Annotated in this window: 54 protein-coding genes, 1 pseudogene and 1 other annotated feature (2 of these 56 only partly in view); of the genes and pseudogenes, 42 read left to right on the top strand and 13 right to left on the bottom strand. The window is 56.3% G+C overall.

Annotated features, from left to right (window positions below):
* The 4 genes from osmY to HCH49_RS13250 form a co-directional block, all read left to right on the top strand.
* Positions 1 to 584, top strand: partial view of a molecular chaperone OsmY gene (gene osmY / locus HCH49_RS13265; protein WP_069303640.1) — the 3' portion only. Its footprint begins 34 nt before the window's first position; the window shows 584 of its 618 coding nt (coding positions 35–618); its start codon lies off the left edge, out of view; the stop codon is at positions 582 to 584.
* A 127-nt stretch (positions 585 to 711) separates the two neighbouring features.
* Positions 712 to 873: a DUF1328 domain-containing protein gene (locus HCH49_RS13260; RefSeq protein WP_003856556.1), complete on the top strand. Its 162-nt coding sequence runs from the start codon at positions 712 to 714 to the stop codon at positions 871 to 873.
* Positions 874 to 993: 120 nt separating this feature from the next.
* Positions 994 to 2,046: a patatin family protein gene (locus HCH49_RS13255; RefSeq protein WP_048979045.1), complete on the top strand. Its 1,053-nt coding sequence runs from the start codon at positions 994 to 996 to the stop codon at positions 2,044 to 2,046.
* Positions 2,043 to 2,825, top strand: coding sequence for a TatD family hydrolase (locus HCH49_RS13250; protein ID WP_182383025.1), 783 nt, complete (start codon positions 2,043 to 2,045; stop codon positions 2,823 to 2,825). Before HCH49_RS13255 ends, HCH49_RS13250 begins: the two co-directional genes overlap by 4 nt.
* Here the strand turns inward: HCH49_RS13250 and HCH49_RS13245 are convergent.
* Both HCH49_RS13245 and HCH49_RS13240 read right to left on the bottom strand, forming a co-directional pair.
* Positions 2,820 to 3,680 (bottom strand): YjjW family glycine radical enzyme activase, encoded by an 861-nt coding sequence (locus tag HCH49_RS13245; protein ID WP_221702798.1) that lies wholly within the window; start codon positions 3,678 to 3,680, stop codon positions 2,820 to 2,822. The two genes, HCH49_RS13250 and HCH49_RS13245, sit on opposite strands and share 6 nt — an antisense overlap.
* Positions 3,655 to 5,202, bottom strand: a complete 1,548-nt coding sequence (locus HCH49_RS13240) for a YjjI family glycine radical enzyme (RefSeq protein ID WP_221702797.1) — start codon at positions 5,200 to 5,202, stop codon at positions 3,655 to 3,657. The genes HCH49_RS13245 and HCH49_RS13240 overlap by 26 nt, the downstream gene beginning before the upstream one ends.
* A gap of 262 nt (positions 5,203 to 5,464) precedes the next feature.
* On the opposite strand from HCH49_RS13240, the gene deoC reads away from it, so the two are divergent.
* From deoC to deoD, 4 genes are all read left to right on the top strand, one after another.
* Positions 5,465 to 6,244, top strand: a complete 780-nt coding sequence (deoC, locus tag HCH49_RS13235; protein ID WP_048975088.1) for a deoxyribose-phosphate aldolase — start codon at positions 5,465 to 5,467, stop codon at positions 6,242 to 6,244.
* A 109-nt stretch (positions 6,245 to 6,353) separates the two neighbouring features.
* The gene (gene deoA / locus HCH49_RS13230) at positions 6,354 to 7,676 is read left to right on the top strand and encodes a thymidine phosphorylase (protein WP_033144578.1); all 1,323 of its coding nucleotides are present in this window, start codon (positions 6,354 to 6,356) and stop codon (positions 7,674 to 7,676) included.
* Positions 7,677 to 7,728: 52 nt separating this feature from the next.
* On the top strand, positions 7,729 to 8,952 hold the full coding sequence (deoB, locus tag HCH49_RS13225; RefSeq protein ID WP_033144579.1) for a phosphopentomutase: 1,224 nt from the start codon (positions 7,729 to 7,731) through the stop codon (positions 8,950 to 8,952).
* A gap of 125 nt (positions 8,953 to 9,077) precedes the next feature.
* Positions 9,078 to 9,800, top strand: a complete 723-nt coding sequence (deoD, locus tag HCH49_RS13220) for a purine-nucleoside phosphorylase (RefSeq protein WP_010427122.1) — start codon at positions 9,078 to 9,080, stop codon at positions 9,798 to 9,800.
* Between the two features lie 61 nt (positions 9,801 to 9,861).
* Here the strand turns inward: deoD and lplA are convergent, their stop codons facing one another.
* Together lplA and HCH49_RS13210 are read right to left on the bottom strand one after the other, a co-directional pair.
* Positions 9,862 to 10,878 (bottom strand): lipoate--protein ligase LplA, encoded by a 1,017-nt coding sequence (lplA, locus tag HCH49_RS13215; RefSeq protein WP_033144580.1) that lies wholly within the window; start codon positions 10,876 to 10,878, stop codon positions 9,862 to 9,864.
* A 39-nt stretch (positions 10,879 to 10,917) separates the two neighbouring features.
* Complete coding sequence (locus HCH49_RS13210) at positions 10,918 to 11,562, bottom strand: YtjB family periplasmic protein (protein WP_032660794.1); 645 nt, start codon at positions 11,560 to 11,562, stop codon at positions 10,918 to 10,920.
* A 117-nt stretch (positions 11,563 to 11,679) separates the two neighbouring features.
* On the opposite strand from HCH49_RS13210, the gene serB reads away from it, so the two are divergent.
* From serB to nadR, 3 genes are all read left to right on the top strand, one after another.
* Positions 11,680 to 12,648 carry a phosphoserine phosphatase gene (serB, locus tag HCH49_RS13205; RefSeq protein WP_023310325.1) on the top strand — a complete coding sequence of 323 codons (969 nt, stop codon included), beginning with the start codon at positions 11,680 to 11,682 and terminating at the stop codon, positions 12,646 to 12,648.
* Between the two features lie 74 nt (positions 12,649 to 12,722).
* Positions 12,723 to 14,108 (top strand): DNA repair protein RadA, encoded by a 1,386-nt coding sequence (gene radA, locus HCH49_RS13200; protein ID WP_014068810.1) that lies wholly within the window; start codon positions 12,723 to 12,725, stop codon positions 14,106 to 14,108.
* Between the two features lie 37 nt (positions 14,109 to 14,145).
* Positions 14,146 to 15,378, top strand: coding sequence for a multifunctional transcriptional regulator/nicotinamide-nucleotide adenylyltransferase/ribosylnicotinamide kinase NadR (gene nadR, locus HCH49_RS13195; protein WP_015572616.1), 1,233 nt, complete (start codon positions 14,146 to 14,148; stop codon positions 15,376 to 15,378).
* 96 nt (positions 15,379 to 15,474) lie between these two features.
* Here the strand turns inward: nadR and HCH49_RS13190 are convergent, their stop codons facing one another.
* The gene (locus tag HCH49_RS13190; RefSeq protein WP_221702796.1) at positions 15,475 to 16,476 is read right to left on the bottom strand and encodes a zinc-binding alcohol dehydrogenase family protein; all 1,002 of its coding nucleotides are present in this window, start codon (positions 16,474 to 16,476) and stop codon (positions 15,475 to 15,477) included.
* 108 nt (positions 16,477 to 16,584) lie between these two features.
* On the opposite strand from HCH49_RS13190, the gene HCH49_RS13185 reads away from it, so the two are divergent.
* Entirely contained in the window at positions 16,585 to 17,484 is a 900-nt protein-coding gene (locus HCH49_RS13185) for a LysR family transcriptional regulator (protein ID WP_221702795.1), read from the top strand.
* A 91-nt stretch (positions 17,485 to 17,575) separates the two neighbouring features.
* Here HCH49_RS13185 and ettA read toward each other — a convergent pair whose 3' ends face one another.
* Complete coding sequence (gene ettA, locus HCH49_RS13180) at positions 17,576 to 19,243, bottom strand: energy-dependent translational throttle protein EttA (protein WP_006810191.1); 1,668 nt, start codon at positions 19,241 to 19,243, stop codon at positions 17,576 to 17,578.
* 227 nt (positions 19,244 to 19,470) lie between these two features.
* On the opposite strand from ettA, the gene sltY reads away from it, so the two are divergent.
* Both sltY and trpR read left to right on the top strand, forming a co-directional pair.
* The gene (gene sltY, locus HCH49_RS13175) at positions 19,471 to 21,408 is read left to right on the top strand and encodes a murein transglycosylase (protein WP_048975080.1); all 1,938 of its coding nucleotides are present in this window, start codon (positions 19,471 to 19,473) and stop codon (positions 21,406 to 21,408) included.
* Between the two features lie 55 nt (positions 21,409 to 21,463).
* Entirely contained in the window at positions 21,464 to 21,793 is a 330-nt protein-coding gene (gene trpR / locus HCH49_RS13170) for a trp operon repressor (RefSeq protein ID WP_023310330.1), read from the top strand.
* A 27-nt stretch (positions 21,794 to 21,820) separates the two neighbouring features.
* Here the strand turns inward: trpR and yjjX are convergent, their stop codons facing one another.
* The gene (gene yjjX, locus HCH49_RS13165) at positions 21,821 to 22,336 is read right to left on the bottom strand and encodes an inosine/xanthosine triphosphatase (protein ID WP_032649880.1); all 516 of its coding nucleotides are present in this window, start codon (positions 22,334 to 22,336) and stop codon (positions 21,821 to 21,823) included.
* 50 nt (positions 22,337 to 22,386) lie between these two features.
* Between yjjX and gpmB the strand changes: the two genes are divergently transcribed.
* Positions 22,387 to 23,034, top strand: a complete 648-nt coding sequence (gene gpmB, locus HCH49_RS13160) for a 2,3-diphosphoglycerate-dependent phosphoglycerate mutase GpmB (protein ID WP_023310332.1) — start codon at positions 22,387 to 22,389, stop codon at positions 23,032 to 23,034.
* Here the strand turns inward: gpmB and robA are convergent.
* Positions 23,031 to 23,900: an MDR efflux pump AcrAB transcriptional activator RobA gene (robA, locus tag HCH49_RS13155; protein WP_033144587.1), complete on the bottom strand. Its 870-nt coding sequence runs from the start codon at positions 23,898 to 23,900 to the stop codon at positions 23,031 to 23,033. The two genes, gpmB and robA, sit on opposite strands and share 4 nt — an antisense overlap.
* Before the next feature lie 211 nt (positions 23,901 to 24,111).
* On the opposite strand from robA, the gene creA reads away from it, so the two are divergent.
* The 4 genes from creA to creD are packed head-to-tail and all read left to right on the top strand — an operon-like array spanning position 24,112 to position 28,119.
* Positions 24,112 to 24,582, top strand: coding sequence for a protein CreA (gene creA / locus HCH49_RS13150; RefSeq protein ID WP_087823429.1), 471 nt, complete (start codon positions 24,112 to 24,114; stop codon positions 24,580 to 24,582).
* 14 nt (positions 24,583 to 24,596) lie between these two features.
* On the top strand, positions 24,597 to 25,286 hold the full coding sequence (gene creB, locus HCH49_RS13145; protein WP_221702794.1) for a two-component system response regulator CreB: 690 nt from the start codon (positions 24,597 to 24,599) through the stop codon (positions 25,284 to 25,286).
* A complete protein-coding gene (creC, locus tag HCH49_RS13140) occupies positions 25,286 to 26,710 on the top strand; it encodes a two-component system sensor histidine kinase CreC (protein WP_221702793.1) in 1,425 nt (474 codons plus the stop codon). The genes creB and creC overlap by 1 nt, the downstream gene beginning before the upstream one ends.
* 56 nt (positions 26,711 to 26,766) lie before the next feature.
* On the top strand, positions 26,767 to 28,119 hold the full coding sequence (gene creD / locus HCH49_RS13135; RefSeq protein ID WP_221702792.1) for a cell envelope integrity protein CreD: 1,353 nt from the start codon (positions 26,767 to 26,769) through the stop codon (positions 28,117 to 28,119).
* A 45-nt stretch (positions 28,120 to 28,164) separates the two neighbouring features.
* On the opposite strand, the gene arcA is transcribed toward creD, so the two are convergent.
* Positions 28,165 to 28,881: a two-component system response regulator ArcA gene (arcA, locus tag HCH49_RS13130; RefSeq protein ID WP_003856501.1), complete on the bottom strand. Its 717-nt coding sequence runs from the start codon at positions 28,879 to 28,881 to the stop codon at positions 28,165 to 28,167.
* A 95-nt stretch (positions 28,882 to 28,976) separates the two neighbouring features.
* On the opposite strand from arcA, the gene yjjY reads away from it, so the two are divergent.
* From yjjY to HCH49_RS13095, 7 genes are all read left to right on the top strand, one after another.
* On the top strand, positions 28,977 to 29,117 hold the full coding sequence (gene yjjY / locus HCH49_RS13125; RefSeq protein ID WP_085928893.1) for a protein YjjY: 141 nt from the start codon (positions 28,977 to 28,979) through the stop codon (positions 29,115 to 29,117).
* 399 nt (positions 29,118 to 29,516) lie between these two features.
* Entirely contained in the window at positions 29,517 to 30,203 is a 687-nt protein-coding gene (locus tag HCH49_RS13120; RefSeq protein ID WP_221702791.1) for a tRNA/rRNA methyltransferase, read from the top strand.
* Positions 30,204 to 30,414: 211 nt separating this feature from the next.
* Entirely contained in the window at positions 30,415 to 30,483 is a 69-nt protein-coding gene (gene thrL, locus HCH49_RS13115; protein ID WP_015572623.1) for a thr operon leader peptide, read from the top strand.
* Positions 30,422 to 30,539, top strand: a sequence feature (Thr leader region). (Overlaps the previous gene by 62 nt.)
* A gap of 24 nt (positions 30,540 to 30,563) precedes the next feature.
* Entirely contained in the window at positions 30,564 to 33,026 is a 2,463-nt protein-coding gene (gene thrA, locus HCH49_RS13110) for a bifunctional aspartate kinase/homoserine dehydrogenase I (protein WP_221702790.1), read from the top strand.
* A gap of 1 nt (position 33,027) precedes the next feature.
* On the top strand, positions 33,028 to 33,957 hold the full coding sequence (gene thrB, locus HCH49_RS13105) for a homoserine kinase (protein WP_221702789.1): 930 nt from the start codon (positions 33,028 to 33,030) through the stop codon (positions 33,955 to 33,957).
* A gap of 3 nt (positions 33,958 to 33,960) precedes the next feature.
* On the top strand, positions 33,961 to 35,247 hold the full coding sequence (thrC, locus tag HCH49_RS13100) for a threonine synthase (protein ID WP_039260864.1): 1,287 nt from the start codon (positions 33,961 to 33,963) through the stop codon (positions 35,245 to 35,247).
* 256 nt (positions 35,248 to 35,503) lie between these two features.
* A complete protein-coding gene (locus HCH49_RS13095) occupies positions 35,504 to 35,806 on the top strand; it encodes a DUF2502 domain-containing protein (protein ID WP_048979033.1) in 303 nt (100 codons plus the stop codon).
* 32 nt (positions 35,807 to 35,838) lie between these two features.
* Here the strand turns inward: HCH49_RS13095 and yaaA are convergent, their stop codons facing one another.
* Both yaaA and HCH49_RS13085 read right to left on the bottom strand, forming a co-directional pair.
* Entirely contained in the window at positions 35,839 to 36,612 is a 774-nt protein-coding gene (yaaA, locus tag HCH49_RS13090; RefSeq protein WP_039260860.1) for a peroxide stress protein YaaA, read from the bottom strand.
* 66 nt (positions 36,613 to 36,678) lie between these two features.
* Complete coding sequence (locus tag HCH49_RS13085) at positions 36,679 to 38,109, bottom strand: alanine/glycine:cation symporter family protein (protein WP_069303649.1); 1,431 nt, start codon at positions 38,107 to 38,109, stop codon at positions 36,679 to 36,681.
* Positions 38,110 to 38,371: 262 nt separating this feature from the next.
* On the opposite strand from HCH49_RS13085, the gene tal reads away from it, so the two are divergent.
* The 3 genes from tal to HCH49_RS13070 all read left to right on the top strand — a co-directional run bounded on the left by tal (position 38,372) and on the right by HCH49_RS13070 (position 41,468).
* Complete coding sequence (tal, locus tag HCH49_RS13080; RefSeq protein WP_023310342.1) at positions 38,372 to 39,325, top strand: transaldolase; 954 nt, start codon at positions 38,372 to 38,374, stop codon at positions 39,323 to 39,325.
* A 110-nt stretch (positions 39,326 to 39,435) separates the two neighbouring features.
* Positions 39,436 to 40,023, top strand: a complete 588-nt coding sequence (mog, locus tag HCH49_RS13075) for a molybdopterin adenylyltransferase (RefSeq protein ID WP_023310343.1) — start codon at positions 39,436 to 39,438, stop codon at positions 40,021 to 40,023.
* A 122-nt stretch (positions 40,024 to 40,145) separates the two neighbouring features.
* Entirely contained in the window at positions 40,146 to 41,468 is a 1,323-nt protein-coding gene (locus HCH49_RS13070; protein WP_221702788.1) for an MFS transporter, read from the top strand.
* Here the strand turns inward: HCH49_RS13070 and satP are convergent.
* Positions 41,445 to 42,011: an acetate uptake transporter gene (gene satP, locus HCH49_RS13065; RefSeq protein WP_008502042.1), complete on the bottom strand. Its 567-nt coding sequence runs from the start codon at positions 42,009 to 42,011 to the stop codon at positions 41,445 to 41,447. The two genes, HCH49_RS13070 and satP, sit on opposite strands and share 24 nt — an antisense overlap.
* A 296-nt stretch (positions 42,012 to 42,307) precedes the next feature.
* Here satP and dnaK point away from each other — a divergent pair, with 296 nt between their 5' ends.
* The 4 genes from dnaK to nhaR all read left to right on the top strand — a co-directional run bounded on the left by dnaK (position 42,308) and on the right by nhaR (position 47,760).
* Positions 42,308 to 44,221, top strand: a complete 1,914-nt coding sequence (gene dnaK / locus HCH49_RS13060; RefSeq protein WP_023310346.1) for a molecular chaperone DnaK — start codon at positions 42,308 to 42,310, stop codon at positions 44,219 to 44,221.
* An 87-nt stretch (positions 44,222 to 44,308) separates the two neighbouring features.
* Positions 44,309 to 45,454, top strand: a complete 1,146-nt coding sequence (gene dnaJ / locus HCH49_RS13055) for a molecular chaperone DnaJ (RefSeq protein ID WP_023310347.1) — start codon at positions 44,309 to 44,311, stop codon at positions 45,452 to 45,454.
* A gap of 172 nt (positions 45,455 to 45,626) precedes the next feature.
* Positions 45,627 to 46,802, top strand: coding sequence for a Na+/H+ antiporter NhaA (gene nhaA, locus HCH49_RS13050; RefSeq protein ID WP_039260856.1), 1,176 nt, complete (start codon positions 45,627 to 45,629; stop codon positions 46,800 to 46,802).
* Positions 46,803 to 46,860: 58 nt separating this feature from the next.
* Positions 46,861 to 47,760: a transcriptional activator NhaR gene (gene nhaR / locus HCH49_RS13045; protein ID WP_032660752.1), complete on the top strand. Its 900-nt coding sequence runs from the start codon at positions 46,861 to 46,863 to the stop codon at positions 47,758 to 47,760.
* Positions 47,761 to 47,817: 57 nt separating this feature from the next.
* On the opposite strand, the gene rpsT is transcribed toward nhaR, so the two are convergent.
* Entirely contained in the window at positions 47,818 to 48,081 is a 264-nt protein-coding gene (gene rpsT / locus HCH49_RS13040) for a 30S ribosomal protein S20 (protein ID WP_003856458.1), read from the bottom strand.
* A gap of 101 nt (positions 48,082 to 48,182) precedes the next feature.
* Between rpsT and HCH49_RS22235 the strand changes: the two are divergent.
* From HCH49_RS22235 to carB, 9 genes and pseudogenes are all read left to right on the top strand, one after another.
* A pseudogene (locus tag HCH49_RS22235) lies at positions 48,183 to 48,401 on the top strand (DUF2575 domain-containing protein).
* Positions 48,402 to 48,408: 7 nt separating this feature from the next.
* A complete protein-coding gene (ribF, locus tag HCH49_RS13035; RefSeq protein WP_023310350.1) occupies positions 48,409 to 49,335 on the top strand; it encodes a bifunctional riboflavin kinase/FAD synthetase in 927 nt (308 codons plus the stop codon).
* Positions 49,336 to 49,380: 45 nt separating this feature from the next.
* Positions 49,381 to 52,197: an isoleucine--tRNA ligase gene (gene ileS, locus HCH49_RS13030; RefSeq protein WP_063439487.1), complete on the top strand. Its 2,817-nt coding sequence runs from the start codon at positions 49,381 to 49,383 to the stop codon at positions 52,195 to 52,197.
* A complete protein-coding gene (lspA, locus tag HCH49_RS13025; protein ID WP_033144602.1) occupies positions 52,197 to 52,697 on the top strand; it encodes a signal peptidase II in 501 nt (166 codons plus the stop codon). Before ileS ends, lspA begins: the two co-directional genes overlap by 1 nt.
* A gap of 52 nt (positions 52,698 to 52,749) precedes the next feature.
* Entirely contained in the window at positions 52,750 to 53,199 is a 450-nt protein-coding gene (gene fkpB / locus HCH49_RS13020) for an FKBP-type peptidyl-prolyl cis-trans isomerase (protein ID WP_003856450.1), read from the top strand.
* A 1-nt stretch (position 53,200) separates the two neighbouring features.
* Positions 53,201 to 54,151 carry a 4-hydroxy-3-methylbut-2-enyl diphosphate reductase gene (ispH, locus tag HCH49_RS13015; protein ID WP_069303652.1) on the top strand — a complete coding sequence of 317 codons (951 nt, stop codon included), beginning with the start codon at positions 53,201 to 53,203 and terminating at the stop codon, positions 54,149 to 54,151.
* A gap of 205 nt (positions 54,152 to 54,356) precedes the next feature.
* Positions 54,357 to 55,178, top strand: coding sequence for a 4-hydroxy-tetrahydrodipicolinate reductase (gene dapB, locus HCH49_RS13010; protein ID WP_221702787.1), 822 nt, complete (start codon positions 54,357 to 54,359; stop codon positions 55,176 to 55,178).
* A 453-nt stretch (positions 55,179 to 55,631) separates the two neighbouring features.
* On the top strand, positions 55,632 to 56,780 hold the full coding sequence (gene carA / locus HCH49_RS13005; RefSeq protein WP_010427050.1) for a glutamine-hydrolyzing carbamoyl-phosphate synthase small subunit: 1,149 nt from the start codon (positions 55,632 to 55,634) through the stop codon (positions 56,778 to 56,780).
* Positions 56,781 to 56,798: 18 nt separating this feature from the next.
* Positions 56,799 to 57,097: the 5' end (the start) of a carbamoyl-phosphate synthase large subunit gene (gene carB, locus HCH49_RS13000; RefSeq protein WP_039260850.1), read on the top strand. 2,926 nt of this gene lie beyond the right edge of the window; the window shows 299 of its 3,225 coding nt (coding positions 1–299); its start codon is at positions 56,799 to 56,801; its stop codon lies off the right edge, out of view.

Raw genomic sequence — 57,097 nt, 5'->3', positions numbered from 1 at the left:
TGCTGGCTGTAACCCTGGGTAGCGTTCTGATGAGCGGTTCCGCTCTGGCGGAAAGCAGCACAATGGATAAAGCCCAGTCCACGGCCGATACCGCAGGGCAAAAAATCGATAGCTCTATGAATAAAGTCGGCAACTTCATGGACGACAGCTCAATCACAGCAAAAGTGAAAGCCGCACTGGTGGATGATGAAGCCATCAAAAGTACCGATATTTCCGTGAAGACCGACAAGAAAGTGGTCACGCTGAGCGGCTTCGTGGAAAGCCAGGCTCAGGCCGAACAGGCGGTGAAAGTCGCGAAAGGCGTTGAAGGCGTTGCGTCCGTCAGCGATAAGCTGCACGTACGTGACGGTAAAAACGCGTCGGTGAAAGGTTATGCCGGTGATGCCGCTACTACCAGCGAAATCAAAGCTAAACTTTTAGCAGATGACATCGTGCCGTCCCGTAAGGTGAAAGTGGAAACTACCGATGGTGTGGTTCAGCTTTCCGGTACGGTAGATTCGCAGGCGCAAAGTGAACGCGCCGAGTCCATCGCGAAGGCGATTGACGGTGTGAAAAGTGTTAAAAACGATCTGAAAACGAAGTAAATCTGGACCATTCGCCCGTCTGGTTAAAACCTGCGGGCGAAATAAGAACGACTCTGGAAAAACGCCGGTGAGTGACCTGAGCGCTCACGTTTAGCGGCCGACATTAACTATGGTAAAGGAGAAGCTTATGTTTCGTTGGGGCATTATATTTCTGGTTATCGCGTTAATTGCCGCCGCATTGGGCTTTGGTGGACTGGCAGGTACAGCGGCATGGGCAGCTAAAATTGTCTTCGTTGTGGGTATTATTCTGTTCCTGGTCAGCCTGTTTACGGGTCGTAGACGTCCGTAGCAAACGCAATATTCCTTCAACAAAAAAAAGCCAGTCACTGCGACTGGCTTTTTCTTATTTGCGTAACAGGTCGGGTGCGTTACTGTGGTGTTATAAAATAATCAAAACAGGAAAGCAGAGGTGGGGCAACGAATTCCCGTTACGCTCGGCAATATTGCGCCGCTGACGTTAAAGCCGTTTCGCGCAGGACAACTCGCACTGGTTTGCGAGGGGGGAGGGCAGCGCGGCATCTTCACCGCCGGCGTGCTGGATGAATTTATGCGCGCGCAGTTCAACCCGTTTGATCTTTACTTCGGCACCTCTGCCGGGGCGCAGAACCTCTCTGCCTATGTGTGTAACCAGCCCGGCTACGCGCGAAAGGTCATCATGCGCTACACCACGGCGAAAGAATTTTTTAATCCGGTGCGCTTTGTGCGCGGCGGCAACCTGATCGATCTTGACTGGCTGCTGGAGTCGACCTCCAGCCAGATGCCTCTGGCCATGGATACCGCTGCCCGTCTGTTTGATAGCGGCAAAGAGTTCTGGATGTGCGCCAGCCGGGGCGATGACTATTCGCCGGGCTATTTTTCTCCTCAGAAGGAGAACTGGCTGGACATCATCCGCGCCTCCAGCGCGATCCCCGGCTTTTATCGTACCGGTGCCCTGCTGGACGGTATTAGCTATCTGGACGGGGGGATCAGTGACGCGGTGCCGGTGCAGGAAGCCGCCCGGCGCGGGGCGAAAACCATTGTGGTGATCCGTACCGTACCGTCGCAAATGTATTACACGCCGCAGTGGTTCAAACGGATGGAGCGCTGGTTGGGCGACAGCAGCCTGCAGCCGCTAGTGAACATCGCGAAGCAGCATGAAACCACCTACGGCGCGATGCAGCGCTTCATTGAAAAACCGCCGGGCAAGCTGCGTATTTTTGAAATCTATCCGCCTAAGCCGCTGCTGAGCATGGCCCTGGGCAGCCGTGTCCCTGCGCTGCGCATGGATTACAAAACGGGGCGGCTGTGCGGACGTTACTTCCTGGCGACGGTGGGGAAAATGCTGGCGGAGCAACCGCCGCTTCATCGCCATAAACGCATTATTTTGCCGCCTGCGATTGTCGCCAACGACGCCCTGACGATGCCGCTGGTGGATATTCCGCAGGCGAATGACGCTTTACTGGATAACGAGGATCTGGCGTGACGCTCCGCTTTGTCGATACCCACTGCCACTTTGATTTTCCGCCGTTTACGGGGGATGAAGCGCAAAGCATAGCGAAAGCGGCCGAAGCAGGCGTTCAGGCTATCATTGTGCCGGCAGTGGAAGCGGCCTATTTTTCCCGGGTGCTGGATCTTTCCACACAGCACCCTGCGCTCTATGCCGCGCTCGGCCTGCATCCGATTGTGATTGAACGGCATCTTGATGAGCACATTGAGAGGCTTGATGAGATAGTGCAGACCGCAGGAAACAAACTTGTCGCCATCGGTGAGATCGGTCTCGATCTTTATCGCGAGGATCCGCAGTTTGAGCGCCAGCAGACGATCCTCGACGCGCAGCTCAGGCTGGCGAAGCGCCACGATCTGCCGGTGATCCTCCACTCAAGACGCACGCACGATAAGCTGGCGATGCACCTGAAACGCATCGATCTGCCGCGAAAAGGGGTCGTGCACGGTTTCTCCGGCAGCCTGCAGCAGGCGCAGCGTTTTATTGAACTGGGCTATAAAATCGGCGTCGGTGGCACCATCACCTATCCGCGGGCCAGTAAAACCCGGGACGTGATGGCACAGCTGCCGCTGTCGGCGCTTCTGCTGGAAACCGACGCGCCGGATATGCCGCTGAATGGTTTTCAGGGCCAGCCGAATCGCCCGGAACAGGCGGCGCGCGTGTTTACCACCCTATGTGAACTGCGAAAAGAGCCTGAAGAGGTGATTGCCGATGCGCTGCTGGAAAATACCCGTTCGGTATTTGGCATCACGCTATAGGTAAAGCGCCGGACAAATCACCGTTATCTTCTGTTTTTCCAGCGCCCGCGCCAGCGGTTCAACGTCCTCGGGCGTGGCGCTGCGCCACGACGCAGCCTCACCGTAAACGCCATGCGGATGAAATGCGTTGATGCGTACCGGAACATTTCCAAGCCCGTGGATAAAGGTCGTTAGCGGTTTGAGGTGTTCCAGATAATCACACAGCTCCGGAATCACCAGCAGGCGGAGTTCCGTCAAACGGTGACGATCTGCCAGCCAGCGGATGCTCTGCTTAATCTGCGGGTTTTCGCGCCCGGTCAGGAAACGGTGATGCTCGTTCCCCCACGCCTTCAGATCCAGCATTGCGCCATCCAGTACCGGCAGCAGCTTTTGCCAGCCGGTTTCGCCTAACAGACCGTTGCTGTCTACCAGGCAGGTGAGGTGACGCAGGGCGGGATCGGCTTTGATCGCGGTGAACAGGGCGATCAAAAACGGCAATTGCGTTGTGGCTTCGCCGCCGCTGACGGTGATCCCTTCGATAAACGGTGCGGATTTGCGGACCTGAGTGAGGATCTCTTCCACGCTGAAGCGGTGCGCCATAGGCGTTGCCTGCTGCTGGCACAGATGCAGGCAGGTGTCGCACTGCTGGCAGTCATTCTCCTGCCACCAGACGCGTCCGGCCTGAATCGTCAGCGCGTCGTGCGGGCAGTGGGGCACGCAGTCCCCGCAGTCGTTGCAGCGGCCGATCGTCCACGGGTTGTGGCAGGTTTTACAGCGCAGGTTGCAGCCCTGCAGGAACAGCGCCAGGCGGCTGCCCGGCCCGTCCACGCAGGAAAAAGGAATGACCTGACTAACTAAAGCGCATCTGCTGTTCATGGCTAACCACGCGCGGCTGACGTTCCAGAATACGGGTATTGCGTGCGGCCTCTTCCCCCAGCCACGTGGTATTGGTGCGCGATCCGGCTTCCCGGTATTTCTCCAGGTCCGACAAGCGAACCATGTAGCCGGTCACGCGGACCAGATCGTTACCCGCTACGTTGGCGGTAAATTCACGCATTCCCGCTCTGAACGCCCCCAGGCAAAGCTGAACCACCGCCTGCGGGTTGCGTTTGACCGTCTCCTCCAGGGTGAGAATATCGCTGATTCCGGAGTGATAGTGTTTGTGATGCGGCGCAACGGCCAGCAGATGGCTGATGGGATCCGGCTCGTCGCCGTAAGGCAGGCGCGCGCCCGGCGTGGTGCCGGAGTCGGAGCTGATCCCCGACTGCGCGTGCAGCATCGCGCGATGCTTCCAGCCGTGTTTCACCGGCGTGCTTTCAACGAACGCCGCAAGCTGTTCGCTGATGCGATAGCCCAGCGCGTTGGCCTGTTCATCCTTTCCGTAGCGTCCCGCTATTCCTGCTTTCTCACAGAGCGCGTTGACCGCTTCCGCCAGGCCGTACATGCCAAACATGGGCACAAACCGTTCCGCATCAATCAGCCCCTCTTTTACCAGGAAGCTATTCTCAAAGAAGCCAGATTGCCCGTACAGAAAATCGCAGCGCGCATCGATGATGGCAATTTGCTGCTGGCAGTAGTGCGGGAGCGTGCGGGTGAAGAAGTCGTCAATGGATGCGCTGCGTTCAGCAATGGCTTTGAGGTTAAGGCGCACCAGAGTGCTGCCACCGCCTGCAAGCGGCAGGGAGTTGTAACAGCTCACCACGCCGTAACGGCATTTTGTGAAAATTTTATCATTCATCGGGCCATTAGAAATATGCGGTTTGCTGCATTCACAAATGTTTTTCGCCACCTCAAGCAGCAAATCATGTGGGGTGATATCGGGATCGTAGATAAAGGTCAGGTTCGGCGCGACCTGCTTCAGCTCTGCATCGGCACGCAGAATGGCGCGCGTGACTGGCGTATCTTCAGGCCCAATGTTTGCGTGCATAAACGCATCCGGCAGCGTACGGTCGAGATAACGCCAGAAACGTTTTATTCGGCTATCGATCTCTTCTTGTGTTAGAATTCTAACATATGGGGTTAATATCGCATCAAGCTGACCGAGATAGACCGGCATCGATGTGACGGACGGAACATGATGGTAGAGGATGGTTAACAGCGAGAGGGCGTCGTCGAGATCTTTCGCGCCTTCCAGCTCCAGCCACGCTGAACCGTTAGCCAGAAATTTTGCGTAATCCGGCAGAACGTAACGGGGTTTGTAAGGCGCATGGCCTTCGAACATGTCGCAGATAAACCCTTCGTCCAGTGCGGCTCGTGCGGCCTCAGGAAGTGCCGGGTAAGGCAGGTTGTTTTCCGCTTCCAGCGCCAGAAAATGACGTTTTTGTTCCGGGGTTAACACCGGGCTTGTGACAATGTGCTGGCAACGTTGTTGCAGGGCGTCGGGGCTGGAGTGGGGCATAGTCGCTTCCTTGAGTGTTCTGCGGATGATGAACGGATTGTAGAAAGCCAGCCTGTCGGGGCTTTTGATCCGACAGGGGGTATCGCTGCTTTAGTCGGCAATTTACGCGCTAAAGTTTGAAGAAGATCTCATTACAGTAATGCAAATTTGTATGCAGTTTTCATTAACTGTGATGAATGTCGAAGTGTGGATGCGGGTGAATGTTAGAATACTCACAGACCCGCAAGGTAAAATTTATACGGCACTGCCGTTGGAGAATGTTATGACCGATTTAACTGCAAGCAGCCTGCGCGCGTTGAAACTGATGGACCTGACCACCCTGAACGATGACGACACCAATGAAAAAGTCATCGCCCTGTGCCATCAGGCGAAAACGCCGGTGGGTAACACCGCAGCCATCTGTATCTACCCGCGCTTTATCCCGATTGCCCGTAAGACGCTGAAAGCGCAGGGTACGCCGGACGTGCGCATTGCAACCGTAACTAACTTCCCGCATGGCAACGACGATATCGAGATCGCGCTGGCAGAAACCCGCGCGGCGATTGCTTACGGCGCAGACGAAGTTGACGTGGTGTTCCCGTACCGCGCGCTGATCGCCGGCAACGAGCAGGTCGGTTTTGACCTGGTGAAAGCCTGTAAAGACGCGTGCGCGGCGGCAAACGTGCTGCTGAAAGTGATCATCGAAACCGGCGAGCTCAAAGAAGAAGCGCTGATTCGTAAAGCATCTGAAATCTCCATCAAAGCCGGTGCGGATTTCATTAAAACCTCTACCGGTAAAGTGCCGGTGAATGCGACCCCGGAAAGCGCGCGCATCATGATGGAAGTGATCCGCGACATGGGCGTATCCAAAACCGTTGGTTTCAAACCTGCGGGCGGCGTGCGTACTGCTGAAGACGCGCAGCAGTTCCTGGCGATTGCCGACGAACTGTTTGGCGCCGACTGGGCCGATTCCCGTCACTACCGCTTCGGTGCGTCCAGCCTGCTGGCCAGCCTGCTGAAAGCGCTGGGTCATGGCGACGGTAAGAGCGCAAGCAGCTACTGATTGCCAGACAATGCCGGATGACGCTTCGCTCATCCGGTCGACAGGATCGTAGGGCGGGTAAGCGTAGCGCCACCCGCCACAACTCCCCCGATTCCGCATGGAGGTTACCGTGTTTCTCGCACAAGAAATTATTCGTAAAAAACGTGATGGTCATGCATTAAGCGATGAAGAGATCCGCTTCTTCATCAACGGCATTCGTGATAACACCGTCTCAGAAGGGCAAATTGCGGCTCTGGCGATGACCATTTTCTTCCACGATATGTCGATGCCTGAGCGCGTGTCGCTGACCATGGCGATGCGAGATTCAGGAACCGTTCTGGACTGGAAAAGCCTCAACCTTAACGGCCCGATTGTGGATAAGCACTCCACCGGCGGCGTGGGTGACGTGACGTCTCTGATGCTCGGCCCAATGGTGGCAGCCTGCGGCGGTTACATCCCGATGATCTCCGGGCGCGGCCTGGGCCACACCGGCGGTACGCTCGACAAACTGGAAGCCATTCCGGGCTTCGATATCTTCCCGGACGACAACCGCTTCCGCGACATTATTAAAGACGTTGGTGTGGCGATTATCGGCCAGACCAGCTCTCTTGCTCCGGCAGACAAGCGTTTCTACGCCACCCGCGACATCACCGCGACCGTTGACTCCATCCCGCTGATCACCGCCTCTATCCTGGCGAAGAAACTGGCAGAAGGGCTGGACGCGCTGGTGATGGACGTGAAGGTGGGCAGCGGCGCGTTTATGCCGACCTATGAACTTTCTGCTGCGCTCGCGGAAGCGATCGTGGGCGTCTCCAACGGCGCGGGCGTGCGCACCACCGCGCTGCTCACCGACATGAACCAGGTGCTGGCGTCCAGCGCCGGTAACGCCGTCGAAGTGCGTGAAGCGGTACAGTTCCTCACCGGTGAATACCGTAACCCGCGTCTGTTCGACGTGACCATGGCGCTGTGCGTGGAGATGCTGATCTCCGGCAAGTTGGCCAAAGACGACGCAGAAGCCCGCGCGAAGCTGCAGGCGGTGCTGGATAACGGCAAAGCGGCGGATATTTTCGGCCGCATGGTCGCAGCCCAGAAGGGCCCGACCGATTTCGTCGAAAACTACGCGAAATACCTGCCAACCGCGACGCTTAGCAAAGCGGTGTATGCCGATAGCGAAGGGTATGTCTCTGCAATGGACACCCGTGCGCTGGGTATGGCAGTAGTCTCGATGGGCGGCGGCCGTCGTCAGGCGTCAGACACCATTGATTACAGCGTCGGCTTTACCGATATGGCACGTCTGGGCGACAGCGTTGATGGTCAACGTCCGCTGGCGGTGATCCACGCGAAAGACGAAGCCAGCTGGCAGGAAGCGGCTAAAGCGGTGAAAGCGGCAATTACGCTTGACGATAAAGCGCCGGAAACCACACCGACTGTCTATCGCCGTATCACCGAATAGCGGTATACTGATCTGATCGATAATTTTGAAGCACTACGTACGGAGAACAATTATGAAACGTGCATTTATTATGGTGCTGGACTCATTCGGCATCGGCGCAACCGAAGATGCAGAACGTTTTGGTGACGTGGGTTCCGATACCATGGGCCATATCGCGGAAGCCTGTGCAAAAGGCGAAGCGGACAACGGTCGTAAAGGCCCTCTGACTCTACCTAACCTGACCCGCCTCGGTCTGGTGAAAGCGCATGAAGGTTCTACCGGTAAAATCGCAGCCGGTATGGACGGCAACGCGGAAGTCGTGGGCGCCTACGCCTGGGCTCACGAGCTCTCTTCCGGTAAAGACACCCCGTCTGGCCACTGGGAAATCGCCGGTGTGCCGGTGCTGTTTGACTGGGGTTATTTCTCCGATCACGAAAACAGCTTCCCGCAGGAGCTGCTCGATAAGCTGGTGAAGCGTGCCAACCTGCCGGGCTACCTTGGTAACTGTCACTCTTCCGGTACCGTGATTCTGGACCAGCTTGGCGAAGAGCACATGAAAACCGGCAAGCCGATTTTCTACACCTCTGCTGACTCCGTGTTCCAGATTGCGTGCCATGAAGAGACGTTTGGCTTGGATAAACTCTACGAGCTGTGCGAAATCGCCCGTGAAGAGCTGACCGAAGGCGGCTACAACATCGGCCGCGTGATCGCGCGTCCGTTTATCGGCGACAAAGCGGGTAACTTCCAGCGTACCGGTAACCGTCATGACCTGGCCGTTGAGCCACCGGCGCCAACCGTGCTGCAGAAGCTGGTTGAAGAGAAAGACGGCCACGTGGTTTCCGTGGGTAAAATCGCGGATATCTACGCCAACTGCGGCATCACCAAAAAAGTGAAAGCCACCGGTCTGGATGCGCTGTTCGATGCCACCATCAAAGAGATGAAAGAAGCGGGCGACAAGACCATTGTCTTCACCAACTTCGTGGACTTCGACTCCTCCTGGGGCCACCGTCGCGACGTTGCGGGCTATGCAGCGGGTCTTGAGCTGTTCGACCGCCGTCTGCCGGAGCTGATGGAGCTGGTAGGTGAAGATGACATTCTGATCCTGACCGCGGACCACGGCTGTGACCCAACCTGGACCGGTACCGACCACACCCGTGAGCACATTCCGGTGCTGGTGTACGGCCCGAAAGTGAAGCCGGGCTCGCTCGGTCACCGTGAAACCTTCGCGGACATCGGCCAGACCCTGGCGAAATACTTTGGTACGTCTGACATGGAATATGGCAAGGCCATGTTCTAAACGGATTGGGTGCGGCCTGATGCCCTCACCCCGACCCTCTCCCACAGGGAGAGGGAGAACAGAATGTAGGCCGGGTCAGGCGTAGCCGCCACCCGGCAAAAACAACAATGTAAAAGGAACTGAAGATGGCAACTCCTCACATTAACGCAGAAATGGGTGATTTCGCTGACGTCGTATTGATGCCGGGCGACCCGCTGCGCGCGAAGCACATTGCAGAAACTTTCCTGGAAGACGTGCGTGAAGTGAACAACGTTCGCGGCATGCTGGGCTTCACCGGTACCTATAAAGGCCGCAAAATCTCCGTTATGGGCCACGGTATGGGTATCCCATCCTGCTCTATCTACACCAAAGAGCTGATCACCGACTTCGGCGTGAAGAAAATCATCCGCGTTGGCTCCTGCGGCGCGGTGCGTATGGACGTTAAGCTGCGCGACATCGTTATCGGCATGGGTGCCTGCACCGATTCCAAAGTTAACCGCATGCGTTTCAAAGACCATGACTTCGCGGCGATTGCTGACTTCGGCATGGTGCGTGACGCGGTTGACGCGGCAAAAGCGCTGGGCGTTGAAGCGCGCGTGGGTAACATCTTCTCTGCTGACCTGTTCTATGCCCCGGACGGCGGCGAGATGTTCGACGTGATGGAAAAATACGGCATTCTGGGCGTTGAAATGGAAGCGGCGGGTATCTACGGCGTCGCGGCTGAGTTTGGTGCGAAAGCGCTGACCATCTGCACCGTGTCTGACCACATCCGTACCCACGAGCAGACCACCGCTGCCGAGCGTCAGACCACCTTCAACGACATGATCAAAATCGCGCTGGAATCTGTTCTGCTGGGCGATAAAGAGTAATTCTGTCTCTTCCCTCCCTCTCCCTATGGGAGAGGGCAGGGGTGAGGGCACCAGACCGTACCTAGCGCACGGCCTGTGCAATCCACGCCGACAGCTCCCGCAGCTCTTTTTCCTGCTCCGGAAAATCTCCGATCAACGCGTCGCATTCCTGCTGCAGCATATCCGCCCTGTACAAACAGCCCTGCAAACGTGCCGCCAGCGCCTCTAACGGTGCCGGGTTCAGGCTATCGGTAAACACCTGCGTGCGGGTGATATGGCCTTTCTCCACGTCAAAATGCAGCTCCACGCCGCCCCAGGTGAAACGCTCGTCCAGCAGATGGGAAAAGGCAGGAGCCTGACCGAAGTTCCATTCCCAGCTGCTCTGGCGGGCGAAGGTTTCGGCGAAGTTGGGCAGGTCCGGGGTTTTGTCAGGGGAGATGACTTCTGCTTCCACGCGCTCGCCGTAATGTTCAAAGAACGCGTCACGGATCGCATCGCAAATCTGCTCGTGAGTAATTCCCGGCAGCAGTTCCACCAGATTTGCCACGCGGCCGCGCACGGAGGTAATTCCTTTGGCCTGGAGCTTTTTTTTATCCGGATTCAGGTAGTTAGCCAGACGGCTCAGGTCAGCGTTCAGCAACAGGGTGCCGTGGTGGAACCCGCGATCCATCGTTTCGCGATAGGCGGAGCCGGAGACCTTCCGGTCGCCCTCGGGGGTTTTCACCACCAGATCGTTACGCCCGGAGGCTTCCGCCGTCACGCCGAGTGAATTGAGCGCGTTGAGGACGATGGACGTTGAGATGGTTTTGTCGTATTCCGGTTTGCCCGCCATAAAGGTAAAGCAGGTATTGCCCAGATCGTGAAACACCGCGCCGCCGCCGCTGCTGCGGCGCGCGAGACGGACGTTGTCCTCTTCCATACGCCGCGTATTGCACTCTTTCCACGGGTTTTGCGCGCGGCCGATGACCACCGTATCGGCGTTCCGCCAGAGAAACAGTACGCGCTGGGTGGCGGGCATCTGGCGGAAGATGCACTCTTCTACCGCGAGATTAAACCAGGGATCGTAAGAGTCAGAGATAAGCAGGCGTAACGTCGTCATGGCAAAGTTCCTTTTCCGAATCGTTCGCCTACTTTATCACTAATCTTTCTTCTCGCTCTCTTCGTCTTCGGGGACGGATTTGCTGGCGGTCAGCAGGAACGGGGATTGCTGCCAGCGCGAGCGCTTGCCGCGAAGCAGGGTACGCGCCAGCACAACGCCGATGGCGAGTGAAAGCAGCAGCATCAGGCGCAGAATATTGGTGGTATTATCGACCTGTTTGGCTTCAGTAGGCAGGGTGTGGGTATCGAGGGTCAGGCGCAGATAGCCCAGTGGGCCATTCTTCCCCTGAATAGGTTCGACAATCTGCTGGTTAAAGTAGCCCCCGGCTTTTTTCCCGTCCAGCGCCAGCCTGTCGCGCACGTCGACGTGCTCGCCCGCGCGGGCAATCAGGTTGCCTTGCTCATCATAGACGCCGGCATCAAGAATGCGGCTATTCTCCGTGAGCAGGCGTAAAACCTGGCCTATCCGCTTCTCGTCCGGCGTTTCGGTACGCATGGACGGCGCGACGTTGAGCGTCACCTGGCGTGCCAGCGTGCGGGCCAGCTCTTCAAACTGCGGGTTGCGTTGCCGTTGATGGTTCTGGCTAAACCACGATGCCCCTTGCATCAGCACCACTAATAGTGCGAGACAGGAAAGGACAATCACGGCGCGATGGAGCCGGAATTTCAGTTTTGCGCGAGCCATATTCCACCTGCTGAAAATTTACGGCTTAATGTTGCCAGAAGTGATGGTTACAGGGTAGCCTCATGCGTTATTTTCCCTCTGCAACCTTCCGGCGCGAACGAAATTACAGGAGCTTTAATGCCGAACATTACCTGGTGTGACCTGCCAACGGATGTCTCTTTATGGCCAGGATTGCCGCTCTCTTTAAGTGGCGATGAGGTGATGCCTCTGGATTACCACGCCGGTCGTAGCGGCTGGCTCCTCTACGGACGCGGTCTGGATAAGCAACGCCTGACCCAGTATCAAAGCAAGCTGGGTGCGGCAATGGTCATCGTCGCCGCCTGGTGCGTGGAAGACTACCAGGTTATTCGCCTGGCGGGTTCCCTGACGCAGCGCGCAACGCGTCTGGCGCATGACGCCGGGCTGGACGTCGCGCCGCTGGGTAAAATCCCGCACCTTAAAACCCCGGGCCTGCTGGTGATGGACATGGACTCTACCGCCATTCAGATCGAGTGCATTGACGAGATTGCGAAGCTGGCGGGCAGCGGCGAGCTGGTGGCGGAAGTCACCGAACGTGCGATGCGCGGCGAGCTGGACTTCACCGCCAGCCTGCGCCAGCGCGTGGCGACCCTGAAAGGGGCCGACGCCAACATTCTGCGCCAGGTGCGCGACGTGCTGCCGCTGATGCCAGGGCTGACGCAGCTGGTGCTGAAGCTGCAATCCCTCGGCTGGAAAGTGGCGATTGCTTCCGGTGGCTTCACCTTCTTCGCGGATTACCTGCGGGAAAAACTGCATCTGACCACCGTGGTGGCCAATGAGCTGGAGATCATGGACGGCAAGCTGACCGGCCAGGTGATTGGCGATATCGTTGATGCCCAGTACAAAGCCAATACGCTGACGCGTCTGGCGGAAAAATATGAAATTCCGGTTGTCCAGACCGTCGCCATCGGCGATGGCGCGAACGACCTGCCGATGATCAAAGCCGCCGGTCTGGGCATTGCCTACCATGCCAAGCCAAAAGTGAATGAAAAGACGGAAGTCACTATCCGTCACGCTGACCTGATGGGGGTGTTCTGCATTCTCTCCGGCAGCATTAATCAGAAATAACGGTCTGCTTTGTAGGCCGGGTAAGCGTAAGCGCCACCCGGCACGCAGGCCGCACAGAAATAACGAGGTAAACCGTGGCGAAAGCTCCAAAACGCGCATTTGTCTGTAATGAATGTGGTGCGGATTATCCGCGCTGGCAGGGGCAATGCAGCGCCTGTCATGCCTGGAACACCATCACCGAAGTGCGTGGTGTGGCGGCTTCGCCGAGCGTGGCGCGCAATGAGCGCCTGAGCGGCTATGCCGGTAACGCGGGCGTGGCGAAGGTGCAAAAACTTTCGGACATCAGCCTCGAAGAGCTGCCGCGCTTCTCCACCGGGTTCAAAGAGTTTGACCGCGTGCTCGGCGGCGGCGTGGTGCCGGGTAGCGCGATCCTGATCGGCGGTAACCCGGGCGCGGGTAAATCGACCCTGCTGCTGCAAACGCTCTGCAAGCTTGCCGAACAGATGAAAACCCTGTACGTCACGGGCGAAGAGTCTCTGCAGCAGGTGGCGATGCGCGCGCACCGTCTGGGCCTGCCGACCGGCAACCTGAACATGCTCTCCGAAACCAGCATCGAGCAGATCTGCATGATTGCCGAAGAAGAGCAGCCGAAGCTGATGGTGATCGACTCCATCCAGGTGATGCACATGGCGGACATTCAGTCCTCGCCGGGCAGCGTCGCGCAGGTGCGTGAAACCGCGGCTTACCTGACGCGCTTTGCCAAAACGCGCGGCGTGGCGATTGTGATGGTCGGCCACGTGACCAAAGACGGCTCGCTGGCCGGACCGAAGGTGCTTGAACACTGTATCGACTGCTCCGTGATGCTCGACGGCGACGCGGATTCCCGTTTCCGTACCCTGCGCAGCCACAAGAACCGCTTTGGGGCGGTGAATGAACTGGGCGTGTTTGCCATGACCGAACAGGGGCTGCGCGAAGTCAGCAACCCGTCGGCCATCTTCCTGAGCCGCGGCGATGAGATCACCTCCGGCAGCTCGGTGATGGTGCTGTGGGAAGGGACGCGCCCGCTGCTTGTTGAAATTCAGGCGCTGGTGGACGTGTCGATGATGGGCAACCCGCGGCGCGTGGCGGTCGGTCTGGAACAGAACCGTCTGGCGATCCTGCTGGCGGTGCTGCACCGTCACGGCGGGCTGCAGATGGCGGATCAGGACGTCTTCGTTAACGTGGTCGGCGGCGTCAAAGTCACGGAGACCAGCGCAGACCTGGCGCTGCTGCTGGCGATGGTCTCCAGCCTGCGAGACAGACCGCTTCCGCAGGACCTGGTCGTCTTCGGCGAAGTGGGCCTCGCCGGAGAAATCCGTCCGGTACCCAGCGGCCAGGAGCGTATCTCCGAGGCGGCAAAACACGGTTTCCGCCGGGCGATAGTTCCCGCCGCCAACGTGCCGAAAAAGATCCCGGAAGGGATGCAGGTATTTGGCGTGAAAAAACTCGCAGATGCGTTAAATGTCTTTGACGACTTATAATTACGTAAATTTGATTTTGCAGGAGGCACCGTAATTTATGTCATCATTTGACTACATCAAGACCGCAATCCGCCAGAAGGGCTGCACGCTGCAGCAGGTGGCGGACGCCAGCGGTATGACCAAAGGCTACCTGAGCCAGCTGCTGAACGCCAAAATCAAAAGCCCCAGCGCGCAGAAGCTCGAAGCGCTGCACCGCTTTCTGGGGCTGGAGTTCCCGCGTATGCAAAAGAACATCGGCGTGGTGTTCGGCAAGTTTTACCCTCTGCATACCGGACATATCTATCTGATCCAGCGCGCCTGTAGCCAGGTTGACGAGCTGCACATCATCATGGGCTACGACGAAACCCGTGACCGTCAGCTGTTTGAAGACAGCGCCATGTCGCAGCAGCCGACCGTGCCGGACCGCCTGCGCTGGCTGCTCCAGACATTTAAGTACCAGAAAAATATTCGTATTCATGCCTTTAACGAAGAGGGCATGGAGCCGTATCCGCACGGCTGGGACGTGTGGAGCAACGGCATCAAAGCGTTTATGGAAGAGAAGGGCATTGCGCCTAACTGGATCTACACCTCTGAAGAGTCCGACGCGCCGCAGTTCCGCGAGCATCTGGGCATCGAGACGGTGCTGATCGACCCGAAACGCACCTTTATGAACATCAGCGGGGCGCAGATCCGCGAAAACCCGTTCCGCTACTGGGATTACATCCCGACTGAGGTGAAGCCGTTCTTCGTGCGTACCGTCGCGATCCTGGGCGGCGAGTCGAGCGGTAAATCAACGCTGGTCAACAAGCTGGCGAACATCTTCAACACCACCAGCGCGTGGGAGTACGGCCGCGATTATGTCTTCTCGCACCTTGGCGGCGACGAGATGGCGCTGCAGTATTCCGACTATGACAAAATCGCGCTCGGACATGCCCAGTACATTGATTTTGCGGTCAAATACGCCAACAAAGTGGCGTTTATCGATACCGATTTCGTGACCACACAGGCGTTCTGTAAAAAATACGAAGGGCGCGAGCACCCGTTCGTGCAGGCGCTGATTGACGAATACCGCTTTGACCTGGTGATCCTACTGGAAAACAACACCCCATGGGTGGCCGACGGCATGCGCAGTCTCGGCAGCTCCGTGGACAGGCGAGAGTTTCAGACCATGCTGGTGGAGATGCTCAACGAAAACAACGTTGAGTTTGTCCATGTGGAAGAGTCTGACTACGACTCCCGTTTCCTGCGCTGCGTCGAGCTGGTGAAGGAGATGATGGGGGAGCAGGGGTAAAAACTTACCCCTCACCCTAACCCTCTCCCACAGGGAGAGGGGACTTTAACCTCCCTCTCCCTGTGGGAGAGGGCCGGGGTGAGGGCATCAAGCCACTCAGAACTCAATCACCACTTTCCCACGCATATGTCCCTCCAGCACTTTACGGTGCGCCTCGGTAATGCTTTCCACGCTCAGCCCGTGCAGCGTTTCGCTGAGCGAACTTTCCACCACGCCGTTATCCACCAGTTTTGCCACCTCATTGAGGATCTCCCCCTGACGCGCCATATCCGCGGTCTGGTACATGCTGCGGGTGTACATAAACTCCCAGTGCAGGGCGGCGGATTTGGACTTCAGCTTGTCCTGGTTCAGCGGATGTTCATTTTCAACGATGGAACAGATATGCCCCTGCGGCGCAATCAGTTCGCTGACCGCATCCCAGTGCCCGTCGGTGTCGTTGAGGATGAAAATGTAATCCACAAAGGTGAGCCCCTGTTTCGCCAGCTCGCCTTTCAGATCGCGGTAGTTGACGACAATATCAGCCCCGCGATCGCGGCACCACCGGGCGGAATCTTCTCGTGAAGCCGTTGCGACGATCTTCACCTTGCTGTTGTGCTTCGCAAAGGGGATCGCCAGCGATCCCACGCCGCCCGCGCCGCCGATGATCAGCAGCGTTTTGTCCGCCCCGGCATCCTGAATGTTCAGGCGTTCAAACAGACCTTCCCACGCGGTGAGCGCGGTCAACGGCAGTGCAGCGGCAGCCGCCCAGCCGAGGCTGGCAGGCTTGTGGCCGACTATGCGTGCATCAATCAGCTGGTGCGTGGCGTTGCTGCCCGGGCGGGTGATGTCGCCCGCGTACCAGACCTCGTCACCCGGTTTGAATCCGGTCACGCCAGCCCCCACGGCTTTGACGATCCCGCTGGCGTCCCACCCGAGAATACGCGGCTCGCTCAGCCCGTTTTTAGCAATGCCCGCGTGGACTTTGGTATCGACCGGGTTAACAGAGACGGCCTTCACCTCTACCAGCAGATCGTGCTCGCCGGGCTGCGGCATTGGCGGGGTGATTTCAATGAAGGTGGACGGATTTTCTGGGTTAACGGCAATAGCTTTAACAGACATGGTGTGTTCCTCAATGGCATGCGTTTTGTTGAGGCTAGTCTATTAAGTGGCCAGCTGCATGATAAGATGGACAATCAAGAACTCAGCGTTCGTACAGGATGAACAATCATGTTTAAACAGCTGCAGGATATGGCGCTGTTCGCGCTGGTGGCGGAGATGGGCAGCTTTACCGCGGCGGCGCAGAAGGCGGAACTGCCTAAATCCAGCGTTAGCCAGCGAATTAGCCAGCTGGAGCAGCAGGTGGGTATCCGCCTTCTGAACCGCACCACGCGCAGGATCAGCCTCACGTTTGCGGGCGAGCACTATCTGGTGCACTGTCGTGAGATGCTGGCGGCCAGCGAGCGGGCAGAGTACGCCATTCAGCGGCTGCGCGAAAACCCGAGCGGGCGGCTGCGGATCACCTGTCCGGCGGGGATTGGGGCGACGCTGCTGGCGCACATGAATGCCGAGTTTCAGCTTCGCTATCCTGACGTGTCGCTGGATGTGTCGATCTCTGATGACGTGGTGGATCTGGTCGAGGCCGGTTTTGACGTGGCGCTGCGCACCGGCAAGCCGCAGGACTCCTCCCTGATTGGCCGGATGATCGGGCACTGCCCGCGCTACATGCTGGCCTCACCGGACTATCTGGCGCGTCGGGATCCGCTGACGCATCCCCGTCAGCTGGTGGAGCACCGCTGCATTACGCACCGGGCGTGGTCGGAGTGGCTTCAGCGAAGCGAGAGCGAGGATTACCGCTACCTGCCGGATAACGCGCACATGACCGATAATCTGGTCTACGCCCGCGAGTGTGCGATTGCCGGTGCGGGGATCACTCTGCTTCCCGCCTTCCTGGTAGAAGATAAAATTGAAAAAGGGGCGCTGGTTCAGGTGCTGCCGGAGTGGAATGTTGAAGGTAACGATCTGTGGCTGGCCTACCCAAGCCGCAAGCTGAATTCGCCTGCGCTGATGAGCTATATCGACTTTGCGATGCAGTTTGACGAGGTGAAGCGGTATTACGTGGGTGGGTGATTTTGTGCGGCCTGATGCCCTCACCCTGGCCCTCTCCCACGGGGAGAAGGTACAAACATAAAAAACGGCAACCGAGGTTGCCGTTTTGCTTTTATTTCGCGATACGCTTGTACTTAATACGCTTCGGCTCCAGCGCGTCGGCGCCCAGCGTGCGTTTCTTGTACTCTTCGTATTCGGTGAAGTTACCTTCGAAGAACTCCACCTTACCTTCGTCCTGATAGTCCAGGATGTGGGTCGCGATACGGTCCAGGAACCAGCGGTCGTGCGAGATAACCATCGCACAGCCCGGGAACTCCAGCAGGGCGTTTTCCAGCGCGCGCAGGGTTTCGATATCCAGGTCGTTTGTTGGTTCATCGAGCAGCAGAACGTTACCGCCCACCTGCAGCAGCTTCGCCAGGTGCAGACGACCGCGCTCACCGCCGGACAGCTCGCCCACGCGTTTGCCCTGGTCGGTGCCTTTGAAGTTAAAGCGGCCAACATAGGCGCGGCTTGGCATCTCGGTGTTGCCGATACGCATGATATCCAGACCGCCGGAGACTTCTTCCCACACGGTTTTGCTGTTATCCATCGCGTCACGGAACTGGTCAACGGAGGCCAGCTTCACGGTTTCACCCAGGGTGATAGAGCCGCTGTCAGGCTGTTCCTGACCGGACATCATGCGGAACAGGGTCGATTTACCCGCGCCGTTCGGACCGATGATACCAACGATAGCGCCTTTCGGTACGGAGAAGGTCAGGTCGTCGATCAGCAGACGGTCGCCGTAGGATTTACGCAGGTTGGTCACTTCAACCACTTTATCCCCCAGACGTGCTCCAGGTGGAATAAACAGTTCGTTGGTTTCGTTACGTTTCTGGTATTCGGTGTTGTTCAGCTCTTCGAAGCGTGCCAGACGGGCTTTGCCCTTAGACTGACGGCCTTTCGCGCCCTGACGCACCCACTCCAGCTCTTTCTCGATAGACTTACGACGCGCCGCTTCCTGAGAAGCTTCCTGCGCCAGACGCTGATCTTTCTGCTCCAGCCAGGAAGAGTAGTTGCCTTCCCACGGAATACCTTCACCGCGGTCCAGCTCCAGGATCCAGCCAGCGACGTTGTCGAGGAAGTAACGGTCGTGGGTAATCGCCACAACGGTGCCTTCGAAGTCGTGCAGGAAGCGCTCCAGCCACGCCACGGATTCTGCATCCAGGTGGTTAGTCGGTTCGTCGAGCAGCAGCATGTCTGGTTTTTCCAGCAGCAGGCGGCACAGCGCCACGCGGCGGCGTTCACCCCCGGAGAGGTTCGCGATTTTCGCATCCCAGTCCGGCAGACGCAGGGCATCAGCCGCGCGCTCCAGCTGCACGTTCAGGTTGTGACCGTCGTGCGCCTGGATGATCTCTTCATACTTGCCCTGCTGCGCGGCCAGCTTGTCGAAGTCCGCATCCGGCTCAGCGTATTTGGCATACACTTCATCCAGACCTTTCAGCGCGTTAACCACTTCGGATACCGCTTCTTCAACGGATTCGCGAACGGTGTGTTCCGGGTTCAGCTGAGGTTCCTGCGGCAGGTAACCAATCTTGATGCCAGGCTGCGGACGGGCTTCACCTTCGATGTCTGTATCAATGCCGGCCATGATGCGCAGCAGGGTGGACTTACCGGCACCGTTGAGACCCAGAACACCGATTTTTGCGCCCGGGAAGAAGCTCAGCGAGATATTTTTAAGAATATGACGTTTCGGCGGGACAACTTTGCCGACACGATGCATGGTATAAACGAATTGAGCCACGTTGGACTTCGCCTCTTTTATCGTAATGAGAAGGAATTTCAGCCTCGAAGTGTAGCCTTTTTCACGTCCTAATCCCAGCCAGGAACGTCGGGAGTGTTAAAACGCGCAAGAAAGGTAAAAAAGTGTCCATGACGTGGCGCGTTGAAGGATGCCTGGTTAGCATAAGTTAATTAGACTTTGACGTGGCAAGACGCTGCAATTGACGAAAAAACAATGAGGAAGAGCTTGTGGAAAAAGCCAAACGGGTGGTCTGGCGTCTGCTGGCTGCCAGCGTATGCGTAATGGCGGTAAGCCAGGCGGTGCATGCCGATTCACTGGATGAACAACGTAACCGCTACGCCCAGATTAAACAGGCGTGGGACAACAAGCAGATGGATACCGTGCAGGCGCTGATGCCGACGCTAAAGGATTATCCGCTGTATCCGTATCTGGAGTATCGCCAGATAACCGACGATCTGATGAACCAGCCTACCGTCACCGTGAATAACTTCATTCAGGCGAACCCAACCCTGCCGCCAGCCCGAAATCTCCAGTCTCGTTTTGTGAATGAGCTGGCGCGTCGCGAAGACTGGCGCGGACTGCTGGCGTTTAGCCCGGAAAAGCCGAACGCCACCGAAGCCCAGTGTAACTATTACTACGCAAAATGGGCGACCGGCCAGCAGGAAGAGGCCTGGGCCGGAGCGAAAGAGCTCTGGCTGACCGGAAAAAACCAGCCGAACGCCTGTGATTCTCTGTTTAGCGCGTGGCGTGCTTCCGGCAAGCAGGATCCGCTCTCCTACCTTGAACGCATCCGTCTGGCGATGAAAGCCGGTAACACGCGTCTGGTGACCACGCTGGCGGGGCAGATGCCGTCCGATTACCAGACGATCTCCACGGCGGTTATCTCGCTGGCTAACGATCCAAACAGCGTACTCACCTTTGCCCGCAGTACGGGCGCGACCGATTTTACCCGCCAGATGGCGGCGGTGGCCTTTGCCAGCGTGGCGCGTGACGATGTCGAAAACGCGCGGCTGATGATCCCGCAGCTGGTGCAGGCGCAGCAGCTCAATGAGGAGCAAACCCAGGAGCTGCGCGACATTGTGGCGTGGCGACTGATGGGCACCGATGTGACCGATGAACAGGCGCGCTGGCGTGACGATGCCATTATGCGTTCGAACTCCACGTCGCTGGTGGAACGCCGCGTGCGCATGGCGCTGGGCACGGGCGATCGCCGTGGGCTGAATACCTGGCTCGCGCGGTTGCCTATGGAGGCCAAAGAGAAAGACGAATGGCGCTACTGGCAGGCCGATCTGCTGATGGAGCGCGGTCGTGATGATGAGGCCAAAGAGATCCTCCATTCGCTGATGCAGCAGCGCGGGTTTTACCCAATGGCTGCCGCGCAGCGTCTGGGCGAAGAATACACTTTCCGTATAGATAAAGCGCCCGCTAACGCGAACCCGGCACTGACGCAGGGGCCAGAAATGGCGCGCGTTCGCGAGCTGATGTACTGGAATATGGATAACACCGCGCGCAGCGAGTGGGCGAATCTGGTGACCAGTCGCACCACCGATGAGAAAGCCCAGCTTGCCCGCTATGCGTTTGATAATCACTGGTGGGATCTCAGCGTGCAGGCGACGATAGCCGGCAAGCTTTGGGATCATCTGGAAGAACGTTTCCCGCTGGCGTACAAAGATCTGTTCGATCGCTACACCAGCGGCAAAGATATCCCGCAAAGCTACGCGATGGCGATTGCCCGTCAGGAGAGCGCGTGGAACCCGAAAGTCCGTTCCCCGGTGGGCGCCAGCGGCCTGATGCAGATTATGCCGGGCACGGCGACGCACACGGTGAAGATGTTTAATATTCCGGGCTACAGCAGTCCGTCGCAGCTTCTGGATCCGGATACCAACATCAACATCGGTACCAGCTATCTCCAGTACGTGTATCAGCAGTTCGGCAATAACCGCATCTTCTCTTCTGCGGCGTATAACGCGGGTCCTGGGCGCGTGCGGACCTGGCTCGGCAACAGCGCCGGACGCATCGACGCCGTGGCTTTTGTGGAGAGCATTCCGTTCTCGGAAACGCGCGGCTACGTGAAGAACGTGCTGGCCTATGACGCTTACTATCGCTACTTCATGGGGCAGAAAGATACCCTGATGAGCGATGCCGAATGGCAGAGACGTTACTGATCGGCGTGGGTTGTGTTATGCTGTACTCGCTAAAGAGTACAAGAGGCAGCATAACATGACCCAGCATTCCCCGTATTCCTCGGCAATGGCCGAACAACGTCATCTGGAGTGGCTTCGTTTTGTGGAGCTGCTGCGTCAGTCATACGAACAGGATCTGCATTTACCCCTTATGCAGCTGATGCTCACGCCGGACGAGCGCGAGGCGCTGGGTACCCGCGTGCGGATCATTGAAGAGCTGCTGCGCGGCGAGATGAGCCAGCGCGAGCTGAAAAATGAGCTCGGCGCGGGTATTGCAACGATCACCCGCGGCTCGAACAGCCTGAAGTCGGCGCCGGTTGAGCTGCGCCAGTGGCTGGAAGCGGTGTTGTTGAAAAACGCCGGATGACGGCTACGCCTTATCCGGCCTACAAACTTACCGATAAATCGCGTTATGGAACGGGCTTAAGGCCAGAATCACGGCCTGATGATAAACGCCTGAACGCGTCAGCGCGCCTGCGGTAAAGACGCCAATCGCCCCTTCTTTACGGCCAATCTCATCGATGCCGGTGTACTGCGACATCACCGGCCCGAGCGCTTCACCCGCACGGACTTTTTCCAGAATGATCTCCGGCAGCGGCAGGGTGGCCGAACGTGCTTCACCGCGCTGCTCGCGGCTTTCGATGACAACCCAGCTAAAGGTTGCGCCTTCGTCGATACCTGCTTCAATCGCTACCCAAAAGTCAGCATCCGGTGCCGCGGCCTTTGCGTTTGCCACGCGATTTCGTGCGCCAGCGCGCGTTTCCTCGCTGCCAAACGGCTGTTCAGGAACGCCGCTCTCGACGCCGATGGCCTCAATATGGCAGGATCCTGCGCCGAAGATCTCGTCAAATGCCCTTAGAATTGCCTGAATTTTGGCAGGATTAGTGGTAGCAGAGACAACATGGTGCATAATTAAGCTCAATTCAAAAAAAACTCATCGCAGTATAACGGAAAAAAAGCATGTTACAGGTATACCTTGTTCGCCACGGTGAAACGCAGTGGAACGCCGAGCGACGTATTCAAGGCCAGTCAGACAGTCCTCTCACCGAGAAGGGTGTGCAGCAAGCGTGGCAGGTGGCGGAACGCGCCAGAACGCTGGGCATTACCCACGTGATCACCAGCGATTTAGGTCGCACACAGCAGACGGCGCGCATCATCGCAGATGCCTGCGGCTGTGACGTCATGCTGGAGCCGCGCCTGCGCGAGCTGGATATGGGCGTGCTGGAAAAACGCCATATCGATACGCTGACGGAAGCGGAGGAGGGCTGGCGCCGCACGCTGGTGAACGGTACCGAAGATGGTCGAATTCCTGAAGGCGAATCCATGCAGGAGCTCAGCGTACGCATGCATGCCGCCCTGGCGGAATGCCTGAAGCTGCCGGCGGGAAGCCGTCCGCTGCTGGTGAGTCACGGGATTGCGTTGGGTTGCCTGGTGAGCACCATTCTGGGGTTACCGGCTTACGCTGAGCGCCGTTTGCGCCTGCGTAACTGCTCCATTTCCCGGATTGATTATCAGGAAAGCGCGTGGCTGGCGTCGGGCTGGGTAGTAGAGATGGCAGGGGACATTTCGCATCTTGATGCCCCTGCGCTTGACGAACTGCAGCGTTAACGACGTATCGGAATCAAGAATTCCATACGCAGATTGATTGGGCCTTCTTCCGGTTTGGCATCCTGCGCCGGGTAGTAGCGCTCAATGTCCTGACCTTTACGGCGATTCAGATTCAGCATCGGCATGCAGGTTCCGTAAACGGTCAGGATAAACTCCTGAACCCCCGTTCCCAGCCCTTCATAGGCGAACATCACGTATTCGCCGCCTTCCAGCACGACTGGCTTCGAACCCTGAATATACCCATTGGCCATCTCTGGCGTCAGCGCGGTGGTGTAGAACACCTCCTGCTCGTCGTCTTTTTCCTGGCTTGGGTGCGTTTCGTTGAGGCCATACAGGATTGGCGGGATCGTCGGTGCGTGGCTCAGGAAGTCGCGCCAGAACTGGACGCGCATCTGATGACGGAACTCTGAAATCTGCTCCAGTGAACAGGAGTAGCTCTGTGTCGTGCCGATCAGATGGGTTTCAGGCAACGTGACAATTTCGTATTTCGGCATTGCGAATTCGCCCAGACGCAGCGGCGGACGCATGCCAAACGAGCTCCAGTCAGGAGAGCGACGATAAAGCGCTGGCGTCAACGAGAACTGTTTTTTGAAGGCGCGGGTGAAGGTCTGCTGTGAATCGAAACGATATTGCAGGGCAATATCCAGAATAGGCCGCGCGGTCAGGCGCAATGCCACAGCAGATTTTGATAAACGACGTGCGCGAATATAGGCCCCGATAGCATGACCGGTGACATCCTTGAACATCCTTTGCAGATGCCACTTGGAATAGCCTGCTTTAGCCGCCACATTATCCAGTGACAAAGGCTGGTCGAGATGACCTTCCAGCCAGGTGAGCAGGTCGCGAATAATTCCAGCCTGATCCATATACTATCCTCATCCTTAAAACAGCAGGTGCCTGATAACAGGTTAGCGGATAATAGCATTTTTTGATGTTTTAGCATTCAGTGTTTTTTTTGCGCATTCATGCTTTTTAGAGCACATTACAGGCAGATATATTCTAATCCTGTGATCTTGCTACATTTTTGCCTAAAGTGTTGAATAATCGCTCAGTGTAATTTTAAAGAATGGTAACAATATGAAATACAAGACTTTGATCTTCACCGCGTTGATGCTGATGGTCGGGCGCGTGTCGCAGGCAGAACAGATTGGCTCCGTCGATACCGTGTTCAAAATGTTCGGCCCGGACCACAAAATCGTGGTGGAGGCGTTTGACGATCCGGACGTGAAAAACGTCACCTGCTACGTCAGCCGCGCGAAAACGGGTGGTATCAAAGGCGGGCTGGGACTGGCGGAAGATACCTCCGATGCGGCGATTTCTTGTCAGCAGGTGGGGCCAGTTGAATTGAGTGATAAAATTAAAAACGGCAAAGCGCAGGGCGACGTGGTGTTCCAGAAACGGACTTCGCTGGTGTTCAAAAAACTGCAGGTGGTGCGTTTCTATGATGCCAAACGCAACACTCTGGCGTACCTTGCCTACTCTGACAAAGTGGTGGAAGGCTCGCCGAAAAACGCGATCAGCGCGGTGCCGATTATGCCGTGGCATTAATTCAGGGATGAATCATGCAACAACCTGTGGTCTGGCTGGTTGAAGACGAAACCAGTATCGCCGATACGCTGATCTACATGCTTCAGCAGGAAGGATTCGCGGTAAAGGCGTTTGAACGCGGTTTACCCGTGCTGGAGGCGGCGCGGCGGCAGGTTCCGGCGCTCGCCATTCTGGACGTCGGGCTGCCGGACATCAGTGGATTTGAGCTTTGCCGCCAGCTTCTGGCGCAGCATCCCTCACTGCCCGTGCTGTTTCTGACGGCGCGCAGTGATGAGGTAGACAAGCTGCTTGGCCTGGAAATGGGGGCTGACGACTACGTTGCGAAACCTTTCTCCCCTCGTGAAGTCTGCGCCCGGGTGCGGACTATTTTACGGCGCATGCAGAAATCCGCCGCACCATCAGCAACGTTGCGTATCGGGCAGTTTGAACTGAACGAGCCTGCCGCGCGAATTAGCTGGTGCGGTGAAGTATTGCCCCTCACCCGCTACGAATTCTTGCTGCTCAAAACCTTGTTGCAGGCCCCCGGGCGGGTCTTTTCTCGTCAGCAGCTCATGGACAAGGTGTGGGGTGAAGACGGCGACAGCTTCGATCGTACCGTGGACACCCACATCAAAACCCTGCGCGCCAAGCTGCGGGCGGTGAACGAGGAACTGTCACCCATCAGCACCCATCGCGGTATGGGCTATAGCCTGGGGCTGTATTAATGCGCATTGGGATGCGTCTGCTGCTGGGGTATTTCCTGATCGTGGCCATCGCCGCGTGGTTCGTGCTGTCGATCTTTGTTCAGGAAGTGAAGCCCGGCGTGCGCAGGGCAACCGAGGGCACGTTAATCGATACCGCGACCCTGCTGGCTGAAATTGGGCGTGATGATTTGCTTTCGGGCCATGCGCAGCAGGGCAAACTGGCGCAGGCCTTTTCTCAGCTACATCAGCGCCCTTTCCGCGCCAATATCGGCGGGATCCATAAAGTGCGTAACGAGTACCACGTCTACATGACCGATGCGCAGGGCCGCGTCGTGTTTGATTCCGCCGGTCTGGCCGTGGGCCAAGATTACTCGCGCTGGAACGATGTCTGGCTGACGCTTCGCGGCGAATACGGCGCGCGCAGTACGCAAAGCCATCCCGACGATCCGGAGAGCACGGTGATGTATGTTGCCGCGCCGGTTGTGGAGCAGGGCAAGATTATCGGCGTGGTGTCGGTCGGGAAACCTAACAGCGCGATGGCACCGGTTATCCATCGCAGCGAGCGGCGGATCCTGTGGGCAGGCGGGGCGCTGCTCGGCATTGCCCTGCTGATAGGCCTCGTTGTGGCGTGGTGGATCAATCGATCTATCGCGACGTTATCGCGCTATGCCGACTCGGTGACCACGGATACGCCTCTCCCGCTGCCTAATCCTGGCAGTAGCGAACTGCACAAGCTGGCATTGGCGCTGGAGAGTATGCGCATTCGCCTGGAAGGGAAAAACTACATTGAACACTATGTCCATGCGCTGACCCACGAGCTGAAAAGCCCCATCGCCGCCATACGCGGCGCGGCGGAAATTCTCTCCGAGCAGCCGCCGCCGCAGGTGGCCGCGCGGTTTATCGATAATATTCTGGTGCAAAACGCGCGTATGCAGTCGCTGGTTGAAAAACTGCTCACTCAGTCGCGTCTTGAAAATCGGGTCGAAATTACGCCTCAGATCGTCCGTGTCGACCTGCTGTTTACGCGTCTTGCCGACGCGCGCTCGGCGCTGTTGGCAGCAAAAGAGATTGTACTGACCCTTCAGCCCGCTTCGATTCATGTTGAAGGCGATCCCGACCTTCTCGAACAGGCACTCGGTAATTTACTGGATAACGCTATCGATTTTACGCCGCAGGGCGGCGCCATTGAACTGGCGGCCCGGGAAGAGCAGGGGCAGATACAGCTGATCGTCACCGACAGCGGAAGCGGGATCCCGGATTACGCGCTGGATCGTATTTTTGAACGCTTTTATTCTCTGCCGCGGGATAACGGGTTGAAGAGCAGCGGGCTCGGGCTGGCGTTTGTTCAGGAGGTGGCGCGTCTGCATCAGGGAGAGATTATATTGCGTAATCGTGATGAAGGTGGCGTGATGGCCACGCTGATACTTCACCGTCCCTTCACATAACTTCAAACTGACCCCACACAGCCTGGTTACGCTCTCCTCATCATAAAGGAGACGTAATGATGAAATCCCCACTGTTCTGGAAAATTAGCACCCTGCTGGGGTGCATCCTGCTGCTGTTAGTCCCGCTTTTTATGGTCAGTAACCTGATATCAGAGCGGGAGAACTACCGCAATGATGTCGAAAATACGCTTCGCCAGAGTACCAGCGGACCGCAAAAACTGGTCGGCCCGATGATTGCGATTCCGATGACGGAGATCTTTTACAAGATAGAGGATGAGAAGAAGGTCGAATACAAGAAAAGCTACATGCATTTCATTCTGCCGGAATCTCTGGTTGTTGAAGGGAACCAGCGCGTTGAGTCGAGAAATATTGGTATCTATGACGGGCAGATCTGGAACACGGACCTGAAGATAAAAGCGCAGTTTAATACCGAAGAGCTGAAGCAGTTGAAAGGGGAAACGATCGCGACAGGGCAGCCGTTTATCGTGACGGGCGTTGGCGACGCGCGGGGTATTGGCACGGTTAGTATCTCTAAAATCAATGGTGAGACCCTAAGCGTGGAACCCGGTTCAGGCGTCTACGGTGCGCTTGCTGGGATCCACATCCCGCTGACCGACAAAGCGCTGGAAGCCAAAACGTTTGCGCTTGATATGTCCCTCAGCCTGGCGGGAACCGGCAGTTTTGCGGTGGTGCCGGTAGGGCGTAATAGCGAAATGACGCTCAACAGCAACTGGCCGCATCCGGGTTTTATGGGCGATTATCTCCCTGTTAAGCATCAAATAGGCGAGTCTGGTTTCCAGGCGAACTGGCAGAGCAGCTGGTTTGCAAATAACCTTGAGAGCTGGTTCTACGGCAAGGAATCGCCGGAGTGGGAGGCGCTCCCGGCCTTTAGCGTGACGGTAGCGACGCCGGCTGACCAGTATCAATTGACCGACCGGGCAATTAAATACGCTATTTTGCTGATTGCGCTGACGTTTATGGCTTTCTTTGTCTTCGAAACCTTAACCGGATTACGCCTTCATCCGATGCAGTATCTGCTGGTGGGGCTGTCGCTGGTCCTGTTCTATCTGGTGTTGCTGGCGCTGTCTGAACACGTCGGGTTTACGCCAGCCTGGGTTGTTGCAAGCCTGGTTGGCGCAGCGATGAACGGAATGTACCTGCAGGCCGTGCTGAAAAGCTGGAAACGCAGCGGGCTGTTTGTGCTGGCACTACTCGGACTGGATGTCGTGATGTGGTTCCTGCTGCGCTCGGAGGACAGCGCATTGCTACTGGGCTCTGCTGTTCTTGCCCTGGCGCTGTTCGCGGTGATGTACCTGACCCGGCATTTCGACTGGTACTCGCTCTCTCAGCCGAAGCGACCAGAGCCACCCGCAGCATCTGATAACGATACGATGCGGATCTGGAAATAAAAAAACGGCGCAAATGCGCCGTTTTTTAATGCGTTAACTGCGGGATTACTCCTGCAGATCGCCGCAGAAACGATAGCCTTCGCCGTGGATCGTGGCGATGATTTCCGGCGTATCTGGCGTAGATTCGAAATGCTTACGAATACGACGAATGGTCACGTCTACGGTACGGTCGTGCGGTTTCAGCTCACGGCCGGTCATTTTCTTCAGCAGCTCTGCACGGGACTGAATTTTGCCCGGGTTTTCGCAGAAGTGCAGCATCGCGCGGAATTCACTGCGCGGCAGTTTATACTGCTCACCGTTCGGGCTAATCAGCGAACGGCTATTGATATCAAGTTCCCAGCCGTTGAATTTGTAGCTGTCTACGCTACGACGCTCTTCGCTGACCGTACCCAGGTTCATGGTGCGGGACAGCAGGTTGCGTGCACGAATGGTTAACTCGCGAGGATTGAACGGCTTGGTGATGTAGTCATCCGCACCGATTTCCAGGCCAAGAATTTTATCAACTTCGTTATCACGGCCCGTCAGGAACATTAACGCGACATTCGCCTGCTCGCGCAGTTCGCGCGCCAGAAGAAGACCGTTTTTGCCCGGCAGGTTAATATCCATGATCACCAGGTTGATATCATTTTCAGAAAGGATCTGATGCATCTCTGCGCCATCGGTCGCTTCAAAGACATCGTAGCCTTCTGCTTCGAAAATGCTCTTTAACGTGTTGCGTGTTACCAACTCGTCTTCAACGATAAGAATGTGCGGGGTCTGCATGTTTGCTACCTAAATTGCCAACTAAATCGAAACAGGAAGTACAAAAGTCCCTGACCTGCCTGATGCATGTCGCAAATTAACATGATCGGCTTAACGTGACTAAAGTACGTAATTGCGTTCTTGATGCACTTTCCATCAACGTCAACAACATCATTAGCTTGGTCTTGGGTACTTTCCCTTTGGACCCGACAGTGTCAAAAACGGCTGTCATCCTAACCATTTTAACAGCAACATAACAGGCTAAGTGACACCAGACACCCAATAAAACTACGCTTCGTTGACATATATCAAGTTCAATTGTAGCACGTTAACAGTTTGATGAAATCATCGTAGCCGAATGCTAGCCTTTGTCACAATTTTTCAATAAACCAACTAGTTGCGGAGATTGATTTATAAACGAAGCGAATCCAATCAGAATAGGGTATTCATGTCGCTATTATCATTATAAAACATAGGGATAATAGTGTTCTGTTAACATTCTAACTGATTGTTCAGACAAGGAATAGTTTAGCGTTTTTAATTTGTTATGAAACGCTATTTCGGTGATTTGTGTTGCATTTTTGTAAATTCGCGCCGCGTAATATGTTGAAGTGCATCACATTTTTGCCCGCTAACTGATTAAAAAGAGAGCATAAATGCATCTGTCGATTGTACTGGTTGCCCCAGCCAGAGCCGAAAATATAGGCGCTGCCGCGCGCGCCATGAAGACCATGGGATTCACCGATTTACGTATCGTGGACAGCACTGCCCACCTGGAGCCTGCGGCTCGTTGGGTAGCGCACGGATCGGGCGATATCCTCGATAATATAAGCACTTACGCGACGCTTGCTGATGCGCTGCACGACATTTCGTTTACCGTTGCGACCACCGCGCGCAGCCGGGCGAAGTTCCATTACTATGCCACGCCAGCGGAGCTGGTGCCGATGCTGAGCGAGAAAAGCCAGTGGCTGGATAAAGCCGCGCTGGTGTTTGGTCGTGAAGATTCCGGATTGACCAACGAAGAGCTGGAGCTGGCGGACGTTCTTACCGGTGCGCCGATGGTCGCCGATTATCCCTCCCTGAATTTAGGCCAGGCGGTCATGGTCTATTGCTATCAATTAGCCTCCCTAATACAAATCCCTCAACCACCGGCAGAAGGGGCAAATGAAAATCAGCTGGCTGCCCTGCGCGCTCGCGTTGAGCAACTGTTGTCTCAGCTGGGTGTGGCGGACGATCAAAAAATGGCTGACTGGCTGCAGCAGCGTTTGGGGCGTCTTGAGCAGCGGGACACCGCAATGCTGCACCGTTTGCTGCACGATATTGAAAAAAAATTGGCGGAGTAAAATCCTGTCATAAGTTTTTACTATGGTGAATAAGTCTGTACTGATGGGTTGCACTTGGGCGAATCGGATGAAAATAAATCTGCAAACAGCGGGACGTGAGAGTCTCCCGAATTGTGATCAAATTAAAAATTCGTTGACTTAAGGTGCCCGATCCTTTAACCCTAAAAGAATACAGGACAGACAGATAATAATGACAGAGTACACAACATCCATGAAACGCATCAGCATCACCACCATTACTACAACCATCATCATTACCACAGGTAACGATGCGGGCTGACGCGTACAGGAAAAACAAAAAAAAGCCCGCACCTGAACAGTGCGGGCTTTTTTTTCGGCTAAAGGAAACGAGGTAGAACCATGCGAGTGTTGAAGTTCGGCGGTACATCAGTGGCAAATGCAGAACGTTTTCTGCGTGTTGCCGATATCCTGGAAAGCAATGCCAGGCAGGGGCAGGTTGCTACCGTGCTCTCTGCCCCGGCAAAAATCACGAACCATCTGGTGGCGATGATTGAAAAAACCATCGGTGGCCAGGATGCACTCCCGAACATCAGCGACGCAGAGCGTATCTTCGCTGACTTACTGCAAGGGCTGGCAGAGGCGCTGCCTGGCTTCCCGCACGCTCAGCTGAAGTCCTTCGTTGAGCAAGAATTCGCGCAAATCAAACATGTCCTGCACGGCATCAGCCTTCTCGGCCAGTGCCCGGACAGCGTCAACGCGGCGATGATCTGCCGGGGCGAAAAACTCTCTATCGCCATCATGGCCGGCGTGCTGGAAGCGCGCGGCCATAGCGTGACCGTGATCGATCCGGTTGAAAAACTGCTGGCGGTGGGCCACTACCTCGAATCCACCGTTGATATTGCCGAATCAACCCGCCGTATCGCCGCAAGCAAAATTCCTTCTGACCATATGATCCTGATGGCAGGCTTCACCGCCGGTAACGAGAAGGGCGAGCTGGTGGTGCTGGGCCGTAACGGCTCCGACTACTCCGCCGCCGTACTGGCCGCCTGTTTACGCGCGGACTGTTGTGAAATCTGGACTGACGTCGACGGCGTTTATACCTGTGACCCGCGCCAGGTTCCGGACGCCAGACTGCTGAAGTCGATGTCGTACCAGGAAGCGATGGAGCTTTCCTACTTCGGCGCCAAAGTGCTTCATCCGCGTACCATCTCCCCGATTGCCCAGTTCCAGATCCCTTGCCTGATTAAAAACACCGGTAACCCGCAGGCGCCGGGTACGCTGATTGGCGCGAGTACCGATGAAGACGGTCTGCCGGTCAAAGGCATCTCCAACCTGAACAACATGGCGATGTTCAGCGTCTCCGGCCCGGGGATGAAAGGGATGGTCGGAATGGCGGCGCGCGTCTTTGCGGCTATGTCCCGCAACGGTATCTCGGTGGTGCTGATTACCCAGTCTTCTTCCGAATACAGCATCAGCTTCTGCGTGCCGCAGGCTGACTGCCTGCGCGCCCGTCGCGCGCTGGAGGAGGAGTTCTATCTGGAACTCAAAGAAGAGCTGCTGGAACCGCTCGCCATTCAGGAACGCCTGGCGATTATCTCCGTGGTCGGCGACGGCATGCGTACGTTGCGCGGTATCTCCGCGAAGTTCTTTGCCGCGCTGGCGCGCGCCAATATCAATATCGTGGCGATTGCCCAGGGCTCGTCAGAGCGTTCAATTTCTGTTGTTGTGGACAACGATGACGCCACCACCGGCGTACGCGTGGTTCACCAGATGCTGTTCAACACCGATCAGGTCATCGAGCTGTTCCTGATTGGCGTGGGCGGCGTGGGCGGCGCGCTGCTGGAGCAGGTGAAGCGTCAGCAGGAGTGGCTGAAGAAGAAACATATCGATCTGCGCGTCTGCGGGATTGCCAACTCCAGAGCGTTGCTCACTAATGTTCACGGTCTGAACCTGGAGAACTGGCAGGCCGAGATGAACGAGGCGAAAGAGCCGTTCAACCTGGGCCGCCTGATCCGTCTGGTGAAAGAGTATCATCTGCTTAACCCGGTGATTGTCGACTGTACCTCGAACCAGGCGGTGGCCGACCAGTACGCCGACTTCCTGCGCGAAGGGTTCCACGTGGTGACGCCGAACAAAAAGGCCAACACCTCGTCGATGGATTACTATCACCAGCTGCGTCTGGCGGCGAGCAAGTCGCGCCGCAAGTTCCTGTACGACACCAACGTGGGCGCGGGGCTGCCGGTTATCGAGAACCTGCAAAACCTGCTGAACGCGGGCGACGAACTGCAGCGTTTCTCCGGCATTCTCTCCGGCTCGCTGTCGTTTATCTTCGGCAAGCTGGATGAGGGGATGAGTCTCTCGGAAGCGACCCGCGCCGCGCGCGAGCTGGGCTATACCGAGCCGGATCCGCGTGACGATCTCTCTGGTATGGACGTGGCGCGTAAGCTGCTGATTCTGGCACGTGAAACGGGCCGTGAGCTTGAGCTTTCTGATATCGTGATTGAACCGGTCCTGCCGGCAGAATTTGACAGCAGCGGTGATGTCGCTGCATTCATGGCAAATTTGCCGCAGCTTGACGATGCTTTTGCCGCGCGCGTTGCGAAAGCCCGTGATGAAGGTAAGGTATTGCGCTATGTTGGCAACATTGAAGAAGATGGCGTGTGCCGGGTGAAGATTGCCGAAGTGGATGGCAACGACCCGCTGTACAAAGTTAAAAACGGCGAAAACGCCCTCGCGTTTTACAGCCACTATTATCAGCCATTGCCGCTGGTGCTTCGCGGCTATGGCGCAGGGAACGATGTTACGGCGGCGGGTGTGTTTGCCGATCTGCTGCGTACCCTGTCATGGAAGTTAGGAGTTTAACATGGTCAAAGTTTATGCCCCGGCTTCCAGCGCGAATATGAGCGTCGGATTTGACGTGCTGGGCGCGGCGGTGACGCCGGTGGATGGTTCACTGCTGGGCGATACGGTCACGGTGGAATCGGCAGACAGCTTCAGCCTGAACAACGTCGGCCGCTTCGCCAGCAAACTGCCGTCTGAGCCGCGCGAAAATATCGTCTATCAGTGCTGGGAACGCTTCTGTCAGGAGATCGGCAAAAACGTGCCGGTTGCCATGACGCTGGAAAAAAGTATGCCGATTGGCTCGGGGCTGGGTTCCAGCGCTTGTTCGGTGGTCGCCGCGCTGGTGGCGATGAACGAGCACTGCGGCAAGCCGCTGAACAACAACCGCCTGCTGGGGTTGATGGGCGAGCTGGAAGGGCGCATCTCCGGCAGCATTCACTATGACAACGTGGCGCCGTGCTTCCTCGGCGGCATGCAGCTGATGATCGAAGAAAATGGCATCATCAGCCAGCAGGTGCCAGGGTTTGATGAGTGGCTGTGGGTGCTGGCCTATCCGGGCATTAAGGTCTCTACCGCAGAAGCGCGTGCGATCCTGCCCGCGCAGTATCGTCGCCAGGACTGTATCGCCCACGGGCGTCATCTGGCGGGCTTTATTCACGCCTGCTACACCCGTCAGCCGCAGCTGGCGGCGAAGCTGATGAAGGACGTCATTGCCGAGCCGTACCGCACGAAGCTGCTGCCCGGCTTTAACGAGGCGCGACAGGCATCGATGGATATCGGCGCGCAGGCGTGCGGCATCTCCGGCTCCGGCCCGACGCTGTTCGCCCTGTGCGACAAGCCTGACACCGCGCAGCGCGTGGCGGACTGGCTCTCTAAACACTACCTGCAAAATCAGGAAGGCTTTGTTCATATTTGCCGTCTGGACACGGCTGGCGCACGAGTACTGGGATAATTAATGAAACTCTATAACCTTAAAGATCATAACGAGCAGGTCAGCTTCGCGCAGGCGGTAACTCAGGGGCTGGGCAAAAATCAGGGGCTGTTCTTCCCGCATGACCTGCCGGAATTCCAGCTGACCGAGATCGACGAGCTGCTGAAGCAGGATTTCGTCACCCGCAGCACCAAAATTCTGTCTGCGTTTATCGGCGACGAAATTCCGCAGGAGCTTCTGGAAGAGCGCGTGCGTGCGGCGTTCGCTTTCCCGGCGCCGGTGAAGCAGGTTGAGCCTGACGTTGGCTGCCTGGAGCTGTTCCACGGTCCGACCCTGGCGTTTAAAGACTTCGGCGGCCGCTTTATGGCGCAGATGCTGACCCACATCAGCGGCGACAAACCGGTGACCATCCTGACCGCGACCTCCGGCGATACCGGTGCGGCGGTGGCGCATGCCTTCTACGGACTGAAAAACGTCCGCGTGGTGATCCTCTATCCGAAAGGCAAAATCAGCCCGCTGCAGGAAAAACTGTTCTGTACGCTCGGCGGCAACATTGAAACCGTGGCGATCGACGGTGATTTCGATGCTTGCCAGGCGCTGGTCAAGCAGGCTTTCGACGACGAAGAGCTGAAGGTGGCCCTGGGTCTGAACTCTGCCAACTCCATCAACATCAGCCGTCTGCTGGCGCAGATCTGCTACTACTTCGAAGCGGTGGCGCAGCTGCCGCAGGAAGCGCGCAACCAGCTGGTGATCTCCGTGCCGAGCGGTAACTTCGGTGACCTGACGGCAGGTCTGCTGGCGAAATCCCTGGGTCTGCCGGTGAAACGCTTTATCGCGGCGACCAACGCCAACGACACCGTGCCGCGCTTCCTGAAAGACGGGAAGTGGGCGCCGAACGCCACGCAGGCGACACTCTCCAACGCGATGGATGTGTCACAGCCGAACAACTGGCCGCGCGTGGAAGAGCTGTTCCGCCGTAAGATCTGGCGTCTGGGTGACCTGGGCTACGCCGCGGTGACGGATGAAACCACCAAAGAAACCATGCGCGAGCTGAAGGCGGTGGGGTATACCTCTGAACCGCACGCGGCGATTGCCTACCGCGCGCTGCGCGACCAGCTTAACCCGGGTGAATATGGCCTGTTCCTGGGCACCGCGCATCCGGCGAAGTTCAAAGAGAGCGTGGAAGCGATCCTGGGCGAAACGCTGCCGCTGCCGAAAGAGCTGGCCGAGCGCGCCGACCTGCCGCTGCTGTCACATGAGCTGCCCGCGGATTTTGCCGCGCTGCGTAAGCTGATGATGACGCGCGCGTGATTGTGTTGCCCGGTGGCGGCTACGCCTTACCGGGCTACAACGACCACGACGACCTCATCGTAGGCCGGGTAAGGTGAAGCCACCACCCGGCTTTTTTATGGAGAAATTAAGGAGAGAAAAAGCAGGAAAAAAGCAGAAATTCCCAATAAATGCGGTCACTTAGCGTTTAGGATTGCAGAGAATAACATCCCCCCGTTCCCCTCGCGTACTCTCCTTACATCGGCCCACGTTGGGCAAGAAGAATAAGGAGTCACCTGTGTCTACACTGAAACCTGCACTCATCGCGCTTTCACTGGTGCTGGCCGCCCCCATGGCGGTTCAGGCATCTGAAATTACCCTCGTACCGGCGGTCAAACTGCAGATTGGCGACCGGGATAACAACGGGCATTACTGGGACGGCGGCCGCTGGCGCGACCACGACTGGTGGAAGGCGCATTATGACTGGCGTGATAACCACTGGCGTCCACATGATGAGCATCGTAAACACGACGATCGTCACGATGACCATCACCACGATGACCGCCGCGACGATCGCGGCCCGGACTGGAAACACCATTAATGCAAAACCCCGCCAGCTGGCGGGGTTTGTTTTTACTGCTCGTGGCGCTTAAACACCAGCTCGCCTTTCCCCGACGACGCCTCGTCAAAGAAATAGCCTTCGCTGTTAAATTTGGTTAACTGCTCCGGCTTCGTCAGGCGGTTCTGGATGATGTAGCGGCTCATCAGGCCGCGCGCTTTCTTAGCGTAGAAGCTGATCACTTTGAACTTACCGTTCTTCTCGTCGAGGAACACCGGTTTGATAATCTCCGCATCCAGCTTTTTCGGCTTCACCGACTTGTAGTATTCGTCGGATGCCAGGTTAATCACCACGTTATCGCCCTGAGCGTGCAGCGCCGCGTTCAGCTTGTCGGTAATGATATCGCCCCAGAAATGATACAGGTCTTTGCCTTTGGCATTTTCCAGGCGAATCCCCATCTCCAGACGATACGGCTGCATCAGATCCAGCGGGCGCAGTACGCCGTACAGACCCGACAGCATGCGCAGATGCTGCTGGGCAAAATCGAAATCGGCTTCGCTAAAATCTTCCGCCTGCAGGCCGGTGTAGACATCACCTTTAAACGCCAGAATCGCCTGGCGAGCGTTAGCCGGGGTGAAATCCGGGTGCCACTCGTGAAAGCGGGTCGCGTTAAGATCGGCCAGCTTGTCGCTGATGCTCATCAGCGAGGCGATTTGCGGCGCAGAGAGCTTACGCGCTTCGCGGATCAGCTGTTGCGAGTAGTCCAGCAGTTCAGGCTGGGTATAGCGCTCGGTGGCGAGCGGGCTCTGGTAGTCGAGCGTTTTTGCAGGTGAAATCAGAATCAGCATATCCAGTCCTTGCAGGAAATTTAGAGCGACTTTAGCAAAAAATCGCCCTGAATTGATCGATAGCTGTTATTGCCGCGGCAAATCATCCCACGTGCCGGGGGCAAGCTGCGCCTTAATATCGGGATAGCGGGCGGGATCAAATACCGGCGGAACGCCGAGTTTGCGCTGACGCAGATAGTCTCTGGCAATCAGGGTCACAACGGGCGAGAGCAGCAGGATAGCGGTGAGGTTCGTGATCGCCATTAGCGCCATAATGATATCGGCCAGCTGCCAGACCAGCGGCATACTGAGGAAGGAGCCAGCGATGATCATCAGAATGACCGCGAGCCGCAGGGCTCCGATTGCGGTACGGGAGTCGAGCTTCAGGAAAATAAGGTTATTTTCGGCGTAGAGGTAATTCACCACAATCGAACTGAAGGCAAACAGCACCAGGACGAGCGAGACAAATCCTGCTCCCCAGCCGCCGGTCAGGTTCACCAGCGCCTGCTGGAGAAGCTGTATCCCGGCGGTTCCTGAGGAGTGCGGGACGGGGCCTGCCAGCAGCAAAATCATGGCGCTGGCGGAGCAGATGATAATGGTATCGGTAAAGACGCCAATCATCTGCACAATGCCCTGTGCGGCCGGGTGCGGCGGCCAGGAAGAGGCGGCAGCGGCCGCGTTGGGGGTTGACCCCATTCCGGCTTCATTGGAGAACATGCCCCGCTGAAAACCCGCCATCAGCGCCTGGCTAAAGGTATAGCCCAGCGCCCCGGAGGCCACCTCGCGCCAGCCAAAAGCGCTTTTGACGATGGTCGCAATCACGCCAGGCACCTGGTCGATATGCAGGGCGGCGACGAACAGGCTCGCGACCACCCAAAGCAGCGCCATAACGGGAACCAGCCACTGCATCAGGCGGGCAACGCCCCTGAGACCGGCAGAAATGGTGAGCAGAACGACGAGGGCTAAAGCAATACCGGCGACCCACTCCGGGCAGGAGAAGGCATAGCGCAGGGCATTGGCGACAGAATTTGCCTGGACGGTATTAAAAATAAGACCGTATGCGAGCAGTAAAAAAAGCGAGAACAGAACGCCCATCCAGCGCATCCCCAAGCCACGCGCCATGTACCACGCGGGACCTCCGCGAAACTGGCCGTTTTTATCTTTCTCTTTATACAGCTGGGCGAGCGAACTTTCAGCAAAGGAGGTGGCCATTCCGAGTAGCGCCGTCACCCACATCCAGAAGACCGCGCCTGGCCCGCCGGCGCTGATGGCCAGCGCAACGCCCGCCAGATTCCCGCTGCCGAGGCGTGCCGCCAGGCTGGTACAGAGTGCCTGGAACGACGTTAATCCGCCCGGCTGGGGCGTAACGCTGTTTTTCAGACTTCTGCCAAACTTGCGAATATAACGAAACTGGATAAACCCACTGCGTAGCGTAAACCAAATACCTGCTCCCAGAAGCAGGTAAATCATTATCGAACCCCACAGGACTTCGTTAATAAAGAAAAAGAAATCAGGCATTAACGTCCCTCTTGTTGATGCCAAAGTGAATATGTAAGCGCTACCACTGATTGGGCATGCTGTTGCTTAGCAGCCTGTTAATCTTCCGAGTTTACCATACTCTGCCTAAGCGCACTGTCTGCGGTTGCGCTACCCCTCCGTCGTGTTATCATCAGGGCAGACCGGTTACATCCCCCTAACAAGTAAACCTGTCATTTTTCCGCTGCAGACATGCTGTCGGTAGCGTGAATTATCCAGGGCACGTTAAAAGAGAAACACTATCATGACGGATAAATTGACCTCCCTTCGTCAGTTCACCACTGTCGTAGCTGACACCGGAGATATCGCGGCAATGAAGCTGTACCAGCCGCAGGATGCCACAACTAACCCTTCTCTGATCCTTAACGCCGCACAGATCCCTGAGTATCGCAAACTGATTGACGACGCAGTGACCTGGGCGAAAGCACAGAGCAACGACCGCGCGCAGCAGGTTGTGGATGCCACCGACAAACTGGCAGTGAACATCGGTCTGGAAATCCTGAAGCTGGTTCCTGGCCGTATCTCTACCGAAGTGGATGCACGTCTCTCCTACGACACCGAAGCGTCTATCGCCAAAGCGAAACGCCTGATCAAAATGTACAACGACGCTGGCATCAGCAACGACCGTATCCTGATCAAACTGGCTTCTACCTGGCAGGGTATCCGCGCGGCAGAGCAGCTGGAAAAAGACGGTATCAACTGTAACCTGACCCTGCTGTTCTCCTTCGCGCAGGCGCGCGCATGTGCAGAAGCAGGCGTATACCTGATTTCTCCGTTCGTGGGCCGTATTCTGGACTGGTACAAAGCCAACACCGATAAGAAAGAGTACGCGCCGGCTGAAGATCCAGGCGTGGTTTCTGTTACTGAAATCTACGAATACTACAAACAGCACGGCTATGAGACTGTAGTTATGGGCGCAAGCTTCCGTAACGTCGGTGAAATCATCGAGCTGGCTGGCTGTGACCGCCTGACCATCGCCCCTGCGCTGCTGAAAGAGCTGGCAGAAAGCGAAGGTACCATCGAGCGTAAGCTGTCTTACACCGGTGAAGTGAAAGCACGCCCAGAGCGCATCACTGAATCCGAGTTCCTGTGGCAGCACAACCAGGATCCAATGGCTGTAGACAAGCTGGCGGACGGTATCCGTAAGTTTGCTGTTGACCAGGGCAAACTGGAAAAAATGATCGGCGACCTGCTGTAATCATTCTGCGTGACCGGGCTCCCGGTCACGCGACTTCTTTCGTACCCTGTCTCAATCTACTCTCTGCGTGTATCATTCCCTTTAATCAGTACTTTTTGAATGGAATGGATATGAATACCTTACGCATCGGCTTAGTGTCGATTTCTGACCGCGCCTCCAGCGGCGTTTACCAGGATAAAGGCATCCCCGCTTTGGAAGAGTGGCTTGGCAGCGCGCTGACCACCCCCTTTGACATTCAGACCCGCCTGATCCCTGACGAACAGCCGATCATCGAGCAGACGCTCTGCGAGCTGGTGGATGAGATGAGCTGCCATCTTGTTCTGACGACGGGCGGAACCGGCCCCGCGCGCCGCGACGTGACGCCGGACGCAACGCTGGCGATCGCCGATCGTGAAATGCCGGGCTTCGGCGAACAGATGCGCCAGATCAGTCTACACTTTGTCCCGACGGCTATTCTTTCCCGTCAGGTGGGCGTAATCCGCAAACAGGCATTGATTCTGAACCTGCCGGGCCAGCCGAAGTCGATCAAAGAGACGCTGGAAGGGCTGAAAGCAGAAGACGGTAGCGTCCTCGTTCACGGCATCTTTGCAAGTGTACCGTATTGTATACAGCTCCTTGACGGCCCCTATGTGGAAACTGATGAGAAAGTGGTAGCAGCTTTTCGTCCGAAAAACGCACGTCGCGAAACAATCTCCTGAAATTAACCAATATGTGACATTAGCTGAAGCGGCGATAGCGTGGTAAAGCTTTTACGGTATAGTAATTTTTTCTTTACGATTGCTGTAAAAATAAATCCACAACACACGCATAATGGTTCGCTATGTCACATAACACCCGACCTCTGAATCGACAGGACTACAAAACCCTCACGCTCGCGGCCTTAGGCGGCGCGCTGGAGTTTTACGACTTTATCATCTTCGTCTTCTTCGCCGCCGTGGTGGGAGAACTCTTCTTCCCGGCGGATATCCCGGAATGGCTGCGCCAGGTGCAAACCTTCGGCATTTTTGCCGCCGGGTATCTGGCGCGTCCGCTGGGCGGCATTATCATGGCCCACTTTGGCGATCTGGTCGGGCGCAAGAAGATGTTTACCCTTAGCATCCTGCTGATGGCCGTGCCGACGTTGGCCATTGGTCTGCTGCCCACCTATGCCTCGATGGGCATTCTCGCTCCGTTGCTGCTGTTGCTGATGCGCGTTCTTCAGGGCGCGGCGATTGGCGGTGAAGTGCCGGGCGCATGGGTTTTTGTCGCGGAGCATGTTCCGGCGCGCCGCATTGGAATCGCCTGCGGAACCTTAACCGCGGGGTTAACGGTAGGGATTTTGCTCGGTTCCGTCGTCGCGACAATTGTCAACACCAGCATGACGCAGCAGGCCGTGCACGACTGGGGCTGGCGTATTCCGTTCCTGCTGGGCGGCGCGTTTGGTCTGGTCGCGATGTACCTGCGCCGCTGGCTGCAGGAGACGCCGATTTTCCTCGAGATGCAGCAGCGCAAAGCGCTGGCGCAGGAGCTGCCGGTGAAGGCGGTCGTGGTACGTCATAAAAAAGCGGTGGTGGTGTCGATGCTGCTCACCTGGCTGCTTTCGGCGGGCATTGTGGTGGTGATATTGATGTCCCCGGTGTGGCTGCAAAAGCAGTACGGTTTCGCCCCTGCCGTGACGTTACAGGCGAACAGTATCGCGACAATCATGCTCTGCTTTGGCTGTCTGGCCGCCGGGCTGGCGGCAGATCGTTTCGGCGCCAGCGTTACCTTTATCGTCGGCAGCCTGTTACTGGCCGCATCAAGCTGGGCGTTTTACCATCTGGCAGGCAGCCATCCTGAACAGCTGTTCCTGCTGTACGGCGTGGTGGGGCTGTGCGTGGGCGTAGTGGGTGCTGTGCCTTACGTCATGGTGCGAGCTTTCCCGCCGGAAGTACGCTTCACCGGGATCTCATTTTCCTACAACGTGTCGTATGCCATTTTCGGCGGGCTGACGCCGATTGCGGTGACGGTGCTGATGGGTGTTTCGCCGATGGCGCCAGCCTGGTATGTGCTCGCGCTCTCGCTGATGGGGCTGGTATTAGGAATTTGGCTGGGGCAGATGAGGGGATGTCGTGCCCGCGAAGCGGACACGACAGAGGGATCAGTGTTTTTCACCAATCGGTAGAACGGTGCGGTCAAACTGCTCGTTCAGCACTTCACCCATTGCGAGGTAGATAGCGCTTGCGCCGCAAACCAGACCAATCCAGCCTGCAACATGAACGATGCCTTCGTTATCCACCAGGTGACCGATCGCCAGCAGGGCGAACAGCACGGTCAGGCTCAGGAAAACGAACTGCAGCATGCGGTTACCTTTCAGGGTACCGAAGAACATGAACAGGGTGAAGACGCCCCACAGGCCCAGGTAAACGCCCAGGAAGTGGGCGTTTGCCGCGTCTGCCATGCCCATTTTAGGCAGCAGCAGAATGGCAACCAGGGTCAGCCAGAAAGAACCGTAAGAGGTGAAGGCGGTTAAGCCGAAGGTATTGCCTTTCTTATATTCCAGCAGGCCCGCGAAGATTTGCGCGATACCGCCGTAAAAAATGCCCATCGCCAGGATGATGCCATCCATCGGGAACATCCCGATATTGTGCAGGTTCAGCAGGATAGTGGTCATGCCAAAACCCATCAGGCCCAGCGGAGCCGGATTAGCCAACTTAGTGTTGCCCATAAGTCCTCAAAAAAATCATCATTAATATGGTGAAATGGTTAAACCCGCGTCAGTTCTCCCTGACTGGGCGCGGCATCATAATGGGCGCAATCGGTGGCGTCTATGATCTCATCAGGGTGAAATTAAAATTTTTTTTATGCTTGCCCCTTGATGGATGCCGTCGCGACCCCATCTTGTAGTCAACCGCAGTGTGTGGACCTGAAAAAAATCAAATCTGGGCAGTTGAAAAAGCACGTTCTGCCCTTATTACAGGTACACAACCACATGTTGACTGAATTTTTAGTGGAGACGTTTAGATGGGTAAAATTATTGGTATCGACCTGGGTACTACCAACTCTTGTGTAGCGATTATGGATGGCACTACTGCACGCGTGCTGGAGAACGCCGAGGGCGATCGCACCACGCCTTCTATCATTGCTTATACCCAGGATGGTGAAACTCTGGTTGGTCAGCCGGCTAAACGTCAGGCAGTGACAAACCCGCAAAACACCCTGTTTGCGATTAAACGCCTGATCGGCCGCCGCTTCCAGGACGAAGAAGTTCAGCGTGACGTTTCCATCATGCCTTACAAAATCATCGCGGCAGATAACGGCGATGCATGGCTTGATGTGAAAGGCACCAAAACTGCACCACCGCAGATTTCTGCTGAAGTGCTGAAAAAAATGAAGAAAACCGCTGAAGATTATCTGGGTGAACCGGTAACTGAAGCTGTTATTACCGTTCCTGCGTACTTCAACGATGCTCAGCGTCAGGCAACCAAAGATGCTGGCCGTATCGCAGGTCTGGAAGTAAAACGTATCATCAACGAACCAACCGCTGCTGCCCTGGCTTACGGTCTGGATAAAGAAGTTGGCAACCGTACTATCGCGGTTTACGACCTGGGTGGTGGTACCTTCGATATCTCTATTATCGAAATCGACGAAGTTGACGGTGAAAAAACCTTCGAAGTTCTGGCAACCAACGGTGATACCCACCTGGGTGGTGAAGACTTCGATACCCGTCTGATCAACTACCTCGTTGACGAGTTCAAGAAAGATCAGGGCATTGACCTGCGTAACGACCCGCTGGCCATGCAGCGCCTGAAAGAAGCCGCTGAGAAAGCGAAGATCGAACTTTCTTCCGCTCAGCAGACCGACGTGAACTTGCCGTACATCACTGCAGACGCGACCGGTCCTAAACACATGAACATCAAAGTGACCCGTGCGAAACTGGAAAGCCTGGTAGAAGACCTGGTGAACCGTTCAATCGAGCCGCTGAAAGTTGCTCTGCAGGACGCTGGCCTGTCCGTATCCGATATCCAGGACGTTATCCTGGTCGGTGGTCAGACCCGTATGCCAATGGTTCAGAAGAAAGTGGCTGAGTTCTTTGGTAAAGAGCCACGTAAAGACGTTAACCCGGACGAAGCGGTCGCAATCGGTGCTGCGGTTCAGGGTGGCGTACTGACCGGTGAAGTTAAAGACGTACTGCTGCTGGACGTTACCCCGCTGTCTCTGGGTATCGAAACCATGGGCGGTGTGATGACTGCGCTCATCAACAAAAACACCACCATCCCAACGAAACACAGCCAGGTGTTCTCTACCGCTGAAGACAACCAGTCTGCGGTAACCATCCATGTGATTCAGGGTGAGCGTAAGCGTGCGGCGGATAACAAATCTCTGGGTCAGTTCAACCTGGACGGTATTAACCCGGCACCGCGCGGCATGCCGCAGATCGAAGTCACCTTCGACATCGATGCTGACGGTATCCTGCACGTGTCTGCGAAAGACAAAAACAGCGGTAAAGAACAGAAGATCACCATCAAGGCATCTTCTGGCCTGAACGAAGCGGAAATCGAAAAAATGGTTCGCGATGCCGAAGCTAACGCGGAATCCGACCGTAAGTTCGAAGAGCTGGTTCAGACCCGTAACCAGGGTGACCATCTGCTGCACAGCACCCGTAAGCAGGTTGAAGAAGCAGGCGATAAACTGCCAGCGGAAGACAAGACTGCTATCGAAGCTGCACTGAGCGCGCTGGAATCCTCACTGAAAGGTGAAGATAAAGCGGACATCGAAGCGAAGATGCAGGAACTGGCGCAGGCTTCTCAGAAGCTGATGGAAATCGCTCAGCAGCAGCACGCTCAACAGCAGGCGGGCGCTGACGCTTCGGCGAACAACGCGAAAGACGACGACGTTGTCGACGCTGAGTTCGAAGAAGTTAAAGATAAAAAATAATCGCCCTGATGCAGGGTAATTAATCGGCACGGGCGTAGGAGAATTCTCCACGCCCGTGCTCGCATGTTAAGGGGCTTAAAAAAACCAATGGCAAAGCAAGACTATTACGAGATTTTAGGCGTTCCGAAAACTGCGGAAGAGCGTGAAATCAAAAAGGCGTATAAGCGCCTGGCCATGAAATTCCACCCGGACCGTAACCAGGGTGACAAAGAGGCTGAAGCCAAATTTAAAGAGATCAAAGAAGCCTACGAAGTCCTGACCGATGCACAAAAACGTGCGGCCTATGACCAGTACGGTCATGCAGCCTTTGAACAGGGCGGCATGGGCGGCGGTGGATTCGGCGGCGGCGGCTTTGGCGGCGGCGCTGACTTCAGCGATATCTTTGGCGATGTATTTGGCGACATCTTCGGCGGCGGCCGTGGTCGTCAGCGCGCGGCGCGCGGCGCGGACCTGCGCTACAACATGGAGCTGACGCTGGAAGAGGCCGTTCGCGGCGTAACCAAAGAGATCCGTATCCCGACGCTGGAAGAGTGTGACGTTTGCCACGGCAGCGGCGCGAAAGCGGGCACACAGCCTCAGACCTGTCCAACCTGTCACGGCTCTGGTCAGGTACAGATGCGTCAGGGCTTCTTCGCGGTACAGCAGGCCTGTCCTCACTGTCACGGTCGCGGCACGCTGATTAAAGATCCATGCACCAAATGCCACGGGCACGGTCGCGTTGAGAAAACCAAAACTCTGTCCGTTAAGATCCCGGCTGGCGTCGATACGGGCGACCGCATCCGTCTGGCCGGTGAGGGCGAAGCAGGCGAGCACGGCGCACCGGCAGGCGATCTGTACGTTCAGGTCCAGGTGAAACAGCACGCCATCTTCGAGCGTGAAGGTAATAACCTGTACTGCGAAGTGCCGATCAACTTCGCGATGGCGGCACTCGGTGGCGAAATCGAAGTGCCAACGCTGGACGGTCGCGTGAACCTGAAAGTGCCTGGCGAAACCCAGACCGGTAAGCTGTTCCGCATGCGCGGGAAAGGCGTTAAATCCGTTCGCGGTGGCGCCCAGGGCGACCTGCTGTGCCGCGTCGTCGTGGAAACGCCGGTTGGCCTGAACGACAAGCAGAAACAGCTGCTGAAAGAACTGCAGGAGAGCTTTGGCGGTCCGACGGGTGAGAAAAACAGCCCGCGTTCCAAAAGCTTCTTCGATGGCGTCAAAAAATTCTTCGATGATTTGACTCGCTAATTCGTTAGCTGGTTTTCATCTTCTCAAAGCCCGGAAGCGATTCCGGGCTTTTTTATTTGCGCGTATAGCTCGGTTAAACTGAGTCTAAACTCAACATTAATCTGTTTTTGCCGATCTATTTGGCTTGGTATTATGGTTTTATCGAGGTATTGTTGTAAAAGAGAGAACGTAAATGAAATTACTACACCGTTTCTTTAGCAGTGAGGCGTCCGGTGGCGTGATCCTGATTATTGCCGCAGCGGCCGCGATGGTGCTGGCTAACCTTGGCATCACGCAGGATCTCTACCATGCATTTCTGGAAACGCCCGTTGAGCTGAAGGTCGGGGCGCTGGAAATTAACAAGAACATGCTGCTGTGGATCAACGATGCGCTAATGGCGGTGTTCTTCCTGCTGGTGGGTCTTGAGGTTAAGCGTGAGCTGGTTCTGGGCTCGCTTGCCAGCCGCCAGCGCGCGGCGTTTCCTGTGATAGCAGCCATCGGCGGAATGGTTGTTCCGGCGTTGCTCTTCCTGGCGTTCACCTGGCAGGATCCTGTTGCGCGTGACGGCTGGGCGATCCCGGCCGCGACGGATATCGCCTTTGCGCTCGGTGTCTTAGCCTTGCTCGGTAGCCGCGTGCCGGTAGCCCTGAAAATCTTCCTGATGGCGCTGGCGATCATCGATGACCTGGGCGCCATTGTGATTATCGCGCTGTTCTACACCAGCGATCTGTCGATCCTGTCCCTGAGCGTCGCCGCCGGGGCGATTGCGGTGCTGGCGCTGCTGAATATCTTCAATGTTCGCCGCATCGGTATCTATATCCTGGTGGGGATGGTGCTGTGGACGGCGGTACTGAAATCCGGCGTGCACGCCACGCTGGCAGGCGTGATTGTGGGCTTCTTCGTGCCGCTTAAACCGCAGGACGGCAAGTCGCCTGCCAAACAGCTGGAGCATGTGCTGCACCCTTGGGTTGCCTTTATGATCCTGCCGCTGTTTGCGTTTGCCAACGCGGGCGTTTCCCTCGGCGGCGTGACGCTGGACGGGCTGACGTCCGTGCTGCCGCTGGGCATTATTGCCGGGCTGTTTATCGGTAAGCCGCTGGGCATTAGCCTCTTCTGCTGGCTGGCGACGAAGCTGAAGCTGGCGTCATTGCCGCATGGCACCACGTTTTCGCAAATTATGGCCGTCGGCGTGCTGTGTGGAATCGGGTTTACGATGTCGATCTTTATTTCGACACTGGCGTTTGGTACGCATGCGCCTGAGCTTATCGTCTGGGCTAAACTCGGCATTCTCATCGGGTCATTACTGGCCGCGGTAATCGGTTATACCTTGTTGAAGGTGAAGTTGTCCGGACAGGCCGTCCAGGCATAACGGAACACCGGGAGGAGGCGATCCTTCTCCCGATACACACTCAGGGAGAGAAGACGCGATGTCTCATTTAAATTACAACCATCTGTACTACTTCTGGCACGTCTATAAACAGGGCTCGGTGGTGGGGGCGGCAGAGGCGCTCTACCTGACGCCGCAAACCATCACCGGGCAAATCAAGGCCCTGGAAGAGCGTCTGCAGGGGAAGCTGTTCAAGCGTAAGGGGCGTGGGATTGAACCCAGCGAACTGGGTGAACTGGTGTTCCGCTATGCGGACAAAATGTTCACCCTGAGCCAGGAGATGCTGGATATCGTCAACTACCGCAAAGAGTCGAACCTGCTCTTTGACGTTGGCGTGGCGGATGCGCTGTCCAAGCGGCTGGTGAGCGGCGTGCTGGATGCGGCGGTAGTTGAAGACGAGCAAATTCACCTGCGCTGCTTTGAATCCACCCACGAGATGCTGCTGGAACAGCTGAGCCAGCACAAGCTGGATATGATTATCTCGGACTGCCCGATTGACTCCACCCAGCAGGAAGGGCTGTTCTCGGTGAAGATTGGCGAATGTGGCGTGAGCTTCTGGTGTATCAACCCGCCGCCGGAGAAACCCTTCCCGGCCTGCCTGGAAGAGCGTCGCCTGCTGGTGCCTGGGCGACGCTCAATGCTCGGACGCAAGCTGCTGAACTGGTTTAATTCGCAGGGGCTGAAGGTAGAAATCCTCGGTGAGTTCGACGATGCGGCGCTGATGAAAGCCTTTGGCGAAGCGCATAATGCGATCTTCGTTGCGCCGACGCTGTACGCGCACGATCTCTATTCAGACGACAAGATTACGGAGATAGGCAGAGTGGATAACGTGATGGAGGAGTATCACGCCATATTTGCCGAAAGAATGATTCAGCACCCGGCGGTGCAGCGAATCTGCAACCGTGACTACTCGGCGCTGTTTACGCCACCGGCAATCTGAAGGCATAAAAAAACCCGCGTTAAGCGGGTTCTTTAAACAAGCAACAACAAGTAGCGATTAAGCCAGTTTGTTGATCTGCGCGGTCAGGTTTGCTTTATGACGCGCTGCTTTGTTTTTGTGGATCAGACCTTTAGCAGCCTGACGATCCACGATTGGTTGCATTTCGTTAAATGCGTTCTGCGCTGCAGCTTTGTCGCCTGCTTCGATTGCTGCGTATACTTTCTTGATGAAAGTACGCATCATAGAGCGACGGCTTGCGTTGTGCTTACGAGCCTTTTCAGACTGAACGGCACGTTTCTTAGCTGATTTGATATTAGCCAAGTCCAACTCCCAAATATGTTCTATGTGGACAATTCAAAGGCCGAGGAATATGCCCTCTTTGCCTTCTTTTGTCAATGGATTTGTGCAAATAAGCGCCGTTAATTAGCGACGCTACGTTACGTAGTGATGGCGCAGGATTCTACCAGCTTGTCTTCCCTGAATACAGCCTTTCGGCATAAAAATCGCAGTTCACGAGCAGATTTTTTCGCTGCGAAAGGTCAGCCTGATGAAATCATTACGGCTTTCTGTTTTGCGCGAACAATCGCCGGTTAACCTTAACCGCTGTACAAGGTATACTTTGGCGATTTTCACTGTTTTGAGCCAGACATGAAGCTGATACGCGGCATACATAATCTCAGCAGCGCGCCACACGGGTGCGTGCTGACTATTGGTAATTTCGACGGCGTGCATCGTGGTCATCAGGCGCTGTTGCAGGGATTGCGGAAAGAAGGGGAGGCCCGTGGCCTGCCCGTTGTAGTGATGATTTTCGAGCCGCAGCCGCTGGAATTGTTTGCGGGCGATAAATCTCCCGCCCGACTCACTCGCCTGCGCGAGAAATTGCGCTATCTGGCGGAGTCCGGCGTGGACTATGTATTGTGTTTACGTTTCGATCGTCGCTTTGCCGCGCTGACAGCACAAAATTTCGTCAGCGACCTGCTGGTTAAGCGTCTTGGCGTACAGTTTCTCGCCGTGGGTGATGATTTCCGCTTTGGCGCTGGTCGTCAGGGCGATTTCTTGCTATTACAGAAGGCTGGTCTGGAGTATGGATTTGACGTCACCAGCGCGATGACCTTCTGCGAAGGCGGCGTGCGCGTCAGCAGCACGGCGGTGCGTCAGGCGCTGGCTAATGATGACCTGGACACGGCAGAAACCCTGCTGGGCCATCCGTTCACCATCTCTGGCCGCGTGGTCCATGGCGATGCGCTGGGCCGCACGATAGGCTTCCCGACGGCGAATATACCGCTGCGTCGTCAGGTTTCCCCGGTTAAAGGGGTGTATGCGGTGGAAGTGGCAGGACTGGGCGATAAGCCGTTCTACGGCGTCGCCAACATTGGCACGCGTCCGACCGTCGCCGGTGTGCGTCAACAGTTAGAAGTGCACCTGCTGGACGTTGTAATGGACCTCTATGGTCGCCATATAGATGTGATACTGCGTAAAAAAATACGCAACGAGCAGCGATTTGGTTCGCTGGATGAACTAAAAGCGCAAATTGCGCGAGATGAATTGACGGCCCGCGAGTTTTTTGGGCTTTGAACCCGGCTTAACTGCCTACGTGATAAATACGGAACCGAGAATCTGATGAGTGACTATAAATCAACCCTGAATTTGCCGGAAACAGGGTTCCCGATGCGCGGCGATCTCGCCAAGCGCGAACCGGGAATGCTGGCGCGTTGGACCGATGATGACCTGTACGGCATCATTCGTGCAGCCAAAAAAGGCAAAAAAACCTTCATTCTGCATGATGGCCCTCCATATGCGAATGGCAGCATTCATATTGGTCACTCGGTTAACAAGATTCTGAAAGACATTATCGTGAAGTCAAAAGGCCTCACGGGATATGACTCGCCTTACGTTCCGGGCTGGGACTGCCACGGTCTGCCAATCGAGCTGAAAGTGGAGCAAGAGTTCGGCAAGCCGGGTGAGAAGTTCACCGCCGCCGAGTTCCGTGCGAAGTGCCGCGAATACGCAGCCACGCAGGTTGACGGTCAGCGCGCTGACTTCATCCGTCTGGGCGTGCTGGGCGACTGGTCGCACCCGTACCTGACCATGGACTTCAAAACTGAAGCCAACATCATCCGTGCGCTGGGTAAAATCATCGGTAACGGCCACCTGCACAAAGGCGCTAAGCCGGTGCACTGGTGCGTGGACTGCCGCTCTGCGCTGGCAGAAGCGGAAGTTGAATATTACGACAAAACCTCTCCGTCTATCGACGTGGCGTTCAACGCTGTCGATCAGGATGCGGTGAAGGCTAAATTTGGCGTCTCCTCGGTAAACGGCCCGATCTCTCTGGTGATCTGGACCACCACCCCGTGGACCCTGCCGGCGAACCGTGCGATCTCCCTGTCCGGTGAGTTCGAATACGCGCTGGTTCAGATTGACGGTCAGGCGGTTATCCTGGCGAAAGATCTGGTTGAGAGCGTGCTGAAGCGCGCGCATATCACCGACTACACCGTGCTGGGCACCGTGAAAGGCGACGCGCTGGAGCTGATGCGCTTCAAACACCCGTTCCTGGACTTCGACGTTCCGGCGATCCTGGGCGACCACGTGACGCTGGAAGCGGGTACCGGTGCGGTGCATACCGCCGGTGGCCATGGTCCTGACGACTACAACATCAGCCTGAAGTACGGTCTGGAAATCGCTAACCCGGTTGGCCCGGACGGATCTTACCTGCCAGGCACCTATCCGGCGCTAGACGGTATCAACGTCTTCAAGGCGAACGACATCATCGTCGACATGCTGCGCACCAGCGGCGCGCTGCTGCACGTTGAAAAAATGCAGCACAGCTATCCGTGCTGCTGGCGTCACAAAACCCCGATCATCTTCCGTGCGACCCCGCAGTGGTTCGTCAGCATGGATCAGAAAGGCCTGCGCGAGCAGTCTCTGAAAGAGATCAAAGGCGTGCAGTGGATCCCTGACTGGGGCCAGGCGCGTATCGAATCCATGGTGGCTAACCGTCCTGACTGGTGTATCTCCCGTCAGCGTACCTGGGGAGTGCCGATGTCTCTGTTCGTACATAAAGAGACGCAGGAGCTGCACCCGAACACCCTGGAACTGATGGAAGAAGTGGCGAAGCGCGTCGAAGTTGACGGCATTCAGGCGTGGTGGGATCTCGACTCCCGCGACATCCTGGGCGCTGACGCAGACAACTACGAGAAAGTGCCGGATACCCTGGACGTGTGGTTCGACTCCGGGTCTACCCACTCCTCCGTGGTTGACGTGCGTCCGGAATTTGCCGGTCACGCTGCCGATATGTATCTGGAAGGGTCTGACCAACACCGCGGCTGGTTCATGTCATCTCTGATGATCTCCACCGCCATGAAGGGTAAAGCGCCTTACCGTCAGGTACTGACTCACGGCTTCACCGTGGATGGTCAGGGCCGTAAGATGTCCAAATCTATCGGTAACACCGTTTCTCCGCAGGATGTGATGAACAAGCTGGGCGCAGACATTCTGCGTCTGTGGGTGGCCTCTACCGATTACACCGGCGAAATGGCGGTGTCTGACGAGATCCTGAAGCGTGCTGCCGACAGCTATCGTCGTATCCGTAACACCGCGCGCTTCCTGCTGGCGAACCTGAACGGGTTCGATCCGGCAAAAGACATGGTGAAACCGGAAGAGATGGTGGTGCTGGACCGCTGGGCGGTAGGCTGCGCGAAAGCGGCGCAGGAAGATATCCTGAAAGCCTATGAGTCTTACGACTTCCACGAAGTGGTGCAGCGCCTGATGCGCTTCTGCTCCATCGAGATGGGCTCGTTCTACCTCGACATCATCAAAGACCGCCAGTACACCGCGAAAGCGGACAGCGTGGCGCGTCGTAGCTGCCAGACCGCGCTGTTCCACATCGCAGAAGCGCTGGTGCGCTGGATGGCGCCGATCATGTCCTTCACCGCGGATGAAATCTGGGGCTACCTGCCGGGCGACCGTGAGAAGTATGTGTTCACGGGCGAGTGGTACGAAGGTCTGTTCGATCTCTCCAGCACCGAAGCGATGAACGATGCCTTCTGGGACGAGCTGCTCAAAGTGCGTGGCGAAGTGAACAAGGTTATCGAGCAGGCGCGCGCGGACAAGAAAGTCGGCGGCTCTCTGGAAGCGGCAGTTACGCTGTATGCCGAACCGGAGCTGGCGGCGAAGCTGACGGCGCTGGGCGATGAATTACGATTTGTCCTGTTGACCTCCGGTGCGAAAGTTGCGGATTATGCCGATGCTTCTGCTGATGCTCAGCAGAGCGAGCTGCTCAAAGGACTGAAAGTCGCGCTGAGCAAAGCCGACGGTGAGAAATGCCCGCGTTGCTGGCATTACACCACCGATGTTGGCCAGGTGGCGGAACACGCAGACATCTGCGGACGCTGTGTAAGCAACGTCGCCGGTGACGGCGAAAAACGTAAGTTTGCCTGATGAGTAAAACTCTCTGTTCAACAGGACTGCGCTGGCTGTGGCTGGTTGTGGTGGTGCTGATTATCGATCTGGGCAGCAAGTTCCTGATCCTCCAGAATTTTGCTCTGGGGGAGACGGTTCCGCTGTTCCCGTCGCTTAACCTGCACTACGCGCGTAACTACGGCGCAGCGTTTAGTTTCCTTGCCGACAGCGGTGGCTGGCAGCGCTGGTTCTTTGCGGGTATCGCTCTCGGTATCTGCGTGATCCTCGCGGTGCTGATGTACCGCTCGAAGGCCACGCAAAAGCTGAATAACATTGCCTACGCGCTGATCATTGGCGGCGCGCTGGGCAACCTGTTTGACCGCCTGTGGCACGGCTTTGTGGTTGATATGATCGACTTCTACGTCGGCGACTGGCACTTCGCGACCTTTAACCTGGCCGATACGGCAATTTGTATCGGTGCGGCGTTAATCGTGCTGGAAGGCTTCTTGCCTAAACCGGCCGCGAAAGAGCAGGCGTAACACACTCGCCCGGTGGCGTAATGCTACCGGGCAAAACAAGCGAGCAATTTGCATGTCTAAATCCGTACAGAGCAACAGCGCGGTTCTCGTTCACTTCACGCTGAAGCTGGATGACGGCTCCACGGCCGAATCCACCCGCAATAACGGCAAACCGGCCCTGTTTCGTCTTGGCGATACCTCCCTGTCTGAAGGTCTTGAGCAGCAGCTTCTGGGCCTGAAAGAGGGTGAGAAAAAAGCCTTTTCGCTGGAGCCGGATGCCGCGTTTGGCGTGCCGAGTCCGGACCTGATCCAGTATTTCTCGCGCCGCGAGTTTATGGACGCGGGTGAACCGGAGATCGGAGCGATTATGCTCTTTACCGCTATGGACGGCAGCGAAATGCCTGGCGTGATCCGCGAGATCAACGGCGACTCTATTACCGTTGACTTCAACCATCCGCTTGCCGGGCGTACCGTTCATTTTGATGTTGAAGTGCTGGAAATCGATCCTGCACTGGAGGCCTGAAATGCAGATCCTGTTGGCTAACCCGCGCGGCTTCTGCGCCGGTGTAGACCGCGCTATCAGCATTGTTGAAAACGCGCTGGAGATTTACGGCGCGCCGATTTATGTACGTCACGAAGTGGTGCACAACCGCTACGTGGTCGACAGCCTGCGCGAGCGCGGCGCCATCTTCATTGAGCAGATCAGCGAAGTGCCGGACGGTGCGATCCTGATCTTCTCCGCGCACGGCGTCTCTCAGGCGGTACGTAACGAAGCGAAAAGCCGCGATCTGACCGTATTCGATGCCACCTGTCCGCTGGTGACAAAAGTGCATATGGAAGTGGCTCGCGCCAGCCGTCGTGGTGAAGAGTCGATTCTGATTGGCCATGCCGGTCATCCGGAAGTCGAAGGCACCATGGGCCAGTACAGTAACCCGGAAGGGGGCATGTATCTGGTTGAGTCGCCTGAAGATGTCTTTACGCTGAACGTGAAAAATGAAGCCCGTCTGTCGTTTATGACCCAGACGACGCTCTCCGTAGACGATACTTCAGACGTGATTGACGCGCTGCGTCAGCGCTTCCCGAAAATCGTTGGCCCGCGTAAGGATGATATCTGCTACGCGACCACTAACCGTCAGGAAGCGGTGCGCGCACTGGCTGAAAAGGCGGATGTGGTGCTGGTAGTCGGCTCCAAAAACTCGTCTAACTCAAACCGTCTGGCCGAACTGGCGCAACGCATGGGGAAAGCGGCTTTCCTGATTGATGATGCGTCGGATATTCAGGAGGCGTGGGTTAAGCACGCGGGCTGTGTCGGCGTGACGGCCGGGGCGTCTGCGCCAGATATTCTGGTACAGAACGTCATTTCTCGTCTGCAGGAACTGGGCGGTGGCGAAGCGGTGCCGCTGGAAGGACGTGAAGAAAACATCGTTTTTGAAGTCCCGAAAGAACTGCGCATCGACGCCCGCGAAGTCGAATAGACCTTTTTCTGATGAAAGGCCAGCACCTCCTGTGCTGGCCTTTTTTTTACCCGTTACTTTATCGTGACGACAAAATCATGTCTTTTACTGATATTTAAGTCGGTTTCACGTTAAATTCTAATTATCGGTGTTTTCAGTTGGCAGTGCTTCTCAAGGCTGGTTAATCTGAAAACGGTTTACATCATTTTAACGTAAGAGAATAACTATGCATGATGCACAGATCCGTGTCGCCATTGCGGGCGCGGGTGGACGTATGGGCCGTCAGCTTATTCAGGCGGCACTTCAGATGGATGGCGTCGCGCTTGGCGCGGCACTGGAGCGTGAAGGTTCGTCGCTTCTGGGAACCGATGCCGGTGAGCTGTCGGGCGCAGGCCACACGGGCGTTACCGTGCAAAGCAGCCTGGAGGCGGTAAAAGAGGACTTCGATGTATTCATCGATTTTACCCGCCCGGAAGGTACGCTCGCGCATCTGGCGTTTTGTCGCCAGTACGGCAAGGGGATGGTAATCGGCACCACCGGTTTTGACGATGCGGGCAAGCAGGCTATCCAGGATGCATCAAAAGAGATTGCGATTGTCTTCGCCGCAAACTTCAGCGTGGGCGTTAACGTCATGCTGAAGCTGCTGGAGAAGGCCGCGAAGGTGATGGGCAACTATACCGATATCGAGATCGTAGAAGCTCACCACCGTTACAAGGTTGATGCGCCATCGGGTACGGCGCTGGCGATGGGCGAAGCGATTGCTCATGCACTTGATAAAGATTTAAAAGACTGCGCGGTCTATACGCGTGAAGGTTACACCGGCGAACGCGTTCCTGGCACTATTGGCTTCGCAACCGTGCGAGCGGGTGACATCGTCGGCGAACACACGGCGATGTTCGCCGATATTGGCGAACGCGTCGAAATTACGCATAAAGCCTCCAGCCGAATGACGTTCGCCAACGGCGCCGTACGCTCTGCTTTGTGGCTGAAAATCAAGAAAAACGGCCTTTTTGATATGCGAGATGTGCTCGATCTCAACAATTTGTAAGCATTATTACCCATCGTGATGTGGTTATTGCAGTCGTAATTGTTTGATTGCATAGGGCAATATTTTATTGCCCTTTTATTTTATCTATTTCATAGCGTATTTTTGTTTAAGTCTCTAAATATCTCTCTCTTGTGGCGTTTTAACGTTACTGAAATGTAAATTTTGACCATCTGGTCTACTTTATAGTGCTGCACCATCTCATTTTTCATTAAACCAGGCGCGCAAGCGTTTTCCGCAGTGATTTACCTGATCTTTTTGTCGCTTAAGCCGCAATCCACTCGCCAGACTTGCAAAAGAGTAAACAAAATATCCGTTTTAAGTTGACTTTTACCCACCAAATCCCCAGAATGCCGCCGTTTGCCAAAAATCCGCTGGCAACACATTTGCATTGATCCATGACATGCTATGAATTAATATGCAAATAAAGTGAGTGAATATTCTCTGGAGGGTGTTTTGATTAAGTCAGCGCTATTGGTTCTGGAAGACGGAACCCAGTTTATCGGTCGGGCCATAGGGGCAACGGGTTCGGCGGTTGGGGAAGTCGTTTTCAATACTTCAATGACCGGTTATCAAGAAATCCTCACTGATCCTTCCTATTCTCGCCAAATCGTTACTCTTACTTATCCTCATATCGGCAATGTCGGCACCAATGCGGCTGACGAAGAATCTTCTCAGGTACATGCGCAAGGCCTGGTCATCCGCGACCTGCCGCTGATTGCCAGCAACTTCCGCAATACCGAAGACCTCTCTTCTTACCTGAAGCGCCATAACATCGTGGCGATTGCCGATATCGATACCCGTAAGTTAACGCGTCTGCTGCGCGAGAAGGGTGCACAGAACGGCTGCATCATCGCGGGTGATAACCTCGATGCGACGCTGGCGCTGGAAAAAGCGAAAGCCTTCCCGGGCCTGAACGGCATGGACCTGGCGAAAGAAGTGACGACCGCTGAAGCCTACAGCTGGACTCAGGGTAGCTGGACGCTGGAAGGCGACCTGCCGGAAGCGAAAAAAGAGAGCGAGCTGCCGTTCCACGTGGTGGCCTACGATTTCGGCGCCAAGCGCAACATCCTGCGCATGCTGGTTGACCGCGGCTGCCGCCTGACGGTGGTTCCGGCACAAACGTCTGCCGAAGACGTGCTGAAGATGAATCCGGACGGTATTTTCCTGTCCAACGGCCCTGGCGACCCGGCGCCGTGCGATTACGCCATCGCCGCCATCAAGTCCTTCCTGGAAACCGACATCCCGGTATTCGGCATCTGCCTCGGCCATCAGCTGCTGGCGCTGGCGAGCGGTGCGAACACCGTTAAGATGAAGTTCGGCCACCACGGTGGTAACCACCCGGTGAAAGACATCGATAACAACACGGTGATGATCACCGCGCAGAACCACGGCTTTGCCGTCGATGAAGCCTCAATGCCGGCTAACCTGCGTGTGACCCATAAGTCGCTGTTCGATGGCACCCTGCAGGGAATTCATCGCACCGATAAGCCAGCATTCAGCTTCCAGGGTCACCCGGAAGCCAGCCCGGGCCCACACGACGCCGCGCCGCTGTTCGATCACTTCATCGAACTTATCGAGCAATACCGTAAGACCGCTAAATAATCAGGAGCCGAGAAGACAATGCCAAAACGTACAGACATAAAAAGCATCCTGATCCTTGGCGCTGGCCCGATCGTCATCGGCCAGGCCTGCGAATTCGACTACTCCGGCGCGCAGGCGTGTAAAGCCCTGCGTGAAGAGGGTTACCGCGTAATCCTGGTAAACTCTAACCCGGCAACCATCATGACCGACCCGGAAATGGCTGATGCAACCTACATCGAGCCGATTCACTGGGAAGTGGTACGTAAAATCATCGAGAAAGAGCGTCCGGACGCGGTGCTGCCAACCATGGGCGGCCAGACGGCGCTGAACTGTGCGCT

The sequence above is a fragment of the Enterobacter sp. Y17 genome (assembly GCF_019730495.1).
In the GTDB taxonomy this organism is placed as follows: domain Bacteria; phylum Pseudomonadota; class Gammaproteobacteria; order Enterobacterales; family Enterobacteriaceae; genus Enterobacter; species Enterobacter asburiae_B.
Note: the sequence above shows the minus strand (reverse complement) of the source record. Positions and strands in the feature narration are given on the sequence as shown.

Excerpts from the sequence above, each read along its gene's own strand:
- satP (WP_008502042.1), bottom strand. The coding sequence starts at position 42,011 with ATGGGCAACACTAAGTTGGCTAATCCGGCTCCGCTGGGCCTGATGGGT.
- HCH49_RS13085 (WP_069303649.1), bottom strand. The coding sequence starts at position 38,109 with ATGCCTGATTTCTTTTTCTTTATTAACGAAGTCCTGTGGGGTTCGATA.
- lplA (WP_033144580.1), bottom strand. The coding sequence starts at position 10,878 with ATGACGACGTTACGCCTGCTTATCTCTGACTCTTACGATCCCTGGTTT.
- HCH49_RS13240 (WP_221702797.1), bottom strand. The coding sequence starts at position 5,202 with ATGCCCCACTCCAGCCCCGACGCCCTGCAACAACGTTGCCAGCACATT.
- creD (WP_221702792.1), top strand. The coding sequence starts at position 26,767 with ATGATGAAATCCCCACTGTTCTGGAAAATTAGCACCCTGCTGGGGTGC.
- dapB (WP_221702787.1), top strand. The coding sequence starts at position 54,357 with ATGCATGATGCACAGATCCGTGTCGCCATTGCGGGCGCGGGTGGACGT.
- creC (WP_221702793.1), top strand. The coding sequence starts at position 25,286 with ATGCGCATTGGGATGCGTCTGCTGCTGGGGTATTTCCTGATCGTGGCC.
- HCH49_RS13185 (WP_221702795.1), top strand. The coding sequence starts at position 16,585 with ATGTTTAAACAGCTGCAGGATATGGCGCTGTTCGCGCTGGTGGCGGAG.
- ispH (WP_069303652.1), top strand. The coding sequence starts at position 53,201 with ATGCAGATCCTGTTGGCTAACCCGCGCGGCTTCTGCGCCGGTGTAGAC.
- lspA (WP_033144602.1), top strand. The coding sequence starts at position 52,197 with ATGAGTAAAACTCTCTGTTCAACAGGACTGCGCTGGCTGTGGCTGGTT.
- HCH49_RS13245 (WP_221702798.1), bottom strand. The coding sequence starts at position 3,680 with ATGAACAGCAGATGCGCTTTAGTTAGTCAGGTCATTCCTTTTTCCTGC.
- deoB (WP_033144579.1), top strand. The coding sequence starts at position 7,729 with ATGAAACGTGCATTTATTATGGTGCTGGACTCATTCGGCATCGGCGCA.
- nadR (WP_015572616.1), top strand. The coding sequence starts at position 14,146 with ATGTCATCATTTGACTACATCAAGACCGCAATCCGCCAGAAGGGCTGC.
- HCH49_RS13210 (WP_032660794.1), bottom strand. The coding sequence starts at position 11,562 with ATGGCTCGCGCAAAACTGAAATTCCGGCTCCATCGCGCCGTGATTGTC.
- robA (WP_033144587.1), bottom strand. The coding sequence starts at position 23,900 with ATGGATCAGGCTGGAATTATTCGCGACCTGCTCACCTGGCTGGAAGGT.
- ribF (WP_023310350.1), top strand. The coding sequence starts at position 48,409 with ATGAAGCTGATACGCGGCATACATAATCTCAGCAGCGCGCCACACGGG.
- nhaR (WP_032660752.1), top strand. The coding sequence starts at position 46,861 with ATGTCTCATTTAAATTACAACCATCTGTACTACTTCTGGCACGTCTAT.
- yaaA (WP_039260860.1), bottom strand. The coding sequence starts at position 36,612 with ATGCTGATTCTGATTTCACCTGCAAAAACGCTCGACTACCAGAGCCCG.
- deoD (WP_010427122.1), top strand. The coding sequence starts at position 9,078 with ATGGCAACTCCTCACATTAACGCAGAAATGGGTGATTTCGCTGACGTC.
- dnaJ (WP_023310347.1), top strand. The coding sequence starts at position 44,309 with ATGGCAAAGCAAGACTATTACGAGATTTTAGGCGTTCCGAAAACTGCG.
- thrC (WP_039260864.1), top strand. The coding sequence starts at position 33,961 with ATGAAACTCTATAACCTTAAAGATCATAACGAGCAGGTCAGCTTCGCG.
- HCH49_RS13260 (WP_003856556.1), top strand. The coding sequence starts at position 712 with ATGTTTCGTTGGGGCATTATATTTCTGGTTATCGCGTTAATTGCCGCC.
- yjjX (WP_032649880.1), bottom strand. The coding sequence starts at position 22,336 with ATGCACCATGTTGTCTCTGCTACCACTAATCCTGCCAAAATTCAGGCA.
- mog (WP_023310343.1), top strand. The coding sequence starts at position 39,436 with ATGAATACCTTACGCATCGGCTTAGTGTCGATTTCTGACCGCGCCTCC.
- HCH49_RS13120 (WP_221702791.1), top strand. The coding sequence starts at position 29,517 with ATGCATCTGTCGATTGTACTGGTTGCCCCAGCCAGAGCCGAAAATATA.
- nhaA (WP_039260856.1), top strand. The coding sequence starts at position 45,627 with ATGAAATTACTACACCGTTTCTTTAGCAGTGAGGCGTCCGGTGGCGTG.
- creB (WP_221702794.1), top strand. The coding sequence starts at position 24,597 with ATGCAACAACCTGTGGTCTGGCTGGTTGAAGACGAAACCAGTATCGCC.
- thrA (WP_221702790.1), top strand. The coding sequence starts at position 30,564 with ATGCGAGTGTTGAAGTTCGGCGGTACATCAGTGGCAAATGCAGAACGT.
- gpmB (WP_023310332.1), top strand. The coding sequence starts at position 22,387 with ATGTTACAGGTATACCTTGTTCGCCACGGTGAAACGCAGTGGAACGCC.
- arcA (WP_003856501.1), bottom strand. The coding sequence starts at position 28,881 with ATGCAGACCCCGCACATTCTTATCGTTGAAGACGAGTTGGTAACACGC.
- HCH49_RS13070 (WP_221702788.1), top strand. The coding sequence starts at position 40,146 with ATGTCACATAACACCCGACCTCTGAATCGACAGGACTACAAAACCCTC.
- dnaK (WP_023310346.1), top strand. The coding sequence starts at position 42,308 with ATGGGTAAAATTATTGGTATCGACCTGGGTACTACCAACTCTTGTGTA.
- deoC (WP_048975088.1), top strand. The coding sequence starts at position 5,465 with ATGACCGATTTAACTGCAAGCAGCCTGCGCGCGTTGAAACTGATGGAC.
- HCH49_RS13190 (WP_221702796.1), bottom strand. The coding sequence starts at position 16,476 with ATGTCTGTTAAAGCTATTGCCGTTAACCCAGAAAATCCGTCCACCTTC.
- tal (WP_023310342.1), top strand. The coding sequence starts at position 38,372 with ATGACGGATAAATTGACCTCCCTTCGTCAGTTCACCACTGTCGTAGCT.
- thrB (WP_221702789.1), top strand. The coding sequence starts at position 33,028 with ATGGTCAAAGTTTATGCCCCGGCTTCCAGCGCGAATATGAGCGTCGGA.
- ileS (WP_063439487.1), top strand. The coding sequence starts at position 49,381 with ATGAGTGACTATAAATCAACCCTGAATTTGCCGGAAACAGGGTTCCCG.
- fkpB (WP_003856450.1), top strand. The coding sequence starts at position 52,750 with ATGTCTAAATCCGTACAGAGCAACAGCGCGGTTCTCGTTCACTTCACG.
- trpR (WP_023310330.1), top strand. The coding sequence starts at position 21,464 with ATGACCCAGCATTCCCCGTATTCCTCGGCAATGGCCGAACAACGTCAT.
- creA (WP_087823429.1), top strand. The coding sequence starts at position 24,112 with ATGAAATACAAGACTTTGATCTTCACCGCGTTGATGCTGATGGTCGGG.
- serB (WP_023310325.1), top strand. The coding sequence starts at position 11,680 with ATGCCGAACATTACCTGGTGTGACCTGCCAACGGATGTCTCTTTATGG.